Origin of the sequence: Mycobacterium sp. (genome assembly GCF_049647605.1) — a bacterium.
Taxonomy (GTDB): domain Bacteria; phylum Actinomycetota; class Actinomycetes; order Mycobacteriales; family Mycobacteriaceae; genus Mycobacterium.
In genome coordinates this window covers 1-42760 of sequence record NZ_JBARXZ010000175.1, presented here as the reverse complement: position 1 = coordinate 42760, position 42760 = coordinate 1, and the positions used below count along the sequence as shown (strand labels likewise).

Genomic DNA, 42760 nt, shown 5'->3' with positions numbered 1-42760 from the left:
CTGTTTGGCCAGCGTCTTCTCCCGTGCGGTGCGTTTTGGTGCCGGCTGGGCCTGCGCCCGCGACGAACCCGGTTTGCGACCCCGCACGATCCCGATGAATTCCTCGACCAGCGGCGGCTGCGGCCCGTCCGGGATGGCAAGCGCCACCGGGCAGGTCGGCGCGTCGGTGATCGGTCGAAACGTCAGATCCTTGCGGTGGAAAAGCCGCGCCAACGACTGCGGAACGATGAGCGCTCCCATCCCGGCAGCGACGAGTTCCATTGCCTCCGCGGTGGTCTCGGGTCGGTGCTCGACGGGAGTCCCGGGAGCGTCCGCCCAGGCGAGGACATCGTCGAGTGGGACCAGCATCGGCTCACCGTCGAGGTCCGCGGCGGTGATGTCATCGACGGCACTGAGGAGGTGATCGGTCGGCACCACGGCGACCGTGGTTTCTTCGTAGAGCGGGATGACGGCCAGCCCTGACGTGTCGGCCGGCAGCCGGAGCAGTGCCGCGTCGACGGTGCCGGCCCGCACCGCCGCGGCCGCGTCTGCCGCCGCGACCGCACACAACTGCAACGGAACCTGCGGATGGCGCTCTGCCCAGTTCCGGGCCCACTTCGCCGGCGTCCCGCCGGGAACGTAACCGAGGGTGAACGAGGGCGCAGTCACCGCATCAGGCTACCGATAAGCTCTACCCATGAGCAGGCCGAACGCGCAGTCCATGAAACCCGCCACGGCGGCGAAGAAGCTGGACGTCTACTTGCCCGCGACACCTGCAGAGTTCCAGGGGAACTCGATCACCCGCGACGAACTCGCCGCACTGCAGGCCGACCCCCCGCAGTGGCTCAAGGACCTCCGCAAGAACGGCCCGCACCCGAAGAACCTCGTGGCAGCCAAGCTGGGCGTCTCGATCGCCGGCCTCGGCCGCGGTGGCATCGTCGAAGCGCTGACCACCGAGCAGATCGATGCGCTGTTGGAGGAGAAGCCGGACTGGCTGACGGCCGAACGCGACAGCTACCAGGCGGTCCTGCGCGAGGAGCGGCGCATCAAATCGCTGCATGCGGAGAAGGCTCGCGGAAGCTGACCACTGGCTACCGCTGACGATCTACCGGTAAAAGATCTCGCTGACCCGATCGAAGAACCGATCGACACGCTGCTCCAGTCGAGTGCCCTTCACCCACGTCTCCCACACGTAGATCAGGCCGAAGATCGCGGCGACGATGCCAAGGACTACGGCGGAGATGACGATCACCTCAGCGGTTGTCGACATCGCTTCCGTTCACAGCCGGTTGGTGAGTTGGTGATGAGCGCCGCCTGATCACTGGCCAAGTTGACCAACGGAAGTCCGGCGGTGACCACTGTCCCATGGATATCGCTGCGCTGAAAGAGCCTGGGCGTCACGCGTTCAGATCGACGTGTTCGGCAAGCCGCCGGACGCCTTCGGCGATCTGGCCGATACTCGCGGCCCCGTAGGAGAACCGCAGGAACGGCGCGGGCGGCTCGTCGACAAAGAAATGCCGCCCGTCGCCGACGAGCACCCCGGCCGCATAGGCGACGGCGCACACCTCACGGGTATCCGTGCCCTCCGGCAATCGCGCCCACAGGTGGAAGCCACCTCGAGGTATCTGCGGAATGCGAATACCGGGGAGGCTGGCCCCAATCGCAGCGACGAGCGCGTCGCGCCGGGCACCGAGTTCGCTGCGGAGTCGTTTCACGTGCCGCGGCCACACGTTCGAGGTGAGCAGGCTCAGGGCGATCTCCTGCACGATCGGCGCGACGCAGAGGTCGTCAGCGGTGCGCGATGCCCGGAACCGGGCGCCTGCCGGACCGCGGGCGATGACCGCACCGAGCCGGAGCCCCGGTGAGGCCGGTTTCGAGAGCGTGAGGACTGACACCACGTGCCCGTGTGGATCCTCCGCGGACAGCGGGACCGGGGCCGGTCCGTCGATGCCGAGGTGTCTGGCCCAGTCGTCCTCGATGATGAATGCACCGTGTCGGGCAGCAAGTTCGAGTACCTGCTTGCGTCGTTGCGCGCTCAGGACCGCACCGGTCGGGTTCGCGTAGCTCGGCTGAAGATAGATCACCCGTGCCCGGGTGCGTTCGAGCTCGTCGGCGAGCCGGTCGACCTGAATCCCGTTGGTGTCGGCGGGTACTGACGACAGGTGAAGCCCAGCGCTCTGCGCAGCGAGGATCGCCCCCGGATAGCTCGGACTCTCGGTGATGACCGCCGAGCCCGGCTCGGCGAGGGTGCGCATCGCGAAGACGAGACCCTGCTGCCCGCCGGATACGACGAGCACGTCGTTCGGGTCGGCGCGGTAGTCGGCGGCGAGGATCCGCCGCAGTTCCGGGGACCCCGCCGGCGGTGTCATGGTCCAGGCACGACCGCTCTTGGCCGCACGCGAGCCGAGGCGGTGTAGCTCCTCGTTCGGCAGCAGTTCCGGGGCGAGGTACCCCCAGGAGAGCGGGATGTGCTCCGGGGTGCCGTAGGCGCCCAGGCGGGCGGCCCGGTCGGCGTCCACTCTGGCGGGCCCGAGCGCCTGGGACTGCCAGGAGAAATCCGGTTCTGGTAGTTGTTCCCGGCTCGCCACGAACGTCCCCCGCCCAGGCTCGGCGCGCACCAGCCCGGATGCACTCAGTTCCGCCAGCGCCGCCGAGACGGTGGCCGCGCTGGCGTGGAACTGCGCTGCCAGTTCGCGCACCCCGGGCAGCTTCTCGCCGGGGCGCGTCGTCGCGATCAACTGGTGCAGCTGCGTCGCAATGGCTGACGACCTGTTACCGTTGGACATGAAGCTAGTAGATAACGTTACTGCGTTTTCGGCAAGCCCGTTACTGTCCGGCGGCCGTGCTGTGGTGCGGGATGCGTCGGTCTCAGCCGTCATCGCCGGCTTCCTGTCGGCGCTCATCAACTTTGCCGGGCCGTTCCTGATCGTGCTGGAAGCCACCCGCGCAGCCGGTCTGGACGAGGCACAGACCGCATCCTGGGTGTGGGCGGTGTCGATCGGAAACGGCGTGTGCAGCATCGCATTGAGTCTGTTCACCCGCATCCCGGTGATCGTCGCGTGGTCGACGCCCGGAGCGGCGCTGCTGATCGGCTCGCTCGGCGGATTCTCCTTCGCCGAGGCCGTGGGCGCCTTCCTGGTCGCCTCGCTCGCGGCTGCGGTGGTCGGGTACACGGGATGGTTCGGGTGGCTGCTGGCCAGGGTGCCCGGCCCGGTCCTGCAGGCGCTCCTCGCGGGAATCCTGCTGCCGTTCATCGTGTCCGCCGCAGGCGCGTTCGCAAGCGCACCGCTGATCGCCGGAAGCATCGCCATCGCCTTCTTCCTGGGCAAGCGCTTCTTCGACCGCTACGCCGTGCTCGCGGCGCTGGTCGCAGGCCTCGCGATGACGTGGGCGACCGGGTCGTTCCACGCCTTCACACCGTCGCTGACGCTCGGCGGTCCGGTCCTGACGATGCCGGTGTTCACTCCGGCCGCACTTGTCAGCATCGCGCTGCCGCTGTTCATCGTCACGATGGCCTCCCAGAACGCGCCCGGGCTGACCCTGCTCCACTCGCAAGGGTACGAACCGAACGACCGCCTGCTGGTGGGCTCCATCTCGACGGTCTCGACAATCCTCGCGCCCTTCGGCTGTCACGGGATCAACCTGGGCGCGATCACCGCTGCGATCGCACTCGGCCCGGAGTCGCACCCAGACCTGGGCAGGCGTTACATCGCCGGCCTCGCAGGCGGTTTCACCTATCTGCTCGTCGGTTCCTTCGGAGGTGTGCTCGTCGCCGCATTCCGCACGATCCCGACCGAGACGGTCACGATGCTCGCCGCCGTCGCGCTGCTCGGATCAGCGCTCACCGCCCTCAAAGGCGCGCTCGGCGGTGACGGTCGCGCGGGACTGGCCGCCCTGACAACTCTCGCGGTCACCATGTCGGGAGTCGCGATCTTGAGTGTCGGCGCCGCGTTCTGGGGCCTGCTCGCCGGCACTGCGGTCTACCTGATCCTCGCTCCGCGGCGGGCCCGGACCCGCTCCGACGACCCCAAGGAGGCTCCGTTGACGACGTAACACCAAGGGCCACACCGTGAAATACCGAAACCACCGAGATCCGAACCCAACAGGAGCAACCCCATGACAACACACACCGCCCCGACCATCCGTCCGCTCGCCGCCACCGATGAGGCCCGCTGGCGCGTCCTCTTCCGGGCCTACCGCACGTTCTACAAACTGGCCGAGTCCGAAGAGGTTGTCTCGCGCGCCTGGGGGTGGCTCATGGACCCCCGCCACGAATGCAAAGCCCTGGTGGCCGAAGCCGACGGGGCTGTGGTGGGTTTTGCACACCACCGCCGCTTCTCCTCGCCGTACACCGGTACCACCGGCATCTTCCTGGATGACCTGTTCACCGACCCCGAGGTCCGCGGCCGGGGCGTCGGCCGCGCCCTCATCGGACGTCTCACCGAGATGGCGGGCGCCGAGGGTCGGGCCGTGGTCCAGTGGGTGACCGCGGAGGACAACCACACCGCCCAAGCCCTGTACAACACCCTCGCTACGCGTACGGGCTGGGTCACCTACGAAGCCCAACCGACCACGACGTAGTCGAGCCGGGTCAGCGAAGCGGATCCCGGCCGTTCCAGGCTACGAGGCGGTCGATGGCGGGAGCGTCGTCGGGGATCGGGACGGCCTCGGCGAACGGGACGGAGACCTCGCCGAGGCCCATCGCGGCCGAGATCTCTTCGTAAAGCGCTCGGCGGTTCTCGGGCGGCAGGATCTGGTGTGCCGCCTGCAGCGCTGCAGCGATCACCGTGTCGTCCCAGTCGGGCTGCTGACTGGTCGCCGTCGCGAGATCCCACGTGTGGACGGTCAGCTCGGAGAAGTATGACGCCAGCACCTCGGCGCCGCTGCCCTGAATCCACGGCAGCGCCATTGGTCGTTGGAGCACAGCGTCATCGCCCCAGGCGGCCGCCGCCCGTCTCGCCGACTCCCGCCAAGCATCGGGCCAGCGATCATCGGTCACCGGGGTCTCGGTGACCGCGAAGGGATCTTCGCCGTTGCCGAGCGCGGCAACGCGGCCAAGCACGCCGACGAGATGAGCGAGAAGCGCTCGCACGTTCATCGCTGAGCATGGCGTCGGATCGGTGAGCTGTTCTGGCTGGATACCGGCAATGACGACCCCGCAGGTGGCGATGGCACGGTCGAGAATGGGCCGGGGATCGTTGGGGCGGTCCGCGGCGGAACTGGTCGGTGTGGTCATAGCATCATTGTGTCCACTGAAACCGGTCATCTGGTGACCGGTTTTATGTGGAAATCTGCTGGGGTGCGCGCTGACCGGCTGGTGGCCATCCTCCTTCTGCTGCAACGACGCGAACAGGTCACGGCATCGGAGGTCGCCCAGGAGTTGGAGGTGTCCGAGCGCACCGCCCGCCGCGACCTCGAAGCGTTGAGCGTCGCCGGGGTGCCCGTGTACTCGATGCAGGGCCGAGGAGGCGGCTGGCGCCTCGTGGGCGGCGCTCGCACCGACCTCTCGGGTCTGACCGCACGCGAGGCTCGCGCCCTGTTTCTGGTGGCCGGACCCGCTTCGACGGCATCCCCGGCCGTGAAAGCCGCTCTGCGCAAGCTCATCCGCGCGCTGCCCGAGTCCTTCCGGGAGCAGGCCGAGGCAGCCGCGACCTCAGTCGTCGTAGACCCACAACACTGGGGATCGAGCCACCTCGCGCCGCCGCCACCCCGGCTTCTCGACGAACTACAAGAGGCGGTGATCCGCGGCGTACAGGTACGGCTCGACTACGTCGACCGCACCGGTTCCGAGACCGAGCGGACCGTCCATCCACTGGGCATCGTCGCCAAGGGTCACACGTGGTATCTGGTCTCCCATACCGACGCCGGTCGACGGACCTTCCGGATCGACCGGGTTTTGTCGATCGAGTTGACCGACGACCCCGTCCACCGACCCGCAGGATTCGACCTTGCCGCGAGCTGGCGCGAGATCGCCGACGAAGTGGACCGAAAGCGCACCCCCCTCGAGATCCAGGCCGTGTGCACTCCCGACGGGCTCAGCCTGCTCCGGACGATGCTCGGGGGCCGCCTCGAAGTCGGCGGTTCCACTTCAGATGGCCGGATCGAGATCGTGATCCGCGGCCACAACGAATACGCCCTCGCAGCCGAACTTGCCGGGCTCATCAAATGGCTCGAGATAACCGGCCCGCAGGGCGTTCGTGACCATCTGGCCACCATCGGCGCCGCGCTGGTCGCGCGGTACAGCTGAGCCCGACTACGCCGACGGTTGATGCCGCGCGGTCTCCCCCTCGGCCAGCTCGCGCAGCGTGAGCAGTTGTTTGCGCATCATCACCGAATCACCCAGGGCCAGCGCCCATCCGAACGCACGAGGTCCACCGAACAGCACCCGCACCTGCAGTCGGGTCGCTGCGCCCACCGGCCGCACCGCATAGGTGACCGCGACCCGTCCGGTCCGCAGGGTGATGTGCTCGTCGGGAACGAAGTCGACAAGCTCGAAGATGTGCATGAAGCGCTGTCCGGCAGCAAGTTTTGTCAACTCCGGGTCGCGAGATCGCGGACTGCGGCGGCCGAAGTTGTCCAACAGGTCATAGCTGTAGGGCGCCCCCCGCAATTGGCACAACCAACCAAAGGTGACCGATGGCGACGCCGCGATACCGATGGCCCGGTCCGCTCGGGCCGCGGCGTGCGGCGCGATGGCGTCACACGGCAGGGGCACGGATCGCTCCTCCGCGGTAGCGCCCCAGTTCCAGATCAACGGATCGCCCCGGCAATGCGGTGCAGCGTCCAGCGCACCACCAGCTTGTGCATTCCGGTGCCGATCACCAGGGCACGGTAGATCCTGCCGCGCAGACCCGGGAAGGCCGCCCAGGTCTGCGACCGCACCCGGGTGTGCTCGGCGTCGAGGCGATCCAATTCGAAGACCCACTCGTAGATCGCAAACGGGTGGCGGCCGGCCAGCACGAACCGTTCGGGCTCGCGCGCCTCGTCGATGCGGAAGCCCAGGGGCGGTCCGCCCAGACGGGCCGTGATCGCCGCCCACGTGTCGTCGCGGTCGGCATCGACAGCTATGGCATGCTCGTCGATATAGGGCAATCGTTTCATATAGAAGGAATGTACTAGATCGTGGCACCTCCACGGAAGCATCAAACCGACGCGATCCTCGACGCGACGCGCACAGTGGTACTCGCCGACGGCCCGCGGGCAGCCGGTATCGCGGCCATCGCCAAGGCCAGCGGCGCCCCGGCAGGCACGCTGTATCACCGGTTCGGCAACCGCAACGGCATCGTCACCGCGGCCTGGCTGCGGGCGCTGCAGCGGTTCCAGACCGAGGCATTGGCGGCCTCCGGGGAGACGCCTGTGGCGGCCGCGGTGGCGATGGGCGTGTCCGCGGTCCGATTCGCGCGGACGCTACCCGAGGACGCTCAGCTGCTACTGACAATCCGACCCCGCGACCTGCTCGACGGTGAACCCGATGAGGCGTTTGGTGCGCGGCTGGCGCAGATGAACGCACCCCTGATCGCACGGCTACGGGAGCTGACCCGGGCGCTGCGCGGTGATGACAACCCACGGTCGCTGGACGCCGTCACCCGGGCGGTGGTCGACCTGCCGTATGCGGTGGTGCGCCGACATGCCCACGACCGTGAACTGCCACCATGGCTGGAGGACGATCTGGCCGAAGCCATCCGTAAACTGCTGGCGTGAAACGCATTATGCGTCGACCGACAGCCGAGTCGGACACCGAATTCGATCGGCGAGGGGCAGGCAGCCCCGCCCCGGACCCAGCTGACCGAAGAGCAGACCTTCGACACATCTTGTGATGGGACATGAGCCGAAGAACAAGGATGACCCAGGTCACAACTTAACGTTGCTTAACGTCTTGGTTGGCTCCTACGGTGCGATCATCGGATTTGGCAGAGCTGATAAAACGCCGCTGCTGGTTCCGCCCAGAGAAGGAGTTTCATGCGCGACGCCACGACGGCCACCGCCCAGTCCCAAGAAATCACCATCCGGAACGACGGCGTCGACATCGACGTGGTCGTTGATGTGAAAACCACTCTGGGAGAGAGCCCGGTGTGGGACCAGGAGCAGCAACGGCTCTACTGGGTCGACAGCATGGACGGGCGGGTTTTCAGCGCGACTGCACAGGGCTCCGAGATTCGAGCGTGGGAGGTCGAACAGAAGATCGGCTCGATGGCCCTCACGCGAGACGGCGAGAGTGCGATCGTGGCACTGCAGGACGGTCTGTATGAGCTTCGGCTCGACTCCGGCGAGTTGACGTTGCTGGTCGAGCTTGAAGCTGACCTGCCCAACAACCGTCTCAATGACGGAAAAGTCGACAGGGCAGGCCGTTTCATCTTCGGGTCGATGGACACATTGGAAGAAGCACCCCGGGGAAAGCTGTACAGCTACAGCCCTGACGGGACCCTCGCCGTACTCGATGAGGGCATCGTTTGCTCCAACGGCCCATGCTTTTCCCCCGACGGATCGACGTTGTACTTCACTGATACGTGGTCCGGCGAAATCTGGTGCTACGACTACAACGTCGACACCGGCGCAGCGACAAACCGCCGTAGGTTTGCCCTCGTCGACACCAGCTTCGGCGGCGCTGCCGACGGCGCCACCGTCGATGCGGAGGGCTATGTGTGGGTAGCCCTTGTCTACGGCGGCAAGATCATTCGCTACGCGCCGGACGGCAGCGTTGACCGAACCATCGACTTCCCGGTTCTCAAGGTGACCAGCGTGAATTTCGGTGGACCGGACCTCGACATTCTGTACGCCACCTCGATGGCAAAACCGCCGCTGCCTCGATTCCCCGACGACGGGCAGCTGCGTGGGTCGTTGTTCGCGGTACGCGGTCTCGGCGTGCGGGGTATCGCCGAGCCGCGCTTCGGCGGATAGCCACACCCCCCAACAATCCCGTCCACTTCCGAGGAAGACACTCATGGCTACGTCTCGGCGCGGCTCGCTGCGCAAAACACACAAATACTCCTGGATCTCGTTGGCCGTGTGCTGGCTGATCTGGGTGCTCAACGCCTATGACCGCGAGATCATCCTGCGTCTGGGGCCCACGATCTCCGAAGCGTTCGACCTGACCCCGGACCAATGGGGTGCGATCGTTTCGCTGATCATGGTCTCGCTGGCGATCCTGGCGATCCCGGGGTCATCGTTGAGCGACAGGTATGGCGGCGGCTGGAAGCGCGCCCGCTTCCAGGTGCCGCTGGTGATCGGTTACACCGCTTTGTCTTTGGTCTCCGGCATCAAAGCCGTCAGCTCGAACCTCATCGCCTTCATCGCGCTGCGCATCGGTGTCAACCTGGGCGCAGGATGGGGCGAGCCGGTGGGTATCAGCAATACGGCGGAGTGGTGGCCCAAAGAACGTCGCGGCTTCGCCTTGGGCGTCCATCACACCGGATATCCGGTCGGTTCGCTGCTGAGCGGGCTGACCGCGGCGGTGGTGATCGCTGTCTTTGGTCCGTCGAATTGGTCCTACACCCTGTTCCTGACGTTCCTGGTTGCCGTTCCGGTGATGATCTTCTGGGGTCGCTACTCCACGAAGGACAAGATGGATGTGCTCTACGACTCCATCACCGCACAAGATTTGACACCCCCGGACCGCGACCCGGTGCACGTGCGCCAAGAGGGCGAACCGGGACCGATCGGCGCCTGTTTCCGCAACCGCACCATCTCCCTGACTGCGATGACGGTACTGCTGACCCAGATCGTCTACATGGGCGTCAATGTGGTGCTACCGCCATACCTGTACAACATCGTTGGTCTCTCACTGGCCGAATCTGCGGGGCTCAGTGTCGTTTTTGCGCTGACCGGGATCGTGGGCCAAGTTCTGTGGCCGTCCCTCTCAGATGTGATCGGCCGCCGCACCACCATCATCATCTGCGGGGTGTGGCTGGCGATCAGCGTGGCCTGCTTCTACTTCGCCACGTCGTCGCTCCTGGTCGTGATCGTCCAGCTGGTATTCGGCCTGGTCGCCAACGCGGTGTGGCCGATTTACTACGCCGCCGCCTCTGACGCGGCACCGCTGGGCGCGGTCTCTACCGCCAACGGTGTCATCACGACTGCCATGTTCATCGGTGGCGGTATCGCGCCGCTGCTGATGGGCCGCCTGATCGCCCTGAGCGGTGGCTGGACCCAGGTCGCCGGATACATCGTCTGCTTCCTGGTTCTGGCGGGATGCGCGCTGGTAGGGGCACTGCTGCAGATCTTCACCAAAGACCACAGGTTTGCGCAGGCACCGCCACGCTCCGCCGCCGACCCCGAGACGGTCACCAAATAGCGGTGAGCAGCGTTGAGTCTTCACTTAACGTTGCTTACCGTTCGTGAATACCTGTGAAATAGGGGTCACCACCGGCCGAGAAGGCAGCTCGGCGACCTTGACGCCAGGAAGGGAGCACGGTGAACACCACGACCAGCACCGATGCTGCTGCCGCGGCAAAAAGAGTGTCGGCCGCTGCTGTCGCCCGCGCCTGCGGTGTATCGCCGGCGACAGTGAGTTATGTGATGAACGGACAAGGCGGGGTGTCTGCGGAGACTCGTCGTCGCATCATCGCGACCGCCGCTGAGCTCGGGTACCGGCCTGCCACCGGAGCGCGGCGCGACCCCACCTTGACTCGGGTGGTCGGCCTGATCCTTCCCAACATCGTCAACCCGATGTTCGGGACGTGGGCCCAACACCTCATCTCCGCTACCCGCAAGGCGGGATTCGACGTCTTCGTGGCCACCACGCAGGACGATCCGGAGACACTCGCTCAGGTGGCCGCCACCGTCGCGGCGCGCAACGTCGACGGCGTCGTCATCGCCGCGTCCTTGCGTGAGGATCTACGTGCGTTGCGCGTCCTACGACACAAACGCATACCGTACGTCTGCCTGTCGCGTAGAACCGACCACCAGCCGTGCGACTTCGTCGGAATCGACGACGATGCGGCTGCAAGCACATTGATGGAACATGTTCTTTCCCATGGCTATACAGAGATTGCCACAGTGATCGGACCCCGGTTCTCCACCGCCTCCCTGAGCCGGGAGAACGCGTTTGTCAGGACCGCCCGGAGCGCCGGCATCGAGATCACCGGGCCACGCAAGATCAGCACCCATCTCGACAGCGCCGGCGGGAGAGCAGCAGCCGAGTCGCTGCTGGCATCGCCGAAACCGCCTCAGGTCGTGGTCTGCGGATCTGACGAAATCGCGATCGGCATCATGGAATACGCGGTCTCGGCCGGTCTGCGAGTGCCCGAGGACCTCGCAGTGGTGGGTGGCGACGGTCTCCCACACAGCCGCTCGGCCCTGATCGCACTGACCACCGTGGTGCAACCAATGAAAGAAATGGCCGAACGGTCCTTCGAGCTTCTGCTCGAACAGATCTCGGCGCCACGCACGTCCTATCACCACATCATCTGCCAACACCGTCTCCACATCGGCCGGACGTGCGGCTGCACTCCCGGAGAGCAGATCAAGGCCTCCCCCGACTAACCCGACAGCACCAGCACAACCCCACGAACGGTCACCGGCCGTGCGTCTGTTCACCCTGCGCCTCCACTGACCGCCCCGAATCCCAAAGGAGACCTCACGATGAGTTCCAACGGCCTCAATCTCACCGAGCGACGCGTACTGGTCACCGCCGGCGCATCGGGCATCGGCCTGGCCATCGCCACCGCCATGAAAGACCTCGGTGCCGACGTCTTCGTCACCGACGTACAAGCTGATGCGGTCGAGTCCGCCAGAGCGTCCGGTTTCGCCGCCGAGGTCAGCGATGCCTCCAACGAAGACGACGTGCGCACCCTCATGGCGTCGGTCTCCAACACCCTCGGCGGTCTCGACATCCTGGTCAACAACGCCGGTATCGCGGGTCCGACCGGCCCGGTGGACCAACTCGACACCGCAGCGTGGAAGAACACTTTCGAGGTCAACATTCACGGCCAGTTCTACTGCGTCAAACACGCACTACCCCTGCTGCGCCAATCCTCCGACCCATCGATCATCAACATGTCCTCGGCAGCGGGTCGGCTCGGAATGGCCGGCCGCACACCCTATTCGGCATCAAAATGGGCGGTCATCGGCTTTACGAAGTCCCTCGCAATCGAACTCGGCGCTGACGGTATCCGGGTCAACGCGATCTGCCCCGGCGCCGTGAACGGCCCCCGCATCGACGCGGTGATCGAAGCCAAGGCCGACATGCTCGGCCGGTCGGTCGACGAAGTGGCTGCACTCTACCGCGGCCAGTCCTCACTGGGCCGGCTCGTCGACGCCGAGGACATCGCCAATATGGCTGTCTTCTTGTCCAGTGCGTTGGCCCGCAACGTCAACGGCCAGGCCATGGCAGTCGACGGCGACACCAACAAACTCTTCTGATCCCCCACCCCACCACCAGAAGGAACTGCGCCCCATGGCCGTCAAGAGAAAAGTCATCATCACCAGCGCCGTCACCGGCGCCATCCACACCCCGAGCATGTCTCCACATCTGCCGGTCAGCGCCGTCGAGATCGCCGACGCCGCCATCGGCGCAGCGCAGGCCGGCGCCGCCATCGTCCACATGCACGCCCGCAGCCCCATCGACGGTCGACCGTCCCAGGACCCCAAAGACTTCGAACCGATCCTGTCGAAGCTCAAAGCCAACACCAACGCCGTCATCAACATCACCACCGGCGGCTCACCCCATATGACCGTCGATGAACGGATGCGGCCGGTCGCCACGTTCTCTCCGGAACTCGCCTCGTTGAACATGGGCTCGATGAACTTCGGTCTCTACCCGATGCTGGAGCGCTTCAAATCCTTTGACCACGAGTGGGAGCGCGAAGCGCTGGAGAAGTCACGTGACCTCGTCTTCAAGAACACCTTCGCCGATATCGAACGCATCCTGGAAATCGGCAACACCAACAACACCCGCTTCGAATTCGAGTGCTACGACATCTCGCACCTGAACAACCTCGCGCACTTCCACAACCGCGGCCTGGCCCGCGGGCCGCTGTTCGTGCAGTCCGTCTTCGGGCTACTCGGTGGGATCGGCGGACATCCCGAAGACCTCATGCACATGAGGCGCACCGCCGACCGGCTCCTCGGCGAGGATTACCTGTGGTCGATCTTGGGTGCCGGCAAGAACCAGATGCCGTTGGCGACCATCGGCGCCGCGATGGGATCACATGTGCGTGTCGGCCTCGAGGATTCGTTGTGGATCGCCCCCGGACAGTTGGCGGCCTCCAATGCCGAACAGGTCACCCGAATCCGCACCATCCTGGAAGCGCTCAACTTCCAGGTCGCCACTCCCGACGAAGCACGCGAAATGCTGAACCTCAAGGGAGCCGACAAGGTCGGTTTCTAGAAGCTGCCGGTTCCCCCATAGAGCTGATCGGATGACACGCGTGCCCAGCAACACCGGCGAAGTCCTGTCCCGGGTCGACGGCACCGTCGGTGTTGTGACCCTGAACCGCCCGAGAGCGATCAACGCCCTCACCCACTCGATGATCACCACGCTGCACCCGGTGCTCACCCAGTGGGCGGAGAATCCGGCGATCACCGCGGTGGTGGTCAACGGAGCCGGCACCCGGGGACTCTGCGCGGGCGGCGACGTCGTGGCGATCTATCACAGCGCCCGCAACGGAGGCGCGGATGCCCGCCGCTTCTGGTACGACGAGTACCGGCTGAACGCGTTGATCAGCAAGTACCCCAAGCCGTACGTCGCACTGATGGACGGTGTCGTGATGGGCGGCGGCGTGGGCATCAGCGCTCACGGCAACACGCGCATCGTCACCGATAGATCCATGGTCGGTATGCCCGAGGTCAAGATCGGCCTCATCCCCGATGTGGGCGGCACCTATCTGCTCGCGCGGGCACCCGGCCTCCTCGGACTACACGCCGGACTCACCGGCGCCCCATTCACCGGCGCCGACGCCATCGCGATGGGTTTCGCCGATCACTTCGTGCCCCACGATCGCCTGACCGATCTCACCCGGGCCATCATCACCGATGGCGTACCGGCCGCACTGGCGACTTACGCCACCGAACCCCCGAGCAGTAACCTTGCCGCACAACAGAAATGGATCGACCACTGCTATGCCGGCGACACCGTTGCCGACATCTTGGCCGAACTTCGCGGCCACCACTGCGGTCCGGCCAATGCTGCCGCAGACGTGATCGCATGCCAGTCACCGATCGCCGTCTCCGTGACACTGCAGGCCATCCGGCAGGCCGCCAACCTCGACAATCTGGAAGACGTCCTCGAGCAGGAGTATCGGACCGTCTGCGCATCTCTGAAGTCCCACGATCTGGTGGAGGGTATCCGCGCACAACTCGTCGACAAGGACCGGAATCCCAGATGGTCACCTGCCTCGATAGCCGACATCACCGCCCAGGACGTCGCCGCCTACTTCGAGGCCGAAGTCGACGCGTGAACGGGCGTCGATGGAGTCATTGCATGCAATAATCGCTCAGTGGATGCATACGACGGCCTGCTGGGCTTGATCCGCACGGGCGAGCTGCGCGGGGACGTCAAAGTCTCCGAGTCGTCACTTGCCGAGCAGCTGGGCGTGAGTCGCACCCCCGTGAGAGAGGCACTGCGAGTTCTGGATGCGCAACGCCTGGTCGTCAGCCAGGGCCGCGGCGTGCGAGCCAGGGTGCCGGGCGCCCGGGAGCTCACGGAGGCGTTCGAGACGCGGTGTGCGCTGGAAAGCTTTGCCGCACAACAGGCGGCAACATCCCAGCGCGCCGGGATGTTGTTGCCCGCGCGGTTGCGTGAGGTGGAACGCCTTGCCGCCTCCTGCGACCAGGCGACTCGGATGGCGGGTGCACTGGCAGGAGCGGAGGAGAACCGCAGGTTCCACCTGGCCCTGGCGGCATTGGCCGGCAACAGTCAGATCAACACGCTGCTGACAGCGGTGTGGGACCAGATCACCATCGCCGCCCGGGCCGGGTTGACCACCACGCCCCGGGCGGACGATGTCCACCGCGAACATGAAGCCATTCTGCAAGCCATCACCAGCGGGCAACCCGACCACGCGCGCAGCGCGGTGTCAGCCCACGTCGATCACACCCGGAGCATCGCCCTGAACGACATCGAGGAAAGGCAGGCCCACGCATGAGCGGCAAGACACACGAGTACGACGTCAGCGTCGTCTGGACCGGCAACCACGGAACCGGAACCACCGGATACACCGCCTACGGCCGCGAACACGAGGTCCGCGCCCCCGCGGCTCCCACCATCCTCGGCACCGCGGATCCGGCCTTTCGTGGGGACCCCACGCGGTGGAACCCGGAGCAACTGCAAGTGGCGGCACTGTCGCAGTGCCACATGCTCTGGTACCTCAACCTCGCTGCGAAGGCCGGGGTTGTCGTCACCGCCTATGAAGATCACGCCCACGGCGTCATGAGCCAGGACGCTACCGGGGGCGGCCAGTTCGAGTCGGTGACACTGCGACCGAGCGTGACCATCACCGCCGACAGCGACCACGAGGCTGCTCTGCGGCTACACGCCGACGCATCCGCGAAGTGCTTCATCGCCCGCTCGGTCAACTTCCCCGTGCACCACAAACCGGTCACCACTGTCGAAGATGCGGCCATGCCCTCGAACCCCGGGTAGCCCATATCCACCACCCGACAACGGCGCCCCACCCTGAGCCGCGACACGCCGAAGGTTGTGCGTTGACCCAGGCTCTACAAAAGCTGCACCATCTCTCACAGTCGAGAGTTCTTTTCTGCCAATGAATTTCAATGCCAGTACGGGCCCAGAAGCGTCGCGTCGCCTTCGCGCAAGCTGAACACCCTGGAGCCGGGTGACTACCGCCTCATGGAAGCGGCGCACACACTCGATGTCGGACAATCCATTACCGCCAGCGCATACAGCGAAGGGCAGATGAAGGCTGAAGCCGCGGACTGCAACCGCTCGGATGCCACGCTGCAGCTTGTATCTCAAGGCGACTCGACAGCGACCTGCCCCGGCAGTAATGGGCAGGGCGGCATCTATCCGATGCTCGCCAGCGACACCCGGACGTTGTGCTTCATCCTCAATCTGCACGAGGGACGCTGCTATGCCATCGCCCGCGCCGCGGTTCCGGTCGACTGCACCGACCCCACCGCGAACGTGAAAGTCGCCCGCCGCGTCGAGGGCAACGCAGAGGATGCAGCGTGTGGTGTCGACGCCGAGATGTTGGCTTACGTTGAGCAGCAGCGCGTGTTCTGCCTCATCTCGCCTTGACAGCCTTCCACACTGGTAGCGAGCTCCCAATATGGCTCTTTCGCCTGACTTTCACAGGCTCATCAGCAGGGTTCCCCTGGAGAGTGGGAGGTGGCTTTTTCCGGTCTTACCCGCACACGTTTTGGCGCGTCTCACTATTGCATTTCCCATGCGTACGACCTCCTTTGGGATGATCGTTGACAGGTACCCGATAACTTCCGATACTGCGAAGCCCGAGAAAAAACCCAGCGGACCAACGGTCAAAAACACTATGGCTGCCATCGTCAGCCTGAGAACACCACCTCCCAGGGACGCCGACTTATGCGGCGTTTCGGCAATTCAGAAGAACATCACAGCATGCAGGACACGCAACCCTCGACTTCGGTTCCCTCCAAAGCCATCTGGCGAAGACGGATGTAGTACAGCGTCTTGATCCCCTTGCGCCAGGCGTAGATCTGCGCCTTGTTCACGTCGCGGGTATTGGCGGTGTCCTTGAAGAACAGCGTCAGGCTCAGCCCCTGGTCGACGTGCTGGGTGGCGGCTGCATAGGTGTCGATGATCTTTTCGTACCCGATCTCGTACGCATCCTGGTAGTACTCCAGGTTGTCGTTGTTCAGGTACGGCGCCGGGTAGTAGACGCGGCCGATCTTGCCTTCCTTGCGGATCTCGATCTTGCTCGCCACCGGGTGGATCGAGGACGTCGAGTGGTTGATGTAGGAGATCGATCCCGTCGGCGGAACGGCCTGCAGGTTCTGGTTGTAGATGCCGTGCGCCTGCACCGACTCCTTCAACCGCTTCCAGTCGTCTTGGTCAGGGATCCGGATGTTGGCATCGGCGAAGAGCGTGCGCACCTTGTCGGTGGCCGGCTCCCACACCTGTTCGGTGTACTTGTCGAAGAACTCACCCGAGGCGTACTTCGACTTCTCGAAGCCACCGAAGCGCTTGCCACGTTCGATCGCAATTTGATTCGACGCCCGCAGTGCGTGATACAGCACCGTGTAGAAGTAGATGTTGGTGAAGTCGACACCTTCTTCAGAGCCGTAGTGGATGCGCTCGCGGGCCAGATAGCCGTGCAGGTTCATCTGCCCCAGCCCGATGGCGTGGGAGTCGTTGTTGCCCTGCTCGATCGAGGGCACCGACCAGATGTGGGTCTGGTCGCTCACCGCGGTCAGCGCACGAATCGCCGTTTCGATGGACTGCGCGAAGTCTGGCGAGTCCATGGCCTTGGCGATGTTCATCGACCCGAGGTTGCACGAGATGTCCTTGCCCACTTTGGCATACGAGAGGTCATCGTTGAACAGCGACGGTGTCGACACCTGCAGGATCTCCGAGCACAGGTTGCTGTGCGTGATCTTGCCCTCGATGGGATTGGCGCGGTTCACCGTGTCCTCGTACATGATGTACGGATAGCCGGACTCGAACTGCAGCTCTGCCAGCGTCTGGAAGAACTCGCGGGCCTTGATCTTGGTCTTGCGGATCCGGCCGTCGTTGACCATCTCGTGGTACTTCTCGGTGACCGAGATGTCGGCAAAGGGCAGCCCGTAGACCTTCTCGACGTCGTACGGCGAGAAGAGGTACATGTCCTCGTTCTTCTTGGCCAGCTCGAAGGTGATGTCCGGGATGACCACTCCGAGCGAGAGGGTCTTGATGCGGATCTTCTCGTCGGCGTTCTCGCGCTTGGTGTCCAGGAACCGGTAGATGTCGGGGTGGTGCGCATGCAGGTACACCGCGCCGGCACCCTGGCGGGCACCGAGCTGATTGGCGTACGAGAACGAATCCTCGAGCAGCTTCATGATCGGGATGACACCGGAACTCTGGTTCTCGATGTTCTTGATCGGTGCGCCGTGCTCGCGAATGTTGGTCAGCAGCAAGGCAACTCCGCCGCCGCGCTTGGACAGCTGCAACGCCGAGTTGATGGAGCGCCCGATGGACTCCATGTTGTCCTCGATGCGCAGCAGGAAGCAGGACACCGGCTCGCCGCGCTGCTTCTTACCCGAGTTGAGGAATGTCGGCGTCGCCGGCTGGAACCGGCCGTCGATGATCTCGTCGACCAGTTTCTCGGCAAGCGTGGTGTCACCGGAGGCCAGCGTCAACGCCACCATCACCACCCGGTCTTCGAACCGCTCGAGGTAGCGCTTTCCGTCGAAGGTCTTCAGCGTGTAGGAGGTGTAGTACTTGAACGCACCGAGGAACGTCGGGAACCGGAACTTCTTGGCGTAAGCGCGATCCAGCAGCGACTTGACGAAGTTACGGGAGTACTGGTCGAGCACCTCGCGCTCGTAGTAGTTCTTCTGCACCAGGTAGTCGAGCTTCTCGTCCTGGTTGTGGAAGAACACCGTGTTCTGGTTGACGTGCTGCAGGAAGTACTGATTGGCGGCTTCCCGGTCCTTGTCGAACTGGATCTTGCCGTCTTTGTCGTACAGGTTGAGCATCGCGTTGAGCGCGTGATAGTCAGTCTCACCCGGAAGGGCGTGTACAGCGTTCTCGGTCTCGACATCAGCGGTCACGGTTGGAGACACGTCTGTTCCTTCCAGAAGTCGGCTAGTCCGGCGCGGACGGCAAGGACGTCGTCCGTCGTCCCCATCAGTTCGAAGCGGTAGAGGTACGGGACCTTGCATTTACGCGAGACAACGTCTCCTGCGTAGCCGAACTCGGCCCCGAAGTTGGTGTTGCCCGCGGCGATGACGCCGCGAATCAACAGCCGGTTGTGTTCATTGTTCAAGAATGCGATCACCTGCTTGGGGACGTATCCCCCGCGATCGGGATCGGGGCCGTTGGCGTGCCCACCACCGTAAGTCGGCAGTATCAGCACGTAGGGATCGTCAACGACGATCCGCTCCCGCAATGGGATGCGGATGGCCGGCAGATCCAGCTTCTGGACAAATCGGTGGGTGTTCTCGGACACGCTGGAGAAGTAGACGAGATTGGCGCGTGCCGTCAGGTCGTTCCCGGCCATGCCACTCCCCCTTTCCAGCTGGTGCGTCTCTCCTGATCCAGTGGTCAGGCAGAGACGGCGGCGACGCCAGCGAGGGTCTTGATGCGGTCCGGGCGGAAACCCGACCAGTGATCATTGCCGGCGACCACAACGGGAGCCTGCAGGTACCCCAGGGCCATCACGTAGTCACGGGCGTCGGAGTCCAGGGTGATGTCGACGATCTTGTACTCGACACCTTGCTTGTCGAGGGCCTTGTAGGTGGCGTTGCACTGCACACAGGCGGGCTTGGTGTATACGGTGACGCTCATTGGCGATCGACTCCCTCTTTGTTCTTGCGGACTGGCCTCAGCGAAACTGACGCAAATCTGATTCAGATGTGGCTCGCTACTGTTCAGCAGCTCGTCAAAGCCCGGTATTCCAGGTGCCTGCCGACTCAGGTGGACCGGCGGTTCCGACACGGAACGGGTCCGATCCTGATTCCCCGCAGGCCTCCGGAGGTTGGACTCCCTCGGCCCGCCAAACACTACACCTAGTGGCCCCCAATCAGAAGTGATACAAGATGTTCTGAACAACATTCATGGAATTCCCTGGTGGCAAGCCCCGCACCGGCGCGTCCTCAGCGTGTCGTCGGCTGGCCGTCGGCGACCGTGTCCCATATCTACCAGCACCTACCGACAAGTAGGCCGCGTCCCGAATCGGGCCCTTATCACAGCAAAGCCGTCGACAGGTCGCACCCGACCCGTCGACGGCTCTGTGCCGCGCAGTGACCTCAGCCGACCTCGGCGACCAGCTTTCCGACGACATCACCGATCTTCTCGACAACCTCGGCACTCTCCCGCGGGTGCTTGCCGTCCAGCGAGGCGGCCGGGATCGACAGGCCGATCGACTCCACGACCCGCAGCCCCGCGATGCCCACAGACTTGCGCGTCTCGTCGTGAGCCCACACGCCGCCGTACTGCCCCAGAGCCGCCCCGATGACGGCAACCGGCTTGCCGTTGAGCGCACCGTTGCCGTACGGACGGGACAGCCAATCGATGGCGTTCTTCAGCACACCGGGGATGCTGCCGTTGTACTCGGGAGTCACGATGAGCGTGGCGTCCACGTCAGCGGCCGCCGCCCGCAGCGCCGCGACCGGCTCCGGCGCCGGCTCGACGTCGAGGTCCTCGTTGTAGAAGGGCAGGTCTCCCAGCCGATCGAACAAGCTCAACCGGACATCTTCCGGGGGGTTGGCGATGGCGACCTCCGCCAGCTGGCGGTTGATCGACTCCGCCCGCAGGCTGCCGACCAGCACCAACACCTTGACGGCTTCACCGCGGGCTTGCACCCCGGTCTCAGACACTGCCTCCGACACGACGCCTTCCTTCCCTCACGTTTGGACGATTCTCACAGATTCTAACCGGACCCAGGTCCGATTAATTCCGGCTGAGTTAAAGTGCCCTGATGAGCGCCCTGGACTTCCCCGGCCCCCTGCCGGTGACAGACGCACCACAGGAGCGTGGCGACGCCGCCAGGAACCGACTACTGCTGCTCGAGGCGGCACGACGGTTGATCGCCGAACGCGGCGCCGAAGCCGTCACGATGGACGAGATCGCCGCTGCCGCCGGTGTGGGCAAGGGAACCGTCTTCCGTCGCTTCGGGAGTCGCGCCGGCCTGATGATGGTGCTGCTCGACGAAGACGAACGGATCAGCCAGCAGGCCTTCTTGTTCGGCCCGCCGCCGCTGGGACCCGACGCTCCACCACTGGTGCGCCTGCTCGCATTCGGCCGAATGCGCATCCGGTTCGCCCACGATCACCACGCGCTGCTCTCCGACGTCGGCCGCGATCCCGGCAGCCGCTACAACGCTCCGGCCATGGTGTTGCACCGGCATGTTCGGGTGTTGCTGGAACAGGCCCACACCACCGGCGATCTCGACGCACAGGCCGACGCACTGATCGCGTTGTTGCAAGCCGATCATGTCGAACACCAGATCACCGATCTGGGCAAGACCGTCGAGCAACTCGGCGACGCCTGGGAGAGCTTGGCGCGCAAACTATGTGGGCACTGACGGGTCAGCTGTTGTAGAGCGTCTTGACGCTGTCGTGCAACTTTTTGGGCAGTGGCGGCGCTTCGTACTTGGCGGTGACGATCTCGATGTAACAGCCACGCTCGCCTTCCCCGGCGATCCTGAGCGCTTCGTCGAGTTCTCCGAGGGTGCTCACCTGCGGGGTATACCAGTCGTTGCAGCCCAGCGCGTGTGGCAGTTCCGAGTAGTTCCACTGCGCCAGATCGTTGTACTCGATATCGGGATCCTTGCAGAGCAGTCGCTCGATGAGATAGCCGTTGTTGTTCAGCACAAAGATGACCGGCTTGAGGCCGTGGCGGCCGAACTGGCTGATTTCCTGTGCCGTCAACTGATGCGATCCTTCTCCGGTGACCAGCACCAGGCGGCGGTCCTTGGCGGCAAGCGCCGCGCCGGAGGTGTCACCGACGATGGATACCGTGTGAGTCATGTTGCAGACCATTTCGGTTCGTGGATACCGGTCCTTGCGAGATGTGGTGCTGCCGGTCGGTCGCTTGACAGTGGTCACCGGCGCCAACGGAACCGGTAAGTCCTCGCTGTACCGTGCGCTGCGACTTCTCGCGGACTGCGGCCGCGGTGAGGTGGTCGGTTCGCTGGCCAGAGAGGGCGGTCTCCAGTCCGCGCTGTGGGCGGGTCCGGAGCAGTTGTCCGGCTCACGCCGCACCGGCCGGGTCGAGGGCACCCTTCGGACCAGATCCATCTCTCTCGAAATGGGCTATGCGACAGATGACTTCGGCTATCTGGTGGATCTGGGACTACCACAGATGGCAGGGATCGAATCGGTGTTCGGCCGCGACCCAGAGATCAAGAGGGAGTTGATCTTTGTCGGTCCGGTACCGCGGGCCAATGCGACGCTGGTGCGCCGCGCGGGGCCACTGGCCGAGGCGCGCGCGCAGCCGGGCCCGGCCCATCGCGACGGTTACGACCGGCTCACCCGCGGTCTGCCCACCTATCGGAGTGTGCTGTCCGAATTTGCCCACCCCGGTGAGCTGCCCGAACTGTCCGAGGTGCGGAATCGGCTACGGTCCTGGCGTTTTTACGACGGCTTCCGGGTGGATGCCGGCGCCCCGGCCCGCCGCCCACAGGTGGGCACCCGCACCCCGGTGCTCGCCGACGACGGCAGCGATCTGGCAGCGGCCATCCAGACGATTCTCGAGGCCGGGTCCGGCGCCTTTTCCGACGAACTGCGGGCGACGTTCGCCGACGCATTCGACGGAGCCGAGATATCGGTTGTCGTGACCGAAGGCCTCTTTGATCTGGCGGTGCGGCAGCCGGGTATGTTGCGGGCGCTGCGCGCCGCCGAACTCTCCGACGGCACACTGCGATTCCTGCTCTGGGCGGCGGCACTGTTGAGCGTGCAGCCCCCGTCGCTGATGGTCCTCAACGAACCCGAGACATCGTTGCATCCAGATCTGGTGGAGCCGCTGGCCCGGCTGATCCGGTCGGCATCGCGGGTCACCCAGGTGGTTGTGGTCACGCACTCGGCGGCGCTGCTGGCGTTTCTCGATACCGAGGACACCCAGCGCATCGAGCTCTACAAGGACTGCGGCGAGACCCAGGTGGTGGGCCAGACCCTGCTCACTGCTCCTCCGTGGGACTGGGGTTCGCGTTGAGCGGCGGCGCGGTGGCGGGTTTGAGTACCCTGGTGAACAGCACGTTGACCTGCCGCATCGCCACACTGTACGGCCACCACGCGACCCGTTTGAACAGGTAGAGGGCCCGGATGTCGAGCGATGTGTAGATCAGGAAACGGTTCTTGTCGACACCACGGAGGATCCGCTCGGCGACATGCTCGGGCGCGACGGCGTGTCCGGTGAACCGGTCCACCCAGGGCGCCACCTTGGGGTGCTCACGATCGACGCCCGCGATCTCGACCGACTGCACCAGTGGTGTCTTGACCGCGCCGGGTACCACCACCGACACCCCGATGCGGTATTTGGCGAGGTCGAACCGCAGCACCTCCGAGAGCCCCCGCAGCCCGTATTTGCTGGCGCTGTAGGCGGCATGCCACGGCAGGGCGACCAGCCCGGCCGCCGAGGACACATTGACCAGGTGCCCGCCGCGCCGGGCTGCCACCATCGGCGGTACAAACGTCTCGATGACGTGGATGGGGCCCATCAGGTTGACGTCGATCATGGTTCGCCACTGCTGGTGGGTGAGCCGGTCGACGGTGCCCCACGCAGAGACGCCGGCGATGTTGAACACCACGTCCATCGCGGGATGTTCGGCATGGATGTCGGCGGCGAAGGCCGCCACCGCGTCGTAGTCGGAGATGTCCAGGACCCGATGTGCCCGCACCGTCGCCCCGAGCGCCCGGGCATCGGCAACGGTGCGCTCCAGCCCTTCGCTGTCACAGTCGGTGAGGAACAGTTCGGCGCCGTCGCGCGCCAGCCGCAGTGCGGTTGCCCGCCCGATACCGCTGGCCGCTCCTGTGAGGAAACAGCGCCTACCCGCGAACGTTCCAGCCATGGCCGCGACTGTACCGATCGGCGTGGATCAGTCGGGCGTACCGCCCCAGAACCCGTGCAGCCACAGTTGCTCGAGCACTGCAACACCTCGCTGCATGTCGCCGTCGGAGCCCAGGAAGGTGGCATCCCCGGAGAGCATCCACGCTGTTGTCGCGCCCAGGGTCCGGACCAGCATCGGGATGTCGTCGCTGAGTGGATGGGCGGTTCCGGCCGCCACTTCGGCTTCGATGTTGATGACGATCTGGTTGATGACAGTGTCGATCTGCGCGTCCAGGAGCTTGCGGATCTCGGCGTCGGCGTTACGGGCGAGGTTGCAGGCCGCCATCACGGGATCGTTGTGGGAGAACACCACGACCGCACTGCCGACCATTCGTTTGGCAAACGACGCCGGTGACTCGTCTTCGCCGCGGGCGGCGAAGAAGTGGGTGAGTTCCTCGAGTTCCTGGGTGGCTTCCGCCAGGATCTGCGCCAGCACGGCGTACTTGGTGTCGAAGTAGAAGTAGAAGCCCGACCGTGCCACACCGGCCCGGTCGCTGATCGCGCTCACCGACAGGTCGGCAAATGGTACTTCCTCGAGCAGCTCGCGAACGGCGCCGACGATGGCTTGTCGTTGGCGGTCGCCGCGCCGCCGCGGCACCGAGTCTGCTGATTCCGGCTTCGGAGGATGGCTCACGCTGACAACCTTGCACCACGCCCCGACAGGAATGAAACTTGACAGGCGTCAAGTTCGGCAGTGAGACTGCTAGAAGTGGCTCACACCACACGCTCTTTGTCAGCCGACCGACAGCCGCACGCAGCCTGCGCCGAGGAGTGCCCATGCCCGCCACCATCAGCAATACCGACTACCTCATCGATCAGGCCAAGCGCCGCCTCACTCCGACACTGAACACCATGCCGGGGCTGGGCCTGGTCGAGAAGCGGCTGCGACAACATGACTTCAAACAGTTTGTCCTGGCCGAGCCGCCACCGGGCAGCGATCTGCGACCGGTGATGGGCGACTCAGGGGTACCCATCCTCGGACACATGATCGAGACGTTCCGGTCAGGTCCCGAATACCTGCTCGAGGTGTACAAGAAGTTCGGGCCGCTGCACTACTCGCACTCCCCTGCCCTGCCCAGCGTTGTCGCACTTGGCCCCGACGCCACCCAAGCGGTCTTCTCGAACAAGAACAAGGACTTCTCTCAGAAGGGCTGGCACCCGGTCATCGGCCCCTTCTTCAACCGGGGCCTCATGCTGCTCGACTTCGAAGAGCACATGTTTCACCGCCGCATCATGCAAGAGGCGTTCACTCGTACCCGGCTGTCGGGATATGTCGAGCACATCGACCGTGTCGCCACTCAGGTGATCGCCGACGACTGGGCGGAGAACGACCCCCGGTTCCTGTTCTATCCGGCGGTCAAAGAACTCACCCTCGACATCGCCTCGGTGGTGTTCATGGGTCATGAACCCGGCAGCGACAAGGAACTGGTCACCAAGGTCAACGACGCTTTCACGATGACCACCCGGGCCGGCGGCGCGATCATCCGCACCGGCGTGCCACCCTTCAAATGGTGGCGCGGCCTGCAGGCCCGCAAGGTCCTCGACCAGTATTTCGAGGAACGCGTCAAGGAACGCCGCAACGCCGGCGGCACCGACATGCTGACGGTGCTCTGCCACACCGCCGACGAGGACGGCAACACGTTCACCGATCAAGACATCGTCAACCACATGATCTTCCTGATGATGGCCGCCCATGACACCTCGACCTCCACATTGACCACCATGGCGTATCACCTTGCCGCCAACCAGGATTGGCAGGACCGGTGCCGTGACGAGTGTGACCGCCTCGGTGACGGACCCTTGGACATCGAGGCCCTGGAGAAGCTCGAGACCCTCGACCTGGTGATCAACGAGTCGTTGCGGATGGTGACCCCACTTCCTTTCAATGTCCGCTCGACGGTGCGCGACACCGAGCTGTTGGGCCATTTCATCCCGGCCGACACCAGCATCCTGCTGTGGCCGTCGGTCAATCATCATCTGCCCGAATTGTGGACAGAGCCCGAGAAATTCGACCCGGACCGGTTCACCGAGCCCCGCAACGAACACAAACAGCACCGGTACGCCTTTGCGCCGTTCGGCGGTGGCGCCCACAAGTGCATCGGGATGGTGTTCGGCCAGCTGGAGATCAAGACCGTCATGCATCGGCTACTGCGCCGGTACCGACTGGAGCCGCCCCGCCCGGGATACCGGGCACGGCTGGACTACGGCGGCATGCCAGTGCCCATGGACGGCATGCCAATCGTGTTGCGGCCGTTGCGTTGACAGCCAAGGCGCAAACCCGCTGACTACTCCGGCCCGGCCAGCGCGTTGGCGCAGGCGATGACAGCCCGCAGTGCGGCGTGAGTGTTGTCCTCAGCCCAGGCCATCGCCCATTCGTCTCCCACGCCGGCGGTGCCGCGGATGAACGTCACGGTGTCACGACCCATCTGCAGCTGATGAAAGTCGAGCACCTCCAACGCGATTCCCAACTCGTAGAGCATCGCGGTCAGCGCGGCGATGGGCCCGGTCGCCGACACACAGATCGTCTCGGTCCGGCCACCGACGGTCAGCGTCGCCTGGTAGTGGCGCGCCTGGGCGCCCAGGCCTCTCGAGGACCCGCGGCCGTCGGTGCATTGCCAGTCCTGCAGTTGCACCGGCCCGGCGCGGTGTCCGTAAGTGGCCAGAAAACGGTCCCACGAGAGGTGTCCGGCCTTTTCCCGCAGGCCACGCGGCAATGGCGCGTGGCAGAGCCGGTCCAATGAGGTGGACGACGGGTGCGACGAGAACGAAAGAAAGGAGGTCATGTGCCGGTCTTCTCGAATTGATGGAGGCGACCGACTGGTAGTAGCTGACAATCCGACCCACAGCGGGGGGTCGGCCTGGATCAGACCCCGCTGCGGGAAGCTACTACGAGAATGAGATGCACGGACGTGACCTTAGTCCGTGGCCACCACACCGTGCAAGCCTCTTTTTGAACCGGCCACGCGCAGCGCCAGAGTTGATATGTCCGTGCATGTTCAACGACCGGTGTGACCCGCCGCCGCACCTGTCGGGCACGGATTCAAGGAACACTGAAACTGTGATTGACATCACAGTAGTTCTGGAGTAGACCCAGAATCAGCGCCGCGCAAGTGGGCCGATGGTCGACTCCGGCGGCGTCAGGGGCGCAGCCCGCCCCGGAAAGCTGCAGCATGTCCACAGAAGCAGCAATCAAAGCTGAACAGACGTTGATCCACGTGCTCTGGATCAATGCTGGTTTGAGTTGCGACGGTGATTCGGTGGCGTTGACGGCAGCCACCCAGCCGACGGTCGAAGAGATCGCCCTCGGCGCCTTGCCGGGACTCCCCCAAATCGCCATGCACTGGCCACTGATCGATTTCGAATGCGGCCCCAGCGCCGGCGCCGACGACTTCCTCGAATGGTTCTTCAAAGCAGACCGGGGTGAGCTCGAACCGTTTGTGCTGGTCGTCGAAGGGTCGATCCCCAACGAAAGCCTTCACACCGAGGGTTACTGGTGCGGCTTCGGCAATGACCCCGCAACCGGTCAGCCGATCACAACCAGCGAATGGCTGGATCGCCTGACGCCCAAAGCGACCGCTGTTGTCGCGGCGGGTACCTGCGCCGCCTACGGCGGCATCCACGCCATGGCCGGCAACCCGACCGGCGCCATGGGTGTCCCCGACTACCTCGGTTGGGAATGGAAAAGCAAGGCCGGTATCCCGATCGTCTGTGTGCCGGGTTGCCCCACCCATCCGGACAATCTCTCCGAGACCTTGACCTATCTGCTGTACATGGCAACCGGCCAAGCGCCGATGATTCCGCTGGACAACGCGTTACGCCCCACCTGGCTGTTCGGCAGCACCGTGCACGAGGGGTGTGACCGGGCCGGCTATTACGAGCAGGGAGATTTTGCGACCGAATACGGCTCGCCGAAATGCATCGTCAAGCTCGGGTGCTGGGGACCTGTCGTGAAATGCAATGTACCCAAAAGGGGTTGGATCAACGGTGTCGGCGGGTGCCCGAATGTAGGTGGCATCTGCATCGGGTGCACCATGCCCGGTTTTCCCGATATGTTCATGCCCTTCATGGACGAACCGCCCGGCGGCAAGCTGTCCACCACCGCATCCGGGCTGTATGGATCGATGATCCGCGGCCTGCGCAGCATCACCGGCCGCACCGTCGACAAGGAGCCCGGCTGGCGTCACCCGGGTGATGAGCTGCTCACCGGTGCCCGGCGCACCTGGTGAGTTCCCGACACAGAATGCGAAGATCCATGACAACGATCACTCCGAAAACATCCCAGAAAGACACCGAGCCAGGACAACTCGTCGACATGTCGTGGGATCCCATCACACGCATTGTCGGGAGCCTCGGTATCTACACCAAGATCGACTTCGACAACAAGCAAGTAGCCGAGTGCCACAGCACATCATCGATCTTCCGCGGCTACTCGATCTTCATGAAAGGCAAAGACCCCCGCGACGCCCACTTCATCACCAGCCGGATCTGCGGCATCTGCGGCGACAATCACGCCACCTGCTCCTGCTACACCCAGAACATGGCCTACGGCGTCAAACCCCCACACCTGGGCGAGTGGCTGGTCAATCTCGGCGAGGCCGCCGAATACATGTTCGACCACAACATCTTTCAGGAGAACCTGGTCGGGGTGGACTACTGCGAGAAGATGGTCTCCGAAACCAACCCCGGTGTTCTGGCCAAGGCCGAGAACACCACCGCGCCGCAGTCCGACGCACATGGCTACCGCACCATCGCCGACATCATGCGGGCACTCAATCCGTTCACCGGAGAGTTCTATCGGGAGGCCCTGCACGTCAGTCGCTACACCCGGGAGATGTTCTGCCTGATGGAGGGCAGGCACGTTCACCCCTCCACGTTGTATCCCGGCGGCATCGGCACCGTGGCCACTGTTCAGCTGATGACCGACTACATGACCCGGCTGATGCGCTACATCGAGTTCATCAAGAAGGTCGTGCCGATGCACGACGACTTGTTCGACTTCTTCTACGAAGCCCTGCCCGGCTACGACAAGGTGGGGCTGCGCCGCACTCTGCTCGGCTGCTGGGGATCCTTCCAGAACCCGGAGGAGTGCAACTTCGCCTACCGAGACATGAACCGCTGGGGTGACGCCATGTTTGTCACCCCCGGCATCGTGGTGGACGGAAAACTCCTCACCCATTCGCTGGTGGACATCAACCTGGGTATCCGAATCCTCTTGGGCAGTTCCTATTACGACGACTGGACCGATCAGGAGATGTTCGTCAACACCGACCCACTGGGCAATCCGGTGGATCGTCGTCATCCGTGGAACCAGCACACCAACCCCCGCCCGCAGAAACGCGACATGGACGACAAGTACAGCTGGGTGATGTCACCGCGATGGTTCGACGGTAAGGAACACCTGGCGCTCGACACCGGCGGTGGCCCCCTGGCCCGGCTGTGGTCGACCGCGCTCGCCGGACTTGTCGACATCGGCTACGTGAAATCCACCGGTCACAGCGTCCAGATCAATCTGCCGAAGACCGCGTTGCGGGGTCCCGTCGAATTCGAGTGGAACATACCGCAATACGGCAGCAACACGCTGGAACGCAACCGGGCCCGCACCTACTTCCAGGCATATGCGGCCGCGGCGGCGCTGCACTTCGCCGAGCAGGCCCTGGTGGAGATCCGGGCCGGCCGCACCAAGACGTGGGAGCCCTTCGAGGTGCCCGACGAGGGTATCGGTTGCGGTTTCACCGAGGCGGTCCGTGGTGTGCTCAGCCACCACATGGTGATCCGCGACGGCAAGATCGCCAACTACCACCCGTATCCGCCGACACCGTGGAATGCCAACCCCCGCGACAGCTACGGGACACCAGGCCCTTACGAGGACGCGGTGACGGGCAGCCCGATCTTCGAGGAGAACAACCGGGAGAACTTCAAGGGCATCGACATCATGCGGACCGTCCGCAGTTTCGATCCGTGTCTGCCGTGCGGCGTGCACATGTATCTCGGTGACGGGAAGACGTTGCAGCGACTGCACTCCCCCACTCAGACGGCCACCGGGGAATGACCGACGACGGTCGGTGGCGCGGGGCGGGTGAGCGGATTCAGCAGCTGCTGGACGCGGTGAGCTCACCCGCGGTGACCGGCGCCGCGGCACGGGATCGCGCCGAGCAGCTCGTCGCCGAGGTCGCGGGCCTTTACGGTGCCGCGCTGCAGCGCATCGTCGCACTCAGTGACGACACCACCATTGCCCGATACGCCGCCGACGATCTGGTCGCCAGTGTCCTGCTGGTACACGGACTGCATCCAGATGATGTCGGTCGCCGGGCGGCCGACGCCCTCGACAGGGTCCGCCCCTACCTCGGTTCCCACGGCGGCGATATCGAGTTGATCGAGGTCACCGACGAGGGTGTGGTCCGGCTCCGGTTCGCCGGCAGCTGCCGGAGCTGCCCGTCATCGGCGGTGACGTTGCAGCTCGCCGTCGAGGATGCCCTCCGCGCGGCAGCACCGGAGGTCACCGAGATCGAGCTGGTCGCAGAGCCGGCTGTGGACGGGGTGCTGCCGACGATCCCCGCGGATTCACTGTTCGAGCCGGTACGGTCCCGCGGGACCACAGCGTGGCATCCGGTGCCGACCATCGCCGCGCTGGCATCCGGAGAGGTCGGCGGTTTCGACGTCGACGGCGTAGCTGTGCTGGCGTGCCGGGTCGAGGACACCTTCCTCGCCTACCGGGATCACTGTCCCTGTTGCGGCGACACCCTGGCGGGGGCGGTGCTGCACCGCGGGCTCGGCGCATCGGATCCGGTGTTGCGCTGTCCTCGCTGTCGCACCCCCTTTGATGTGGTCCATGCCGGGCTGGGATGTGACGGCGCCGATGTCAGCCTGGAACCGGTACCGATGCTGGTTCGTGACGGCGTGCTGTGTCTGGCGGTGCCGGCCCGGAGGACGGAGTTTTCGGTATGACGGCTGCTGATTCGAGTCCGTATGCGGTGCTCTCCCGCATCACCGGTAGGCAGCTACCGGCGGTGGCGACCGAACGCTGCGAGATGTGCTCGGAACAGCTCGCGGACGCGCACCAGCACGTGGTGAACATCCAAGGCCGACAACTGATGTGCGTGTGCCGTGGCTGCTATCTGTTGTTCACCGACAGCGGCGCCGAACTGCGGTACCGGGCAGTGCCGGAGCGGTATCTGGCATTTCCCGGTTTCGGGGCGGACACCGCGCTGTGGACGGCCCTGGAGATCCCGGTGAAGCTGGCGTTCTTCTTCCGGAACTCGGCGATGGATCGTCTGGTGGCGTTCTACCCGGGTCCCGGCGGTGCCACCGAATCCGCGACCGACCTCGAGGCGTGGGCAGATATCGCCGGTGCTGATCCCAGGGTCGAACTGATCGACGATGACACCGAGGCGCTGCTGGCCCGCTCGACCGAGGCGGGTACGCAGTGCTTTCTGGTTCCGATCGACCGCTGCTACGAGTTGGTCGGCGGAATGCGCCGGCGCTGGCGGGGTTTCGACGGCGGATCCGAAGTGGCGACGTTCGTGGATGCCTTCTTCGAACGCATCGCCGGGCGTGCCGATGACGTTCCGAGATGAGCACCGTGTCGTTCGGTGTGCTCGACATCGCCCCGGAACCGTACGCGGTCACCCCGGTACTGGCGGCTCGGATCGGGGTGTCCAGCAGCACCGACGCACCGGTGCACGCGATCGCGCTGCGCGCACAGGTGCGCATCGAGCCGGCCCGTCGCACCTACTCCGATGACGAAGCGGCCGGACTGCTGGACCTGTTCGGCCCCCGGCAACGCTGGTCGGATACGCAGCGGAGTTTCCTGTGGATGCACACCTCGACGATGGTGCCGGGGTTCACCGGTGCCACCCAGGTGACCCTTCCGCTGGAATGCACCTACGACTTCGATGTGGCGGCGGCGAAATACCTGCACGCCCTTCGTGACTACGCGGTTCCGCTGCAGTTCCTGTTCAGCGGAACGATTTTTGTCAGCGGTACCGGTGGGTTCGCGGTACAGCAGGTTTCCTGGGATCGCGACGACCGCTACGACCTCCCGGTGCAGGTGTGGCGCGACCTGATGTCTCGCCACTATCCGGATCGCGGGTGGGTACGTCTGGGGCACGACACCATGTCGGCTCTGGCGTCCTTCAGGTCGAGTCGGGGTCTGCTGGACCTCGACTCCGCCGTTCACGTGTTGCTCGACCAGTCGGGAGGAGACCCGCCATGACCGGCGAGCCGGACGAGGTACGCGATGTCGCCGACGCGGTGCTGTATGAGGGCTACCTGCTCTATCCGTACCGGGCAACCGCGAGCAAGAACCAATCTCGCTGGCAGTTCGGGGTATTGAGCCCCCCAGGGGCGGCCGACGCCGGGCTCGGCGAGGACTATCTGTTGTCCTCGCAGATCCCGGTGTGTGGGGCCGAAGACCTCCAGTTGACGGTCCGTTTTCTTCAGCTTCAACATCGCAGCACCGAACGGGTCACCGCCGGTGGTCACCACGAACCGGTTGAGCGACTCGACACTCCGGGCGGCTCCTGGGTGACCTGGGATGAGGCGGTCGAGGTCGAACAGTCGTTCACGGTGGTCGATCTCGGAGTTCCGGTTTTCCTTCCGGTGGCCGCCGCCGCGCACACCGAGATCGAAGTACTCGACGGCGGCCGGCTGGTGCGGGACCGCGGCGAGGTGCTCGGCAGCCTCGATGTCGAGGTCCAATCCGTCGGCCCGGCGGATCTCGTCACGATCACCGTGCGCAACTGTGGCCCGCCGGCGCTGAACAAAGAGGACTCGATGGCCCGTTCCATGATCGGAACACACGTCATCGCGCACACCGAATCCGGTAGTTTTGTGTCGTTGCTCGAACCGCCGCCGCACTTGCAGGCCACGGTGGACCGCTGTCGTCAGCACCGGTGTTTTCCCGTCCTGGCCGGTGCCCAGGGGTCCACCCACACGATGCTGGTGTCGCCGATCATTCTCTACGACTATCCCGAGATTGCGCAGCAGAGCCGAACGGCGCTGTTCGATTCCACCGAGATCGACGAGATCCTCACCTTGCGGGTGATGGCGATGACCGACGAGGAGAAGGCGCAGGCCCGCGCCACCGACCCGTTGGCCGCCCGGGTCATCGACCGGTGCGACGGGATCTCGGCCGAAGCCATGCTGGGGCTGCACGGTGTGTGTCGGGACCCGCGGTCGATCGATCCGCCGGCGGCGTCGGTCCGGGTGGCCGGCGTCACCGTCTCGGCCGGTAGCCGGGTCCGGCTGCGGCCGTCACGCAGAGCCGACGCCCAGGACATGTTTGTCGCCGGGAAGACGGCCCGAGTCGCTTCGGTGCTCGAGGACCTCGACGGGGACATCCACGTGGCGGTGGTCCTCGACGACGACCCCGCCGCGGATCTGCACGACTGGTACGGGCGCTACCTGTACTTCTCACCCGAGGAGATCGAACCTCTTTCAGAAAGGAGCCCGACATGGACGTGATCGGCCGGATTGCGACGGTCGTCTTCGTCGGCGTGCTGGTGACCGGCGTGGTGATCGGTGTGCGGTCCATCCCGGATATCAAGCGGTACATGAAGATGCGGCACATGTGAGCGGTGGCATCCTGGTAGCCGGAATCGGCAACATCTTTCTCGGCGACGACGGCTTCGGCTGCGAGGTGATCCGGCGTATCCAGGACCGCCCCCGGGGCGGTGACGGCGTGCGGGTCATCGACTACGGGATCCGCGGGATGCATCTTGCCTACGACCTGCTCGACGGCTGTGACGCTCTGGTACTCGTCGACGCGCTTCCCGATCGTGGCACCCCGGGCGAGCTACGAGTTTTCGAGGCAGATCGTGAAAGCCTCTCGGCCACTGGAGGTATCGATGTCCACAGCATGGATCCCGGCGCGATGATGGCAACACTGAGCGCCCTCGGCGGTACGCCCCCGCGCACGGTTGTGGTGGGCTGCCAGGCCGGCGTTCTCACCGAGGGAATCGGGCTGTCACCTCCGGTCGAAGCGGCTGTTCCCCGGGCGGTCGAGGCCGTGGCGTCGGTGGTGGCGATGTTGCGCGACGATGCTCCGGCTGCGGAGCAGAGCTGATGTGCCTCGGCATCCCGGGCCGGGTCGTCAAGATGGTCGATGGCTACCACCGGCAACTTGCCCTCGTCGACGTCGCGGGACAACACCGCACGGTGAACGTGGGCATGTTGCCGGAGGAGACCTTCGCCCCCGGGGACTGGGTGATCATCCACATGGGTTTTGTTGTGGAGAAGACCGATGAGGCCGGTGCCCGGGAAGCACTGGCAGGGCTGGAGCTGATGCGATCGGGCGCCGAATGGCCGGACGCACCGGAGCCGCCGTGAGGCCAACCCTGTTCTCCTGTTACGCCTTTCCCCCCAACGAGCTGGGATACTGTGGTCCCCCCGACGCGTCGCTGCTGCTGCACGCCGAGACCCACTCCCAGGTGCATCGTCACGCCAGGGAATTCTCCGGAGCGTGGCCCTATCTGGAGGAAATCGCTGCCGCGGCACAGCTGCGTCCACTGGACCCCGAGGTGGTGCGCAGCTACTGGGTGGGCGGGCCATTGCTCGATCGAGTCGACGGTGGCCGGCTGTTGAGCAGGGTGCGCCAGGAAATGGCACGACAACCGACCGGCTGTCTGGACCTTCTTGATGGTGGAGAAGAAGTGCTGGCGCACCACAGTTTTCACGTCATGGTGGTCTATCCATGGGTCCGGTTCCTCGATTCGGGTCCCGAGACGCCGCTGCGCGTGCTGCAGTCCTGCCGGATCCGGTGGGGAGTGACCACCTCGGTCGACGACGAGCTCGCGGTGATCAACTCGACTCCGCTGCTTTTCGACGGCCGGCGCCTGTACCTGGGCCCGGCCCGGCCCGAAACCGTCCGGTGGAACCGGGCCGGCACAACGCTGGTACCGCGACCGGAGGTCGGGCAGACGGTGTCGGCGCACTGGGATTGGGTGTGCGGGACCCTCGACGCGCCCCAGTTGGAGTCCCTGGCCACTGCCACCGAGACGACGATCGCGCTTGTCAACAGGGTGCGCGCTCGACGGTGATGCTCAGCGCACCACCGCGGTGTGCGGCGCTCTGGGCGACCCGAGCAGGTTGCGGTGCGACGGCGGCCGGCGGCCACCGTCGTCGGTGATGCCGTACCGCGCCGCCAGTTCGGCGCCGATGACGGTCTGGCCACTGAGCTCTGCCAGTTCCGGGTCCTGATACAGCGCGTTGACCAGATGCCCGGTGAATTCCGGGGTTTCGGCATGTTCGGCGGTTTTGGCCAGCGCCTCGGGATTGCCGTCGAAGGCGCTGCGCATCTTCTCGGTGAGCAGGATGCCCATCCAGATGGACACCGCTGCCACCCCGGTGCCGCGGAAGTCGACGGCCATATCGGCCGCCAGCTTGTCCAGACCCGCCTTTTGGGCCCCATAGGCCGGACTGTGCATATAGCAGACCGATCCCGGTGACGAGGTGAACACGATCAGGCCACGTCCCCGCGCCACCAGCATCGGGGCGGCGTGCCAGGCCGCGACGTAGCTCGACCGCAACCCGACATCGAGAACATCGGCCAGCTCGAGCGGTTTCTGCCAGAACGGCGCCGGACGGGTCAGCTCGGGGTGAACGGCGGCGGCGTTGTTGACCAGCAGATCGAGTCCGCCGGCGTCACTGCGTATCCGGTCGAACAGTCGCGCCACCGATGTGTCGTCGGCGTGATCCACCCGCACCGGGATACCTTCGCCGCCGGCGGCGGACACCTGCTGGGCCGCCGCTTCGATGGTGGTGCGACGCCCTGAGGCGGCATCTGATCTGCCGGTGACGTAAACCTGCCATCCGGCAGCTCCCAGCGCCACCGCGATGCCGCGGCCCGCTCCCCGACTGGCTCCGGTGACAACAGCAACCTTGGGTTCGGCCATTGCAATCAGTCCAGCAATCTTCGTGCGACGTTGGTGCTCACCAGGTCCAGCAGTTCGTCGGCACGGCCGGCGAGAATGGTCCGGATCGCATACAGCGAGAATCCCTTGGCCTGCTCGATGGTGATCGCCGGCGGTATGGACAGTTCCTGGCGCGCTGTCACGACGTCCACCACCGCCGGGCCGTCGTGGGCGAATGCGTCACGCAGCGCTCCGTCGAGGTCCCCGGGTTGCTCCACCCGGCGACCGAACATGCCCATGGCCTGCGCCACCATGGCAAAGTTCGGGTTCTGCAGCTCGGTACCGTAGTTGACGATCCCGGCGGCTTTCATCTCCAGTTCGACGAAGTTGAGCGACGAGTTGTTGAACACCACGAGTTTGACCGGTAATCGGTTCTGCTGCAGCGTGATCAGCTCACCGAACAGCATCGCCAGCCCACCGTCGCCGGCGAAGGCCACCACCTGCCGCCCGCGATCGACGGTCTGGGCGCCGAGGGCCAGCGGCAGCGCACAGGCCATGGTGCCGTGATTGAAGGAGCCGAGCAGGCGCCGCCGCCCGTTCATCTGCAGGTAGCGCGCCGCCCACACCACCGGCGAGCCGACGTCCACCGTGAACACCGCATCCTCGCTGGCCAACAAACTCGCTTGGGCGGCAACATATTCCGGACGGATCGGCGCCTTGTCCCGATCATTGACCGCCAAAGCGTCCATCGATTTGCGGGTTCTGCGGTAGTGGTTCACACAACGTTGCAGATGGGAGCTGTCGACGTTGCGTTCCAGCCTGGTCTGCAGCGCTGCCACGGTATCGGCGACGGTGCCCACCAACCCGAGATCGACGGGAGTGCGACGGCCGATGTTGCGCCCGCGGACATCGACCTGGATGACGGTGGCATTTTCGGGATAGAACTGCTGGTAGGGAAAGTCGGTGCCCAACATCAGCAGGACGTCGGCCTCTTTGATCGCCTTGTAGCCAGAGGCGAACCCGAGCAGGCCCGTCATCCCCACGTCGTAGGGATTGTTGTACTCGATGTATTCCTTGCCACGCAGCGCATGCACGATCGGGGCCTGCAGGGTGGCCGCGAGTTCGACGACGGCATCGTGGCTTCCGGCCACCCCGGCTCCGGCCAGAATGGTGATGTTGTTGGCGCCGTTGAGTATCGATGCCGCCCGGGCGAGTGTGTTGTCATCGGGCCGCATCACCGACGACGACGGCAGCACCGGGGCGTTCCACGGCGACGGATCGGCCTTGGCGGAGAGCACCTCACCGGGGACGACGATTACGGCAACACCGTTCTCCTCGACGGCGGCCCGCATCGCCATCGACAGAATGCGGGGCAACATCTCCGGAGTGCTGACCAGTTCGCAGTAGACACTGCATTCTTTGAACAGTTCTTGCGGGTGGGTCTCCTGGAAATACTCCGAGCCGATCTCACTGCGCGGGATGTGTGCCGCGATCGCCAGAACCGGCACGCGGCTGCGCTGGGCGTCGAACAGCCCGTTGATCAGGTGCAGATTGCCCGGCCCGCAACTGCCGGCGCAGACCGCCAGCCGACCCGTCAGTGCGGCGTCGGCAGCGGCGGCGAAGGCGGCGGCCTCCTCGTGGCGGACATGCTCCCACGTGACATCCGGAACCCGGCGAATCGCGTCGGTGAGACCGTTGAGGCTGTCCCCCGGTAGGCCGTACACCCGCCGCAGTCCGCTGCGGTGCAGCGTGGAAATGACATGGTCGGCAACGGTGGCCATCACGGAGCTCCTCACCTCGGTCCCGGTCGCGATCAGCCTAACGACGACTCACCGGCGGGGCCTTGTTTGGGAGCAAATCCAGGTGGCGCGCTTTCGGCGGGCGGCGCGGGTAGCGTGGCTGCATGGCTGCTCCCGCGCCCGGCTCGCGGATGGTGATCGGTATCGCAGCCGCCGCCGTCGCCCTCGGCGTCACCCAACTGGCCGCAGTACCCTTCGGCGCGACGGCCGACGCCCGCACGGCAGTCGGGTCCGCCGTCATCGACCTCACACCGGGGCCGGTCAAAGAGTGGGCGATCCAGACCTTCGGAACGTCCGACAAACTCTTCCTGTCGGCGGCGGTACTGGCCACGATCGTGATCCTGGCGGCCGTCTCCGCGGTGGCCGAAGCTCCCCGACGGCCGATCGGCAGCATCATCATCGGGCTCGGCGGGCTCCTCGGGTGCGCTGCGGTGTTGTCCCGCGAGGGCGCAACCACCTTCGACGTGCTGCCCACGCTGCTGGGGACGGCCTGCGGTATCGCAGTGTTGCGAGTGCTGACCTCCGGGCGGATCACCGACGGGCAGCGCCGGCCTGGCCAACCACCCGACGCCGACCCGGGCCGACGATTGTCGCTGGTCGCCCTCGGGTTACTCGGCGCCGGTGTGCTTTCCGGTGTGATCGGCGCCATCGCCATGCGGCGGGTGTATTCGGTGTCCGAGGACCGCGCGGCATTCACCGTCCCCAGGCCGCGGGTGCCCGCTCCCCCGATTCCGGCGCAGGTGCAGCCCACCGGTGTCGAGCTGCCCAGCTTCGTCACCGACAACGACAACTTCTACCGGATCGACACCGCGCTGAGTGTGCCGCAGCTGGCCCGCGGGGACTGGCACCTGCGGATTCACGGTTTGGTGGATCGTGAGGTCACCTTCAACTTCGACGATCTCACCGAGTTCGAGCTGGTCGAGAAGGTGGTCACGCTGACATGTGTGTCCAATCCCGTTGGTGGTGACCTGATCTCGAATGCCGTCTGGACCGGCTACCGGGTCCGGGATCTGCTGGCTCGGGCGGGAGTCCACAGCGATGCCGATATGGTGCTGTCGACGTCATCGGATGGTTTCACCGCGGGCACGCCGGTTGAGGCACTGACCGACTCCCGGGACGCCCTGCTGGCGATCACGATGAACGGTGAACCGCTTCCGGCGCGCCATGGCTATCCGGCCCGCCTGGTGGTGCCGGGGCTCTACGGCTATGTGTCGGCGACAAAGTGGGTGGTCGACCTGGAGCTCACCCGGTTCGACCGGGCGCAGGCCTATTGGACAAAACTGGGCTGGGCCCCGCGCGGCCCGATCAAAACCGAGTCGCGGATCGACGTCCCGCGCAGTGGACAGCAGGTACCGCCGGGTGACGTCATCTTCGGCGGTGTGGCCTGGGCGCAGAATCGGGGGGTACGGGCGGTCGAGGTTCGCATCGACGGCCCGGGCGGCCCAGGCATCTGGCAGCCCGCTGAGCTGGGCACCGCCTATTCCGGTGAGACGTGGCGGTTGTGGAGCCTGCCGTGGCGGGCCACCACCGAAGGTCTCTACACCATCTCGGTGCGGGCCACCGATGGTTTCGGCGATGTGCAGACCGAGGAGTTGGCCGGAGTGCTACCCGACGGTGCGACGGGGTGGCATCAGGTCGATTTTGCGGTGCGCTGATCCGGCTGCGGCGGTCGCACCCGAACGGCATATACCGCCAGTCTGACCCGGTTGTCACAGCCGGACTTGGCCATCAGGTTGACGATGTGTTTCTTCACGGTGGTGACCCCCAGATGGAGACGCTCGGCGATCTCATGGTTGCCGTATCCCTCACTGACCAGGGCCAGGACATCGTGTTCGCGCGGTGTCAGATCGATCGCCTCGGTGGCGCCGACTGCCGGCGGGGCGGTGGACACAGCGCGGTCGACCACCCGGCGCAACAGCTCGGGAGACAACAGCACGTCGCCGTCGATGACGCGGCGAATGGCGATCAGGAGGTCATCGGGCTCGATGTCTTTGACCAGGTAGCCGCAGGCGCCGGCGGCCAGCGCAGGAAACAGATGTTCGTCGTCGTCGAAAGTGGTGAGTACCAGGATCTTCGCCGCGGGTCGGGCCGTCACGATCTGGGCGGTGGCCGTGGCGCCGTCCATGCCGGGCATCCGCAGGTCCATCAAGACCAGGTCGGGCCGATGTTCGGCAGCCAGTCGCACCGCTTCGACGCCGTCGGCGGCCTCTGCAACCACGGTGAGATCCGGTGTGGACTCCAGCAGCATTCGAAGGCCGGCCCGTATCAATCGCTGATCGTCTGCCAACAACACCGTCGCTGTCATGACCGACCTCCCGAAAGTGCTTTCACGCAAGGAAGTTCGGCTTCAACCTGCCAGCCGTCAGCGGTGGGGCCGGCCGCGAGCGTGCCTCCGGCCAGCTGCGCACGCTCCTGCATACCGACGATGCCGTATCCGCCCGATCCCGTTCTGGGCTGACCCCCGCTGCGGACCCGCAACCTCACCACCGAGTCCGCTTTCTCCACGACGACCTTCTCCACCCCCACCTTCTCGACGACGACGTGCACCCCTGCGGCCCGGTCGGCGTGCTTCATGACGTTGGTCAACGACTCCTGCAGCAGGCGTAGCAGAGTCAACCGGCCGATCGCATCGAGTCCGTCGAGGTCGGTGTCGATGTGGGTGTCGACCTCAAAACCGGCGGAGCGTAACCGAGCCACGGCCGCCTGGATCTCCGTGACCACCGCGGCGGGCTCCACCAGTGCGACCTCGTCGAAGTCTGGGTCGCGCAGCACCGACAACAATCCTCTGATGTCGGCGAGCGCACTGGCCGCGGTGCTGTGCACATCCTCGAACACCGCGGCCACGCGAGGGTCATCGCTGATGCCGGTGCGCTGGGCGACCTTGACCCGCAACATGATCGACGCGATGTGGTGCGCCACCAGATCGTGCAGTTCACGGGCCAGCGCGGCCCGCTCGTCGGCGCGTGCCCGGGTCTGGGCCTCCGCAGCCCGCTGACGCAGGCTCACCGTCAACTCCCGCTGCCCACGCAGGAACAGACCGAGCAGCAGCGGCAGACCCACATAGGCACTGGCCTGCACCAGCACCGCCGGCTGCCAGAAAGTGGCGGCATGACCGCCCCAGTGCCCCACCACGACCGCGATCGCCCAGCATCCCGTCGCCACCACCGTGGCCACCCGACCACCCCGCACGATCGCTTCCACGAGGGCGATCGCCCCCAGGAACGCCACCAGGCCCGATGGCCCCCAGGCCGGGATCAGGAACATCGGCAGTGCCAGCGCCGAGGTCGCCACCGACACCGGCAGCGGCCAACGACCTGCGACCAACAACAGCGCAGAGGTGGCCAACGCCAGCGCCCAGTAGCTGCCCGGCACCCGGTACTCGCCCGGGAACGTACTGGCCAGAAGCAGTATCGGCGTCAGCAACAGCGGCAGGAAACGCGCCAACGTGGACAGGTCTGGCCGCGAGCGCATGCCGAACACCGTACCCACGCCGCCGGCCGGCCGGTCGAGACCTTTGGGCTAGCACAGAGTCGACGGCTGCACAAGACCCTCGAGGGCCGTTCCGGACGGGCGGGTGCGGCTTCTGGGATGGGGTGCGCGGCTCGGCCGCTGACGAGGCTGGACGGAGCCACTTGTACAAGGAGCCCACGTGATCTCAAGACGCCGTGCACTCATGGCGGCCGCCGCCCTGCCCCTGGCGTTGTCCGCCGCGGGATGTCTGCGCAACCAACCCGATCCGGCGACCGGAACGGCCCGTCCGCTGCCCATTCCGCCGCTGGACACCGGCCGAGTGGGCGCCGATGGGGTGCGCCGCTTCGCGCTTCGCGCCCAACCGGGCACCTCCGAGATACTCAGTGGGGTCAACACCCCCACGTGGGGGTACAACGGCTCGATCCTCGGGCCGACGTTGCGGGCCCGCAGCGGGGAGGCCGTGGCGTTCGACATCACCAACAACCTGCCCGAGGTCACCACGGTGCACTGGCATGGCATGCGGGTTCCCGCGCGGTGCGACGGCGGCCCCCACCAGAGCATCGATCCAGGTGGCAGCTGGGCACCGGAGTGGACGGTCGATCAGGACGCCGCCACCCTCTGGTATCACCCGCATCCGCACGGTGCCACCGAAAAGCACGTCTACCGGGGACTGTCCGGGTTCTTCCTGGTCGACGACGACGTCTCCGACGCTCTCGGCCTGCCCCGTCACTACGGCGTCGACGACATTCCGCTCGCCATCCAGGATCGCCGGTTCACCTCCGAGGGCGCCCTCGACGAAACCGATGACAGCAAGTACGGGCTGCTCGGCGACACCATCATCACCAACGGTATCGCCGACGCCTACCTTCCGGTGCGGACCGAACGGATCCGCCTGCGCATTCTCAACGGCAGCTCGAGCCGTCTGTTCAACCTGGCCCGCTCCGACGACGCTGCCTTCGACCTCATCGCGACCGACGGCGGCCTGCTGGAAAAACCCATCTCGCTCAACAGAATTCAACTCAGTCCGGGCGAGCGTGCCGAAATCGTGCTCGAGCTGCGGCCGGCTCAGACGGTCACGTTGCGGTCCCTGCCCATCGAACCCCGGGCCGGGTTGTCCGATCCGGCGTCATTCGGGTTCGACGACACCTTCGACATCCTCACGCTGCGCGCCGAAGCGACGCTCACCGCGTCACCGGCGCTGCCCGGCGCCCTCGCCTCCATCCCGCCGCTGGTCGACGCCGCCACCCCGGCCGGCCGGTCCTTCGAACTGCAGTGGTACATGATCAACGGCCAACGAATGGACATGAACCGCATCGACCTGGAGATTCCCGTTGACAGCACCGAGGTCTGGGAAATCCGCAATGCCGACAACTGGCCGCACAACTTCCACATCCACGACGTGCGATTCCAGGTGGTCAGCATCGACGGCGAGGCGCCACCGCCTGCCCTGTCCGGGTGGAAGGACACCATCTACACCGAACCCGGACGCACCTACCACGTCAGCATGCGCTTTTCCGGCGAGGCCGATCCGACCTATCCCTACATGTATCACTGCCATCTGCTGCGTCACGAAGATCAGGGCATGATGGGTCAGTTCCTCGTCCTGGCCCCCGGCCAGGAGCCGACTCCGATGGTGATGCCGATGCCGATGTCGGATCCGGCCGGTGGCGGCCATTCCGGACACGGCGGCTGAGACCAACCCGGGTGTCGGTGGGTCGTGCCACCCTGGAGACGTGCTGCTCATCGACGTCGCCACCGCCTCGGCCGATATCGGGGCGGCGGCGGCGCGGCTGGCCAAGATCGCCCGCATCGCAGCGCTGTTGGGCCAGGTCGGAGCCGACGGTGCACCGGCCGCCATCGTGGTGGCGTGGCTGTCCGGCGACTTGCCGCAACGGCAGATCGGGGTGGGCTGGGCGGCGCTGCAAACGCTGCCGGAGCCGGCGGCGGCAGCCACGCTGACGGTGACCGACGTCGACGCCCGGTTC

47 protein-coding genes, 1 other RNA gene and 1 pseudogene are annotated in these 42760 nt (G+C 65.4%); 30 read left to right on the top strand and 19 right to left on the bottom strand.

Features of this window, described 5'->3' with window-relative positions:
• A partial coding sequence (locus WBB07_RS22375; RefSeq protein ID WP_526310663.1) for a LysR family substrate-binding domain-containing protein occupies positions 1–648 on the bottom strand: 648 nt, incomplete at its 3' end.
• 28 nt (positions 649–676) lie between these two features.
• On the opposite strand from WBB07_RS22375, the gene WBB07_RS22370 reads away from it, so the two are divergent.
• Positions 677–1063: a DUF5997 family protein gene (locus WBB07_RS22370; protein WP_526310661.1), complete on the top strand. Its 387-nt coding sequence runs from the start codon at positions 677–679 to the stop codon at positions 1061–1063.
• A gap of 21 nt (positions 1064–1084) precedes the next feature.
• Here the strand turns inward: WBB07_RS22370 and WBB07_RS22365 are convergent, their stop codons facing one another.
• Both WBB07_RS22365 and WBB07_RS22360 read right to left on the bottom strand, forming a co-directional pair.
• On the bottom strand, positions 1085–1249 hold the full coding sequence (locus WBB07_RS22365) for a hypothetical protein (protein ID WP_526310659.1): 165 nt from the start codon (positions 1247–1249) through the stop codon (positions 1085–1087).
• Positions 1250–1376: 127 nt separating this feature from the next.
• The gene (locus WBB07_RS22360) at positions 1377–2765 is read right to left on the bottom strand and encodes an aminotransferase-like domain-containing protein (protein WP_526310657.1); all 1389 of its coding nucleotides are present in this window, start codon (positions 2763–2765) and stop codon (positions 1377–1379) included.
• On the opposite strand from WBB07_RS22360, the gene WBB07_RS22355 reads away from it, so the two are divergent.
• Together WBB07_RS22355 and WBB07_RS22350 are read left to right on the top strand one after the other, a co-directional pair.
• A complete protein-coding gene (locus WBB07_RS22355) occupies positions 2764–4032 on the top strand; it encodes a benzoate/H(+) symporter BenE family transporter (RefSeq protein WP_526310655.1) in 1269 nt (422 codons plus the stop codon). The genes WBB07_RS22360 and WBB07_RS22355 overlap by 2 nt on opposite strands.
• A 63-nt stretch (positions 4033–4095) precedes the next feature.
• Positions 4096–4560, top strand: a complete 465-nt coding sequence (locus WBB07_RS22350) for a GNAT family N-acetyltransferase (RefSeq protein WP_526310653.1) — start codon at positions 4096–4098, stop codon at positions 4558–4560.
• A 10-nt stretch (positions 4561–4570) separates the two neighbouring features.
• Here the strand turns inward: WBB07_RS22350 and WBB07_RS22345 are convergent, their stop codons facing one another.
• Complete coding sequence (locus WBB07_RS22345) at positions 4571–5215, bottom strand: TIGR03086 family metal-binding protein (protein ID WP_526310651.1); 645 nt, start codon at positions 5213–5215, stop codon at positions 4571–4573.
• Between the two features lie 63 nt (positions 5216–5278).
• On the opposite strand from WBB07_RS22345, the gene WBB07_RS22340 reads away from it, so the two are divergent.
• On the top strand, positions 5279–6226 hold the full coding sequence (locus tag WBB07_RS22340; protein ID WP_526310649.1) for a helix-turn-helix transcriptional regulator: 948 nt from the start codon (positions 5279–5281) through the stop codon (positions 6224–6226).
• Positions 6227–6232: 6 nt separating this feature from the next.
• On the opposite strand, the gene WBB07_RS22335 is transcribed toward WBB07_RS22340, so the two are convergent.
• Both WBB07_RS22335 and WBB07_RS22330 read right to left on the bottom strand, forming a co-directional pair.
• A complete protein-coding gene (locus tag WBB07_RS22335) occupies positions 6233–6694 on the bottom strand; it encodes an SRPBCC family protein (RefSeq protein WP_526310647.1) in 462 nt (153 codons plus the stop codon).
• Positions 6695–6729: 35 nt separating this feature from the next.
• Positions 6730–7080, bottom strand: a complete 351-nt coding sequence (locus tag WBB07_RS22330; RefSeq protein ID WP_526310645.1) for a hypothetical protein — start codon at positions 7078–7080, stop codon at positions 6730–6732.
• Between the two features lie 21 nt (positions 7081–7101).
• Here WBB07_RS22330 and WBB07_RS22325 point away from each other — a divergent pair, with 21 nt between their 5' ends.
• The 10 genes from WBB07_RS22325 to WBB07_RS22280 all read left to right on the top strand — a co-directional run bounded on the left by WBB07_RS22325 (position 7102) and on the right by WBB07_RS22280 (position 16174).
• A complete protein-coding gene (locus WBB07_RS22325; protein ID WP_526310643.1) occupies positions 7102–7680 on the top strand; it encodes a TetR/AcrR family transcriptional regulator in 579 nt (192 codons plus the stop codon).
• 258 nt (positions 7681–7938) lie between these two features.
• Positions 7939–8877, top strand: coding sequence for an SMP-30/gluconolactonase/LRE family protein (locus tag WBB07_RS22320; protein WP_526310641.1), 939 nt, complete (start codon positions 7939–7941; stop codon positions 8875–8877).
• Between the two features lie 43 nt (positions 8878–8920).
• Positions 8921–10270 carry an MFS transporter gene (locus WBB07_RS22315; protein ID WP_526310639.1) on the top strand — a complete coding sequence of 450 codons (1350 nt, stop codon included), beginning with the start codon at positions 8921–8923 and terminating at the stop codon, positions 10268–10270.
• Between the two features lie 119 nt (positions 10271–10389).
• Positions 10390–11460 carry a LacI family DNA-binding transcriptional regulator gene (locus WBB07_RS22310; protein WP_526310637.1) on the top strand — a complete coding sequence of 357 codons (1071 nt, stop codon included), beginning with the start codon at positions 10390–10392 and terminating at the stop codon, positions 11458–11460.
• Between the two features lie 99 nt (positions 11461–11559).
• Entirely contained in the window at positions 11560–12339 is a 780-nt protein-coding gene (locus tag WBB07_RS22305; RefSeq protein WP_526310635.1) for an SDR family NAD(P)-dependent oxidoreductase, read from the top strand.
• Between the two features lie 34 nt (positions 12340–12373).
• The gene (kce, locus tag WBB07_RS22300; protein ID WP_526310633.1) at positions 12374–13306 is read left to right on the top strand and encodes a 3,5-dioxohexanoate:acetyl-CoA acetone transferase; all 933 of its coding nucleotides are present in this window, start codon (positions 12374–12376) and stop codon (positions 13304–13306) included.
• Positions 13307–13346: 40 nt separating this feature from the next.
• Positions 13347–14375 carry a 3-hydroxyisobutyryl-CoA hydrolase gene (locus WBB07_RS22295; protein ID WP_526310632.1) on the top strand — a complete coding sequence of 343 codons (1029 nt, stop codon included), beginning with the start codon at positions 13347–13349 and terminating at the stop codon, positions 14373–14375.
• A gap of 39 nt (positions 14376–14414) precedes the next feature.
• Positions 14415–15062 (top strand): GntR family transcriptional regulator, encoded by a 648-nt coding sequence (locus tag WBB07_RS22290; RefSeq protein ID WP_526310630.1) that lies wholly within the window; start codon positions 14415–14417, stop codon positions 15060–15062.
• Positions 15059–15559, top strand: a complete 501-nt coding sequence (locus tag WBB07_RS22285) for an OsmC family protein (protein ID WP_526310628.1) — start codon at positions 15059–15061, stop codon at positions 15557–15559. Before WBB07_RS22290 ends, WBB07_RS22285 begins: the two co-directional genes overlap by 4 nt.
• Before the next feature lie 207 nt (positions 15560–15766).
• A complete protein-coding gene (locus tag WBB07_RS22280; protein ID WP_526310626.1) occupies positions 15767–16174 on the top strand; it encodes an LppU/SCO3897 family protein in 408 nt (135 codons plus the stop codon).
• Positions 16175–16422: 248 nt separating this feature from the next.
• On the opposite strand, the gene WBB07_RS22275 is transcribed toward WBB07_RS22280, so the two are convergent.
• The 5 genes from WBB07_RS22275 to WBB07_RS22255 form a co-directional block, all read right to left on the bottom strand.
• An RNA gene (locus tag WBB07_RS22275) (hammerhead ribozyme type II) lies at positions 16423–16490 on the bottom strand.
• 13 nt (positions 16491–16503) lie between these two features.
• On the bottom strand, positions 16504–18585 hold the full coding sequence (gene nrdE, locus WBB07_RS22270; RefSeq protein ID WP_526310667.1) for a class 1b ribonucleoside-diphosphate reductase subunit alpha: 2082 nt from the start codon (positions 18583–18585) through the stop codon (positions 16504–16506).
• Positions 18586–18656: 71 nt separating this feature from the next.
• Positions 18657–19109: a class Ib ribonucleoside-diphosphate reductase assembly flavoprotein NrdI gene (gene nrdI / locus WBB07_RS22265; RefSeq protein ID WP_526310624.1), complete on the bottom strand. Its 453-nt coding sequence runs from the start codon at positions 19107–19109 to the stop codon at positions 18657–18659.
• 44 nt (positions 19110–19153) lie between these two features.
• Positions 19154–19396: a redoxin NrdH gene (locus WBB07_RS22260; protein WP_526310622.1), complete on the bottom strand. Its 243-nt coding sequence runs from the start codon at positions 19394–19396 to the stop codon at positions 19154–19156.
• A gap of 461 nt (positions 19397–19857) precedes the next feature.
• The gene (locus WBB07_RS22255; RefSeq protein ID WP_526310620.1) at positions 19858–20439 is read right to left on the bottom strand and encodes an NADPH-dependent FMN reductase; all 582 of its coding nucleotides are present in this window, start codon (positions 20437–20439) and stop codon (positions 19858–19860) included.
• Positions 20440–20528: 89 nt separating this feature from the next.
• Between WBB07_RS22255 and WBB07_RS22250 the strand changes: the two genes are divergently transcribed.
• Positions 20529–21134 (top strand): TetR/AcrR family transcriptional regulator, encoded by a 606-nt coding sequence (locus WBB07_RS22250; RefSeq protein WP_526310618.1) that lies wholly within the window; start codon positions 20529–20531, stop codon positions 21132–21134.
• A gap of 4 nt (positions 21135–21138) precedes the next feature.
• Here WBB07_RS22250 and WBB07_RS22245 read toward each other — a convergent pair whose 3' ends face one another.
• On the bottom strand, positions 21139–21579 hold the full coding sequence (locus tag WBB07_RS22245) for a thiamine pyrophosphate-dependent enzyme (RefSeq protein WP_526310616.1): 441 nt from the start codon (positions 21577–21579) through the stop codon (positions 21139–21141).
• On the opposite strand from WBB07_RS22245, the gene WBB07_RS22240 reads away from it, so the two are divergent.
• A complete protein-coding gene (locus tag WBB07_RS22240; protein WP_526310614.1) occupies positions 21578–22762 on the top strand; it encodes an AAA family ATPase in 1185 nt (394 codons plus the stop codon). The genes WBB07_RS22245 and WBB07_RS22240 overlap by 2 nt on opposite strands.
• On the opposite strand, the gene WBB07_RS22235 is transcribed toward WBB07_RS22240, so the two are convergent.
• Complete coding sequence (locus WBB07_RS22235) at positions 22728–23618, bottom strand: SDR family oxidoreductase (protein WP_526310612.1); 891 nt, start codon at positions 23616–23618, stop codon at positions 22728–22730. The two genes, WBB07_RS22240 and WBB07_RS22235, sit on opposite strands and share 35 nt — an antisense overlap.
• A 27-nt stretch (positions 23619–23645) precedes the next feature.
• Positions 23646–24290 (bottom strand): TetR/AcrR family transcriptional regulator, encoded by a 645-nt coding sequence (locus tag WBB07_RS22230; protein ID WP_526310610.1) that lies wholly within the window; start codon positions 24288–24290, stop codon positions 23646–23648.
• Between the two features lie 143 nt (positions 24291–24433).
• Here WBB07_RS22230 and WBB07_RS22225 point away from each other — a divergent pair, with 143 nt between their 5' ends.
• Positions 24434–25918: a cytochrome P450 gene (locus tag WBB07_RS22225; RefSeq protein ID WP_526310608.1), complete on the top strand. Its 1485-nt coding sequence runs from the start codon at positions 24434–24436 to the stop codon at positions 25916–25918.
• A 23-nt stretch (positions 25919–25941) separates the two neighbouring features.
• Here WBB07_RS22225 and WBB07_RS22220 read toward each other — a convergent pair whose 3' ends face one another.
• Positions 25942–26439, bottom strand: coding sequence for a homocitrate synthase (locus tag WBB07_RS22220; RefSeq protein ID WP_526310606.1), 498 nt, complete (start codon positions 26437–26439; stop codon positions 25942–25944).
• A 387-nt stretch (positions 26440–26826) separates the two neighbouring features.
• On the opposite strand from WBB07_RS22220, the gene WBB07_RS22215 reads away from it, so the two are divergent.
• The 10 genes from WBB07_RS22215 to WBB07_RS22170 are packed head-to-tail and all read left to right on the top strand — an operon-like array spanning position 26827 to position 34692.
• Complete coding sequence (locus tag WBB07_RS22215) at positions 26827–27882, top strand: NADH-quinone oxidoreductase subunit B family protein (protein ID WP_526310604.1); 1056 nt, start codon at positions 26827–26829, stop codon at positions 27880–27882.
• Between the two features lie 26 nt (positions 27883–27908).
• Entirely contained in the window at positions 27909–29705 is a 1797-nt protein-coding gene (locus tag WBB07_RS22210) for a nickel-dependent hydrogenase large subunit (protein WP_526310602.1), read from the top strand.
• Positions 29702–30601, top strand: a complete 900-nt coding sequence (locus WBB07_RS22205) for a NifU family protein (RefSeq protein WP_526310600.1) — start codon at positions 29702–29704, stop codon at positions 30599–30601. Before WBB07_RS22210 ends, WBB07_RS22205 begins: the two co-directional genes overlap by 4 nt.
• The gene (locus WBB07_RS22200) at positions 30598–31230 is read left to right on the top strand and encodes a DUF5947 family protein (protein ID WP_526310598.1); all 633 of its coding nucleotides are present in this window, start codon (positions 30598–30600) and stop codon (positions 31228–31230) included. Before WBB07_RS22205 ends, WBB07_RS22200 begins: the two co-directional genes overlap by 4 nt.
• Positions 31227–31868, top strand: coding sequence for a DUF6084 family protein (locus tag WBB07_RS22195; protein ID WP_526310596.1), 642 nt, complete (start codon positions 31227–31229; stop codon positions 31866–31868). Before WBB07_RS22200 ends, WBB07_RS22195 begins: the two co-directional genes overlap by 4 nt.
• On the top strand, positions 31865–33118 hold the full coding sequence (locus WBB07_RS22190; RefSeq protein ID WP_526310594.1) for a hypothetical protein: 1254 nt from the start codon (positions 31865–31867) through the stop codon (positions 33116–33118). The genes WBB07_RS22195 and WBB07_RS22190 overlap by 4 nt, the downstream gene beginning before the upstream one ends.
• Positions 33109–33228 (top strand): DUF6893 family small protein, encoded by a 120-nt coding sequence (locus WBB07_RS22185; protein ID WP_526310592.1) that lies wholly within the window; start codon positions 33109–33111, stop codon positions 33226–33228. The genes WBB07_RS22190 and WBB07_RS22185 overlap by 10 nt, the downstream gene beginning before the upstream one ends.
• Positions 33225–33719: a hydrogenase maturation protease gene (locus WBB07_RS22180; protein WP_526310590.1), complete on the top strand. Its 495-nt coding sequence runs from the start codon at positions 33225–33227 to the stop codon at positions 33717–33719. Before WBB07_RS22185 ends, WBB07_RS22180 begins: the two co-directional genes overlap by 4 nt.
• Complete coding sequence (locus WBB07_RS22175; protein ID WP_526310588.1) at positions 33719–33982, top strand: HypC/HybG/HupF family hydrogenase formation chaperone; 264 nt, start codon at positions 33719–33721, stop codon at positions 33980–33982. Before WBB07_RS22180 ends, WBB07_RS22175 begins: the two co-directional genes overlap by 1 nt.
• Entirely contained in the window at positions 33979–34692 is a 714-nt protein-coding gene (locus WBB07_RS22170) for a DUF6390 family protein (RefSeq protein ID WP_526310586.1), read from the top strand. The genes WBB07_RS22175 and WBB07_RS22170 overlap by 4 nt, the downstream gene beginning before the upstream one ends.
• A 3-nt stretch (positions 34693–34695) precedes the next feature.
• Here the strand turns inward: WBB07_RS22170 and WBB07_RS22165 are convergent, their stop codons facing one another.
• Positions 34696–35547 carry an SDR family NAD(P)-dependent oxidoreductase gene (locus WBB07_RS22165; RefSeq protein ID WP_526310584.1) on the bottom strand — a complete coding sequence of 284 codons (852 nt, stop codon included), beginning with the start codon at positions 35545–35547 and terminating at the stop codon, positions 34696–34698.
• 5 nt (positions 35548–35552) lie between these two features.
• The gene (gene poxB, locus WBB07_RS22160) at positions 35553–37286 is read right to left on the bottom strand and encodes a ubiquinone-dependent pyruvate dehydrogenase (protein ID WP_526310582.1); all 1734 of its coding nucleotides are present in this window, start codon (positions 37284–37286) and stop codon (positions 35553–35555) included.
• Positions 37287–37408: 122 nt separating this feature from the next.
• On the opposite strand from poxB, the gene WBB07_RS22155 reads away from it, so the two are divergent.
• Complete coding sequence (locus WBB07_RS22155) at positions 37409–38959, top strand: molybdopterin-dependent oxidoreductase (RefSeq protein WP_526310580.1); 1551 nt, start codon at positions 37409–37411, stop codon at positions 38957–38959.
• Here the strand turns inward: WBB07_RS22155 and WBB07_RS22150 are convergent.
• Positions 38935–39609 carry a response regulator gene (locus WBB07_RS22150; protein ID WP_526310578.1) on the bottom strand — a complete coding sequence of 225 codons (675 nt, stop codon included), beginning with the start codon at positions 39607–39609 and terminating at the stop codon, positions 38935–38937. The two genes, WBB07_RS22155 and WBB07_RS22150, sit on opposite strands and share 25 nt — an antisense overlap.
• Positions 39606–40775, bottom strand: coding sequence for a sensor histidine kinase (locus tag WBB07_RS22145; RefSeq protein ID WP_526310576.1), 1170 nt, complete (start codon positions 40773–40775; stop codon positions 39606–39608). The genes WBB07_RS22150 and WBB07_RS22145 overlap by 4 nt, the downstream gene beginning before the upstream one ends.
• 202 nt (positions 40776–40977) lie before the next feature.
• On the opposite strand from WBB07_RS22145, the gene WBB07_RS22140 reads away from it, so the two are divergent.
• Together WBB07_RS22140 and WBB07_RS22135 are read left to right on the top strand one after the other, a co-directional pair.
• Positions 40978–42468, top strand: coding sequence for a multicopper oxidase family protein (locus WBB07_RS22140; RefSeq protein WP_526310665.1), 1491 nt, complete (start codon positions 40978–40980; stop codon positions 42466–42468).
• Positions 42469–42508: 40 nt separating this feature from the next.
• Positions 42509–42760 (top strand): annotated as a pseudogene (locus WBB07_RS22135) (ATP-dependent DNA ligase); the annotation flags it as partial.

Coding starts and splice junctions, on each gene's coding strand:
- WBB07_RS22370 (WP_526310661.1), top strand. CDS start 677: ATGAGCAGGCCGAACGCGCAGTCCATGAAACCCGCCACGGCGGCGAAG.
- WBB07_RS22365 (WP_526310659.1), bottom strand. CDS start 1,249: ATGTCGACAACCGCTGAGGTGATCGTCATCTCCGCCGTAGTCCTTGGC.
- WBB07_RS22355 (WP_526310655.1), top strand. CDS start 2,764: ATGAAGCTAGTAGATAACGTTACTGCGTTTTCGGCAAGCCCGTTACTG.
- WBB07_RS22360 (WP_526310657.1), bottom strand. CDS start 2,765: ATGTCCAACGGTAACAGGTCGTCAGCCATTGCGACGCAGCTGCACCAG.
- WBB07_RS22350 (WP_526310653.1), top strand. CDS start 4,096: ATGACAACACACACCGCCCCGACCATCCGTCCGCTCGCCGCCACCGAT.
- WBB07_RS22345 (WP_526310651.1), bottom strand. CDS start 5,215: ATGACCACACCGACCAGTTCCGCCGCGGACCGCCCCAACGATCCCCGG.
- WBB07_RS22330 (WP_526310645.1), bottom strand. CDS start 7,080: ATGAAACGATTGCCCTATATCGACGAGCATGCCATAGCTGTCGATGCC.
- WBB07_RS22320 (WP_526310641.1), top strand. CDS start 7,939: ATGCGCGACGCCACGACGGCCACCGCCCAGTCCCAAGAAATCACCATC.
- WBB07_RS22315 (WP_526310639.1), top strand. CDS start 8,921: ATGGCTACGTCTCGGCGCGGCTCGCTGCGCAAAACACACAAATACTCC.
- WBB07_RS22305 (WP_526310635.1), top strand. CDS start 11,560: ATGAGTTCCAACGGCCTCAATCTCACCGAGCGACGCGTACTGGTCACC.
- kce (WP_526310633.1), top strand. CDS start 12,374: ATGGCCGTCAAGAGAAAAGTCATCATCACCAGCGCCGTCACCGGCGCC.
- WBB07_RS22285 (WP_526310628.1), top strand. CDS start 15,059: ATGAGCGGCAAGACACACGAGTACGACGTCAGCGTCGTCTGGACCGGC.
- WBB07_RS22280 (WP_526310626.1), top strand. CDS start 15,767: ATGGAAGCGGCGCACACACTCGATGTCGGACAATCCATTACCGCCAGC.
- nrdE (WP_526310667.1), bottom strand. CDS start 18,585: ATGCTCAACCTGTACGACAAAGACGGCAAGATCCAGTTCGACAAGGAC.
- nrdI (WP_526310624.1), bottom strand. CDS start 19,109: ATGGCCGGGAACGACCTGACGGCACGCGCCAATCTCGTCTACTTCTCC.
- WBB07_RS22260 (WP_526310622.1), bottom strand. CDS start 19,396: ATGAGCGTCACCGTATACACCAAGCCCGCCTGTGTGCAGTGCAACGCC.
- WBB07_RS22250 (WP_526310618.1), top strand. CDS start 20,529: ATGAGCGCCCTGGACTTCCCCGGCCCCCTGCCGGTGACAGACGCACCA.
- WBB07_RS22240 (WP_526310614.1), top strand. CDS start 21,578: ATGTTGCAGACCATTTCGGTTCGTGGATACCGGTCCTTGCGAGATGTG.
- WBB07_RS22245 (WP_526310616.1), bottom strand. CDS start 21,579: ATGACTCACACGGTATCCATCGTCGGTGACACCTCCGGCGCGGCGCTT.
- WBB07_RS22235 (WP_526310612.1), bottom strand. CDS start 23,618: ATGGCTGGAACGTTCGCGGGTAGGCGCTGTTTCCTCACAGGAGCGGCC.
- WBB07_RS22225 (WP_526310608.1), top strand. CDS start 24,434: ATGCCCGCCACCATCAGCAATACCGACTACCTCATCGATCAGGCCAAG.
- WBB07_RS22220 (WP_526310606.1), bottom strand. CDS start 26,439: ATGACCTCCTTTCTTTCGTTCTCGTCGCACCCGTCGTCCACCTCATTG.
- WBB07_RS22215 (WP_526310604.1), top strand. CDS start 26,827: ATGTCCACAGAAGCAGCAATCAAAGCTGAACAGACGTTGATCCACGTG.
- WBB07_RS22210 (WP_526310602.1), top strand. CDS start 27,909: ATGACAACGATCACTCCGAAAACATCCCAGAAAGACACCGAGCCAGGA.
- WBB07_RS22205 (WP_526310600.1), top strand. CDS start 29,702: ATGACCGACGACGGTCGGTGGCGCGGGGCGGGTGAGCGGATTCAGCAG.
- WBB07_RS22200 (WP_526310598.1), top strand. CDS start 30,598: ATGACGGCTGCTGATTCGAGTCCGTATGCGGTGCTCTCCCGCATCACC.
- WBB07_RS22195 (WP_526310596.1), top strand. CDS start 31,227: ATGAGCACCGTGTCGTTCGGTGTGCTCGACATCGCCCCGGAACCGTAC.
- WBB07_RS22190 (WP_526310594.1), top strand. CDS start 31,865: ATGACCGGCGAGCCGGACGAGGTACGCGATGTCGCCGACGCGGTGCTG.
- WBB07_RS22185 (WP_526310592.1), top strand. CDS start 33,109: ATGGACGTGATCGGCCGGATTGCGACGGTCGTCTTCGTCGGCGTGCTG.
- WBB07_RS22175 (WP_526310588.1), top strand. CDS start 33,719: ATGTGCCTCGGCATCCCGGGCCGGGTCGTCAAGATGGTCGATGGCTAC.
- WBB07_RS22165 (WP_526310584.1), bottom strand. CDS start 35,547: ATGGCCGAACCCAAGGTTGCTGTTGTCACCGGAGCCAGTCGGGGAGCG.
- poxB (WP_526310582.1), bottom strand. CDS start 37,286: ATGGCCACCGTTGCCGACCATGTCATTTCCACGCTGCACCGCAGCGGA.
- WBB07_RS22155 (WP_526310580.1), top strand. CDS start 37,409: ATGGCTGCTCCCGCGCCCGGCTCGCGGATGGTGATCGGTATCGCAGCC.
- WBB07_RS22150 (WP_526310578.1), bottom strand. CDS start 39,609: ATGACAGCGACGGTGTTGTTGGCAGACGATCAGCGATTGATACGGGCC.
- WBB07_RS22145 (WP_526310576.1), bottom strand. CDS start 40,775: ATGCGCTCGCGGCCAGACCTGTCCACGTTGGCGCGTTTCCTGCCGCTG.
- WBB07_RS22140 (WP_526310665.1), top strand. CDS start 40,978: ATGGCGGCCGCCGCCCTGCCCCTGGCGTTGTCCGCCGCGGGATGTCTG.